This is a genomic window from Burkholderia sp. AW49-1, assembly GCF_053427845.1.
The window spans coordinates 1-55702 of the sequence record NZ_JBSAXF010000010.1 but is presented as its reverse complement, the minus strand read 5'-3'; the positions used below and the strand labels follow the sequence as shown (position 1 = coordinate 55702).

Below are 55702 nucleotides of genomic sequence, written 5' to 3'. Positions count from 1 at the left end.
GCCGAAATGCACCGCGCGCACGCCGGTGGCGCGAACGAAATCACCGACCGCGTCGATCGTGAGCCCCGAGCCGGCCAGCACCGTGCAGGTCGAGCCTGCCGCCTGCCGCACCAGCCGCGTGATCGTCGCGACCGCGTCGAGCACCGACGGATGGCCGCCCGAGGTCAGCACCGACGTGACGGCCGGCACGCGCAGCAGCGCGTCGAACGCGGCATTGAGGTCGCGCGACACGTCGAATGCGCGATGGAACGTCAGGTCGCGCCCGTCCGCGGCCGCCGCGACGCGCGCGAGCGCATCGAGATCGACGTCGCCGCGCGCATCGAGCGCACCGAACACGACGCCGTTCGCACCGGCCGCGACGGCCGCGCGCACGTCGCGCTCGATCACGCGCAGGTCGTCGGCGTCGTAGACGAACGAGCGGCTGTGCGGCCGCACGATCACGTTCACCGGAATCGCCACGGCGGCCACGACGGCCTCGATCAGACCGACGCTCGGCGTCAGCCCGCCTTCGCTGATCGCGGTCACGAGTTCGAGGCGGTCGGCGCCCGCGCGGGCGGCGGCCTTCGCGTCGCCGACGGTGGTGGCGATCACTTCGAGGAGGACGGAGGAAGCGGCGGTTCGGTTCATCGGCGGCTCGCGAATCGTCAGGACAATTCGCGCATCCTAGCCGAGCGGCGTGAACGGCGCCAGCGCGACGCCATCGCTATGCGCCGTCCGCTTCCTCGTCGATCCAGTCGATATCGCCGCACAGCACGTGCTGCGCATCGCCGATGCGCACGGCCACCGACAGCGTCACGCAGGGCTGCGCCTCATTGATCGACAGGTACGGGCGCGTGACCTGCACGCGTCCGGGCTCGGCGATCGCCGTGCGGAAATACGGCCGGCGCAGCCAGTTCGCACCCTGCGCATCGGACAGCGGCGAGAAGCGCGCCTCGGCGAGCGCGCGGTCCGCGCGCAGCACGACGTTGCGGCCCGCCTGGCGGCCCCGTGCGTCGAGCAGGAAGCAGCGCGCGGCGGCGTCGAGCGCGAGGAAGTTCCAGCACACCTCGTCGAGCGGCTCGCCGGCCGCCACCCGCTCGGCCGCACGCTCGAACGCGCGCAGGTACGGCGCGAGCCGCTGCGCGTCGCGCCGCTCGCGCGCTTCGGTTTGCTGCCGAAAGCGCTCGGTCAGCTCGCCGATGCAGCCGGTCGCCGTCGCGCTGTCGGGCAGGCCGGGCGCCGGACGGCCGAAGTAATAGCCCTGCACGAAATCGGCCTCGCACGACAGCGCGATCTGCGCGTCGTGCTCGGTCTCGATCCCCTCGACGAGCACGAGCTTGCCGGCCTCGTGCAGCAGCGTGACGAGCCCGTGCAGGATCGCGGTGAGCCCCGTGCGGTGCGCCGCGTGCGACAGCATGATCCGGTCGAGTTTCACGATGTCCGGGTTCAGCTGCCAGATCCGCTCGAGGTTCGAGTGGCCGGCACCGAAATCGTCGAGCGCGATCAGGAAACCCTGCGCGCGGAATTCGCGCACGGCCTCGGCGAGCCGCTCGATGTCCTCCGCGCGCTGCTCGAGCACTTCGAGCACGACGCGGCGCGGCGGCATGCCGATCCGCTTCAGGTTCGCGAGCAGCGCGGCGGCCTGGAACGGGTCGGTGAGCACGCCCGGATGCACGTTGAGGAACAGCCACTCGCGCTCGGCGCCGAGCAGCGCGAAGTTCTCGAGATGCAGCGCCTGCGCGAGCCTGTCTAGCTGCAGCAGTTCGCCCTGACGCGCGGCCTCGCCGAACACGTCGAGCGGCGACACCGCCCGGTCGAGCGCGTCATGGGCGCGCAATAGCGCCTCGTAGCCCACCGCACGCTGGTGCGACAGGCTGAAGATCGGCTGGAACACGGTCGTGAGCGTCAGGTCGCGATGCTGCGTCGCGAGGCGTTCGAGGCCGGAGCTCATCTCCCGCTCGAAACGATACGGCGAAGCGGTGGCCGGACGCTCCTGTTGCACGATCGTCATGGCGCCCTCCTGGCGATGCAGCCGAACGCGGCGAGTGCTTGAAACGGCGCGCGCAATGTCATGGTGGAATCCTCGGTTGTCCGGCCGGTGCCGGACGGTACGCAAGCATCAAGCAAGCTCCGTGCAAGCCCTTGAACCACGCGCCACGCCTACGTGCGGCGGCATCGCACCAGCGTGGCGCAGGCCGGATGCACCGCTTTCGTGCATCCGCACCGGCGCGCTCGAACGCACCCGTGATGCCGTCACGCTAAACTCCGTACGGTCGTTTCATTCTCCACAATTGCCGTATCGATGGATATCGTCTTCACAGTCCTGATCCTGCTGCTGACCGTCGCGCTGTCCGGCGCGGTCACGCGCATCCTGCCGTTGCAATTGCCGCTGCCGCTGATGCAGATCGCGTTCGGCGCGATGCTCGCATGGCCGAAGCTGAACCTGCACGTCACGTTCGATCCCGAAATCTTCATGCTGCTGTTCATTCCGCCGCTGCTGTTCGCGGACGGCTGGCGGATTCCGAAACGCGAGCTGTACCTGCAGCGCCGCGCGATCCTGATGCTCGCGTTCGGGCTCGTGTTCATGACGGTACTCGCAGTCGGCTACTTCGCGCACTGGCTGATACCCGAGTTGCCGCTGCCGATCGCGTTCGCGCTCGCGGCCGTGCTGTCGCCCACCGACGCGGTCGCGCTGTCGGGCATCGCCGGCAAGGGGCGGATTCCGCCGCAACTGATGCACATTCTCGAAGGCGAGGCGCTGATGAACGACGCGTCGGGCCTGGTCGCGCTGAAGTTCGCGGTCGCGGCCGCGCTCACCGGCGTGTTCTCGCTGCGCGATGCGTCGATCACGTTCGTGATCGTCGCCGCCGGCGGGCTCGCGACGGGCGCGATCGTGTCGTGGGTGTTCAGCGCGCTGTCGACGCGCTTCCTGAACGCCGAGCAGGAAGGCGACCCGGCCCCCGGCATCGTGATGACGCTGCTCGTGCCGTTCGCCGCCTATCTGTTCGCCGAGCACCTCGAGCTGTCGGGCGTGCTCGCGGCCGTGTCGGCCGGGATGATGATGAACTACACGAGCTTCTCCCGCAAAAGCACGGTCGCGTCGCGCGTGCGCGCCGAAAGCACGTGGGCGATGATCGAGTTCGTGTTCAACGGCATGGTGTTCATCATGCTCGGGCTGCAGTTGCCGCACATCATCGGCCGCGCGCTCGTCGACGCGCATCACACGAGCGACGCGCTCGTCGGCCGGATGATCTTCAACGTATGCGCGATGATGCTCGCGCTGTACGCGATCCGCTTCCTGTGGGTCTGGCTGCTGCGCTCGATCGCGAGCCGCCGCGCCGCGCGCCACGGCCTCGCGGGCACGATGGCCGGCGTGCGCACGATCGCGGTGATGACGGTCGGCGGCGTGCGCGGCGCGGTCACGCTCGCGGGCGTGCTGTCGATCCCCGTCGCGCTGTCCGACGGTGCGCCGCTGCCCGGGCGCGACACCGCGATCTTCGTTGCGTCGGCGGTGATCCTCGGTTCGCTGGTCGTCGCGGTGATCGGCCTGCCGTTGCTGCTGCGCGGCGTGCGCTCGACGCGCAATCCGCTCGCCGACGAGGAGCGCACCGCGCGCGCGGCCGCCGCGCAGGCCGCGATTCGCGCGATCGACTCGTCGCACGACGCGATCTCGGCCGAACTCGACGAATCGGGCGCCGCGCGCTGCGCGGACATCTCCGCGCGCGTGATGGACCAGTATCGCCGCCGCCTCGCCGCGCTCGCCGAGGACGGCCCGACGCCGCGCGCGGAAGCCAAGCAGACCGAAACGATGGAGCTGCAGATGCGGATCGCGGCGGTGCGCGCGGAACGTTCGGTGTTGTACCGGCTGCGCAGCGAAAGCAGGATTTCCGACGAGACGCTGACGAAGCTGATCCGCGAGATCGATCTGTCGGAAACGGCGCTGTCGACGCGCAAGAAAGGGATCATCTGAGCGGCTGCGCCGCGGCGCGATTGCACGGCTTGCCGATAAAAAACGGCGACGCGCAGGTGAACTGCACCCCAAAAGTTGGACTAGATCCAATCTTTGGGGTCAGTTCACAGGCGTCGCCGTTTTCACATCCGCACGTGTTCGCGTTACTTCGCGACCACGACCGGGATTCCCTTCAGCATCCCCGCGCCCTTCATCTCGTCGAGCGCGTGCTGCACGGCCGCACTCGTCGCCGCGTCGATGCCGAGTTGCAGCGCGAGCTCGCGCTCCGCGCGCTTCACGCCCGCGAGGTTGCGCACCTTCACGTGACCGAAGCCGCGCACGCGGGCGTGAAGATCCGCAAGCTGCGCGACCTGCGCCGCGTTGCCGGCGGTCGTCGCGGCGAGCGCGCGCGTGAGCGTCGTCTCGTAGTCGTCCGCGAGCGCGCGCTCCATCCTGCGCTCGGCGGTGCGGCCGAACGGATCGAGCCACGTGCCGCGCAGGCCGCGCACGCGCGCGAGCGTGCCGAGCACCGGCCACATCCACTGGCCGAACACACGCTTCTTCGGCACGCTGCCGTCGCGCCCGGCCTTCGCGACCGTCGGCGGCGCCAGGTTGAACTTCACGCGATAGTCCTGCCCCGGCACGCCTTCGAACTGCGCCTCGAGCGCCGTGCGGAACGCACCGTCCGCATACAGCCGCGCGACCTCGTATTCGTCCTTCACCGCGAGCAGCCGGTAGAACGTCGTCGCGACGGCACGCGTCAGCGCATCGTCGCCCTTCGCGCGCGCCGCGCTCACCAGCGCGCGGTAGCGCTCGACGTATCGCGCGCCGCCGTATGCGTCGAGGCGCGCTTCGCGATCGGCGATCAGTTCGGCGAGCGTTTCGGGCGCGACCGCCGCAGCCACCGCGTGACGCGCGTTCCACATCGCATCGAGGCCCGCCGCGTCGCCGGCCGCCATTCGGCCGATCGCGAACGCGAGCTTGTTCATCGGCACCGCGACGTTGTTCAGCTCGATCGCGCGCATCATCGCGGCGAGCGACACCGGCACGAGGCCGAGCTGCCATGCGTACCCGAGCATGAGGATGTTCGCGCCGATCGAATCGCCGAGGAACTTCGCGGCGAGCGCCTGCGCGTCGCAGCTTGACAGGTAGCCTTCACCGGCCGCATGGTGCATTTTTTCGAGCAGCGCATCCGCGTGCAGGTTCGCGTCCGGGTTCTGCACGAACGACGCGTTCGGAATCCGGTGAGTGTTGACGACGATCCGCGTGCGCTCATGGCGCACCGTCTGCAGCGCCTCGGCGCTCGCGCCGACGACCATGTCGCACGCGAGCAGCACGTCGGCCTGCTGCGTGTCGATGCGCACCTGGTTCAGCCACCGGTCGCTCGACGCGATCCGCACGAACGACAGCACCGAGCCGCCCTTCTGCGCGAAGCCCATGAAGTCGAGCACCGACGCGCTCTTGCCTTCGAGGTGCGCGGCCATGCTGATCAGCGCGCCGACCGTCACGACGCCCGTGCCGCCCACGCCCGTGACGAGCATGTCGTACGGCGCCGCATCGAGATGCGTCGCGGGCACGGGCAGCGCGTCGACGCGCACGGCGAGCGCCGCCTCGTCGAACGCCGCGCCCGCGGCCTTCTTCAGCGCCGCGCCTTCGACCGTCACGAAGCTCGGGCAAAAGCCGTTCACGCACGAGTAATCCTTGTTGCACGACGACTGGTCGATGCGGCGCTTGCGGCCGAGCGGCGTCTCGAGCGGCTCGACCGACAAACAGTTCGACTGCACGCCGCAGTCGCCGCAGCCTTCGCACACCGCGTCGTTGATGAACAGGCGCTTGTCCGGATCGGGGAACTCGCCCTTCTTGCGGCGGCGGCGCTTCTCGGCCGCGCAGGTCTGGTCGTAGATCAGCACCGTGACGCCCGGCGTCTCGCGCAGCTCGCGCTGCACCGCGTCGAGCTCGCTGCGGTGATGGAACGTCGTGCCCTTCGGGAACAGGCCGTGATGGCCGTCGTACTTCTCCGGTTCGTCTGACACCACGACGAAGCGCGACACGCCTTCCGCCTCGACCTGCCGCGCGATCTGCGGCACCGAGATGCTGCCGTCGACCGGTTGGCCGCCCGTCATCGCGACCGCATCGTTGTAGAGGATCTTGTACGTGATGTTCGCTTTCGCGGCGACTGCCTGGCGGATCGCGAGAATGCCCGAGTGGAAGTAGGTGCCGTCGCCGAGGTTCTGGAACACGTGCTTCGTGTTGGTGAACATCGCGTGCGCGGCCCAGTCGACGCCCTCGCCGCCCATCTGGATCAGGCCCGTCGTGTCGCGCTCCATCCACGACGCCATGAAGTGGCAGCCGATGCCGGCCTGCGCGATCGAGCCTTCCGGCACCTTCGTCGACGTGTTGTGCGGGCAGCCGGAGCAGAAGTACGGCGTGCGCTTCACAGCGTCCGCCTCGTTCGACAGGATCTGCGGCGCGACGAGATCGACGACGCGCTCGCGGCGATCGAGCGCCGGCTTGTGGCGCGCGAGCCAGGTGGCGAACACCGGCAGAATGCGCGACGGGCGCAGCTCGCCGAGCTCGGACAGCAGGCATGCGCCTTCGGCATCGTGCTTGCCGAGCACGCGCGGGCGCGCACCGTCCGCGCGGTTGTACAGGTAGTCCTTGATCTGCTGCTCGATCACCGGGCCCTTCTCTTCGATGACGAGCACTTCCGACAGGCCGTCGACGAAGGTTTCGATCCGCGTCATCTCGAGCGGATACGACAGGCCGACCTTGTAGATCCGTACGCCGGCCGCTTCCAGGTCGGCGACGGTGAGGTCGAGCCGGCGCAGCGCTTCCATCAGGTCGAGGTGCGCCTTGCCGCACGTGACGATGCCGACGTTCGCGTGCGCGCTCGGCGCGATCCACTTGTCGATGCTGTTGGTGCGCGCGAAATGGCGCACCGCGTCGAGCTTCGCCGCGAGGCGCGCCTCGATCGTGAGGCTCGGCAGGTCGGGCCAGCGATTGTGCAGGCCGCCCGCCGGCGGCGTGAAGCCTGCCGGTGCCGGCCATTGCGTCTGCAGCGCGTCGAGATCGACGGTCGAGCCCGACTCGACGGTCTCCGAGATCGCCTTGAAGCCGACCCACGCGCCCGAGAAGCGCGACAGCGCCCAGCCATACAGGCCGAACTCCAGCATGTCGGCGATGTTCGACGGGTTCACGACCGGCATGTGCCACGCGATCATCGCGAAATCGCTCTGGTGCGGCATCGACGACGACACGCAGCCATGGTCGTCGCCCGCCACCACCAGCACGCCGCCGTGCGGCGACGAGCCATATGCGTTGCCGTGCTTCAGCGCGTCGCCGGCGCGGTCGACGCCGGGGCCCTTGCCGTACCACATCGCATACACGCCATCGACGGTGCGCTCCGGGTCGGCCTCGACGCGCTGCGTGCCGAGCACCGCGGTGCCGCCGAGTTCCTCGTTGATCGCGGGCAGGAAGCGGACGCCACCGCCGTCGAGCAGTTTCTTCGCCTTCCACAGCTGCTGGTCGACCATCCCGAGCGGCGAGCCGCGGTAGCCGCTGACGAAGCCGGCCGTGTTCAGGCCCTGCGCGGTGTCGGACGCGCGCTGCATCAGCAACAGGCGCACCAGCGCCTGCGTGCCGGTCAGGAAGATCCGGCCGCGCGTGGCGGTCAGGTTGTCGGTCAGGCGGTAGTCGGATAGAGCGGGCGTGCCGTCGACGGGCAGTCGGGCGGTCATGGGGATGTCTCCTGATTGTGTGTTCTATGCCGTGCACCGGGGCGTCGGGCGACGCCGGCCGGGGAGCAACCGGATGGCTCTATTTTTTCGCGGGAAGGCGAGAAAGTTTTTTCTCATCTTGCTCGGGCGACGCCGGAGTGAGAAAAACTGCGCAGGTTTTGGCCGGGAATTGAGAGAGTTTTCGCGCTGGGAGACGGACGGCTTCCGGATGCGAATCGGCGTGGGCGAAGCGGTTGCGTCGAAAACGCGGGGGCATGAGGGAGGCGGCCCGCGGGCCCGGCGGTGGGCGCTCGCGGGCCGTGCGGCAAGGGTTCGCGCGGCGGAACGGGCGCGTCCTCACCCGTCGGATGCACAGCGTTCGGATTGGTCGCGGATGCGGGATGTCCACAATGCCGGGGGCCGCGGGCTAAGCGGCTGGGCGCGCTCACCGGTCGATTGCACAGGGTTTCGAGTCGCGTCGAAGGCCGGATGTCCACACCTCGATCGCTCCGCGGTTCGAGCGGATGCCGACGTTCACCGTTGAAATTCACAGCGCGACGAGTCGATGCCGGCGCGAGATATCCACACCGCCGGATTCCCGCCCGGCCGCGAGGACGTTCGCTCTCACCTGTCGGATGCACAGATTTGCGAGTCGATTCGGCGGTGCGATATCCACACCGCTGCCCGCGCCCGCGCTGCTGGGGAGCGGCGGTCCGGTCGTCACGGCAATGCAAGCGTGTGCGCGGCGGGCTCGCGTCGGGTGCCGGCTTCTGCGCGGATGGGCGTCCCTGCGCGAGCACTGGCGCGGCTTTGGCGTTCATCGGAACATGCCGGCGCGCAGTTGAACGCGGCGCAGGTCCGCGTGTGGATATCGCCACCACCAGACACTAAAAACCCTGTGAATTTCGATGGTGAGCGGAGGCGCGCGACCGAACGAGGATGCCGATTCAGGTGTGGACAGCCCAATTCGCGACGAATCGAAACGCTGTGAAATTCGACAGTGAGAGATGGTCCTCGATCGAAAGAGCGCGCCGGCCCCGGTGCGAACAGCGCGATCCACGACGACTCGAAACGCTGTGAATTCCGATGGTGAGAGGCAGGATGGCGATCGAGCAAGGACGCCGACCCGGGTGTGGATAGCCCGACCGACGACCACTCGAAACGCTGTGAAATTCAACGGTGAGCGTCGGCACGATATCGCGCGCAGTCGCCGATTCAGGCGTGAACAGCCGCGCCCGCAACCCCGCCGAGGCCCGTCGGTCGGAACTCGCACCGACACGGCCGAGCCGCACGCGCCCCCGCTCACCGCTGAAATACACAGCACGTCGACTGGTTTCGGCGACCGGATATCCACATCGCGACACATACTCGAATGAAACGCGCGATCGCGAGTGCGGTTAGAATGCGCGACCCTCGAAGCCGCGATCGACGATCGCGAACGGGCGCGCAAGCCGACACCCGGTTCGACCGGGCGCCGACGCTCACCCTTGAAATACACAGCGCTTCGAGTGAATCCCGCGGCAGGATATCCACACCGCGATACGCGTGCGAACCTGTCGCCGATCCGCACGCGCCGTTAGAATGCGCGGCGTTCCGGATTTCGCGCGACGCCCGGAAGTCCGCACCAGGCAAGCCTCACGCGCAATCGGTCGACGGCGCTCACCGTTCGAGGGCACAGCTTTTTTCGTCGTCGGGAGCCCGGTTGTCCACACCCTGCCTCGCGCATCCGGTCGCACGACGTCGCACTCACCGGTGAAATGCACAGCATGCCGAGTGGTTTCGAGGCCGGGATATCCACAACCGGCCCGGCGCGAACATTTTCCGCCGCCGTATCGGCAACGTCGGCTCCTGCCCCTGCCAGCGATCGGCGTCACATGCCGGAAAGCCCCGCAAATTCGACCTCCGGGTGCATGCTCACCGGTTGAATCCACAGCATTTCGAGTGAACGGCGCGGCCGGTTGTCCACATTCGCTGCGCAGCGGGCCGCCCCCGCAAGCGCCGTCATTCGGCAATCGAACGGATGATCCGCGCCGGGTTTCCGCCGACCAGCGTATTCGGCGGAACGTCGCGCGTCACGACGGAACCCGCGCCGACAACCGCGTTCTCGCCAACCGTCACGCCGCCGATGATCGTCGCGCCCGCGCCGATCCATACGTTGCGGCCGATCGCGATCGGCCGGGCGACGACGGCGTCGCGTCGGCGGGACGCCTCGACCGGATGGCCCGACGTGATGAGACTGACGTTCGGGCCGATCATCACGTCGTCGCCGATGTCGAGGCCACCGAGGTCGTAGAACGTGCAGTTCTGGTTGACGAACACGTTGCGGCCGATCCGCGTATCGGCGCCACCCGTTGCGTAGAACGGCGGGATCAGCAGGAAGCCGTCGTCCAACGGCTTGCCGATCAGTTCTCCGAACAATGACCGGACTTCGTCCGTATCGTCGAAGGTCAGACGGTTGAGCCGCGCGGTGATCGCCATCGTCCGCTTGAGCTCCGCGCGCATCGCGGCCGATTCCGGCGTGCGTCGCGGAATGATCGTGGTGCGATCGTCGTTCGCCATTCGTTGCTGTTCTCCGTGCGCGATCGCACCGCTACGCTGCGCATCACGCAGCACCTGACTCGCCGAATGCGATCGCCTGGCCTGAATTCAATCCCTCGGTCGCCCCGCGTGGAGTGACCCGGTTTTCGTGTTTCGCGCGCCGTCGACGAACGTCGTCCGGGCTCGCGCGACCCGCCACTGATACTGCTGCATCGGCCGGGCGTCCGCGCATCAACTCATAACTAGTTAACCAATAACTAGTTATTTCATGAACTTCGGCATCATTGGGCTTAGCGGGAAATTCGTTACCCGCTTCCACCTTTCGCCCCTGTCCGAACCCCTCCCGCTCGGGTACGCTTGAGCATCCACCGAACCGACACGCACACCGATACGCGGAGGCGCGATGAAGCTCTACTACTGGCCGAAGACCCGGGCATTCCGGGCGCTGTGGATGCTGGAGGAAATCGGCGCCGTCTACGAGCTCGTGCCGATCGACCTGCATTCGCACGAACAGGGCAGCGACGCGTTCGTCCAGGTCAATCCGATGGCCAAGCTGCCCGCGCTCGACGACGGCGGCGAACCGTTCGCCGAATCCGGCGCCGTGCTGCTCTATCTCGCCGATCGCTGCCCGGGCGCCGGGCTCGGCATCGCGCCGGACGATCCGCTGCGCGGCCGCTTCCTGCAATGGATGTTCTTCACGCCTTCCTGCCTCGAACCCGCGATGGCCGAGAAATTCACCGGTGCGTCGGGCAATCCGGTCGCCTTCGGCTGGGGCAACATCACGCGCGTGCAGCGTGCGCTCGCGCAAACGCTCGCCCACAGCCGCTGGCTCGTCGGCGATCACTTCACCGCGGCCGACCTGCTGCTCGCCAGCACGCTGAAGATCGCGTTCGACGCGCACCTGCTGCCGCACGAAGGCGTGCTCGGCGACTATGTCGCGCGCGCCGAGGATCGCGACGGCCATCGCCGCGCGCTCGCGGTCGAACAGCGGGAAGCGGCGCGTCTGCTGCATGCATGACGCGTGCACGGCACGGCATTCGGACGCGGCTGCCGCGACCGAATGCCGGCGTCGGCTCGCACCTGTCATCGACGTCATGCAGCCGGCCCGGGTGCCTGCGTCGCCGCGTCGTCCCCGACCACCACACCCGGCGAGCCGCGCTCGTCCGTATCGGCATCGACCGGCACGATTTCGTGAAAGTGCGTGTAGTCGATGTGCGTGATGCCGCCTTCATCGTGCATCAGGTCGACATAGCGGTGACGCCAGCGGATCTCCGCATGCGCCCATGAGTAGCGCGCCTGCATGACCTGCGCGGTCGTCTCGTCGGAACCTTCGATCGTGATCAGCAGCGACGCGTCGTGCGCGGCGAGCGACTCGGCGGTCTCGCCGAACAGCGGGCTCGTTTCGTCGATCACGTGCATCAGGTTCCAGCCAAGCAGGAAGATCGGATGCTCGCTGCGCACGAGCGGCAGGTCGTGGATCTTGCGCAGCGTATAACCCTCGTGCGTGCCTTCGACGCGCATCAGCCGCAGTTTCGCCTGCGCTTCGGCGATCACGTTCTGGCGCGCATTCGCGGCCCGCACCATCAGTGTCATCTGCCCGTTCAGCGGGCGCACGATCGCGTAACGCGCGAACAGGATCTTCGCCTGCGGCCGCGAGAAGCGCGCGAACACGAGGCCGGTCGCCAGCGCGATGCCCGACATCCCGATGAAGATCTCGAAGGTCGAGACGAGGTGCGCATAGACGGTCTGCGGATGCATGTCGCCGTAGCCGACCGTCGCGAGCGTCTCGACACTGAAGAAGAACGCGCCGACGAACCCGGCCGGCGACTGGTTCGCGATCGGCGCTTGGCCGAGCAGGTAAAGCGTCGCGAAGCCGCCGTTGAGCAGCAGGAACAGCACCGCGAGCGACAGGAAGAATACGGGCCAACTCACCGTCAGCGCACGGTGATAGAGGTCGCGCCAGCCGAGCGGCGGCATCCCGTATGCAACCACGGGGCGGGTGCCCGACCAGATCTTGCGGCCGCGGCCGCGGGAAGCTGGGGAGGACGGATCGACGTTCATCGCGCGAGGCCTGAAGCAGGGAGGCGATGAGCGTAGCACGCGAAGGCGGCGGCCGGGAATGCGGAGCGGGCTTTCCGCGCGAGGCGCAAAAAAACGGCCGCATGGGCGGCCGGTCTCGTGGTCGTCCCGCCGGCACGCGCGCGGCGTGCGGCGTGCTTACTTGCGGTCGACGATCACGCGGTCGAACGTGCCGCCGTCGGCGAAGTGGGTCTTCTGCGCGTTCGCCCAACTGCCGAAAACCTGCTCGACACTGAACGTCTTCAGCGGCTTGAACTCGGCCGCATGCTTCTTCAGCACGCTCGCGTCGCGCGGGCGCAGGTGGTGCCGCGCGATGATCTCCTGCGCCTGCGGCGTGTACAGGTAGTCGAGATACGCCTGCGCGACCTTGCGCGTGCCCTTCTTGTCGACGACCTTGTCGACGACGGCGACGGGCGGCTCCGCGAGGATGCTCGCCGACGGGTACACGGCGTCGAATTCCGCCCCCGACGCGCCCGTGTTCATCAGCGCGACCTCGTTCTCGAACGTGACGAGCACGTCGCCGATGCCGCGCTGCGTGAAGGTCGTCGTCGCGCCGCGGCCACCCGAGTCCAGCACCGGGACGTTGCGGAACACCGCCTTCTCGAAGTCGAGCGCCTGCTGGTCGGTCGCACCCTTCTGCTTCTGGTAGCCCCACGCGGCGAGATACGCGTAACGGCCGTTGCCCGACGTCTTCGGGTTCGCGATGATCACCTGCACGCCAGGCTTTGCGAGATCGCTCCAGTCCTTGATCGCCTTCGGATTGCCCTTGCGCACGAGGAACACCATCGTCGTCGAGTACGGCGAGCTGCTGTCGGGGAAGCGCGCGCGCCAGTCCTTCGGCAGCAGCTCGCCGCGCTCGGCGAGCAGGTCGATATCGTTCGGCTGGTTCATCGTCACGACGTCGGCCTGCAGCCCCTGCAGCACCGACAGCGCCTGCGCGCTCGACGCGCCGTGCGACTGCTTGATCGTCACGGTTTCGCCTGTCTGCTGCTTGTACGCGGCGGCGAAGCTCGTGTTGATGTCCTTGTACAGCTCGCGCGTCACGTCGTACGACACGTTCAGGATCGACGTGTCCGCTTGCGCGGCCGTTGCCGCGACGACCAGCGCCGCCGCGGCGCCCGTATGCAGCCAGCGGCCGATCCCGTTGATGCTTGCCATCGTGATATGCCCCGTTTCCAGTGGTGGTGAATGTGCGTGACGGCACGCGTACGCGCCGTCATCGAAACGTAAGCGGGCATTCTAGCGGCCGGACGCCGCGCGCTTTCCAATCTGTCGTGCAAAGCAAATCTCGAATCCTGCTAAACGGCGCGCGTCGCTCGCGTACGCGCCGGATCCGATGTTAAGATCGCCGCTCAGCCCTTTTCACGGTTCATCCATGTCCGCTGCCCTGCGCTCGCCCTCGATCCTTGCCGCCATCGCGGCGGGTGCGCGCGCGGCCGGGCTGAAACTGAAAAAACGACTCCTCGACTGACGGGGACGTCGCGTCCCGTCAGGCGAATGCCGGACGGGATGCACGCAGGTCGTTTCTTTCTCCTTGCTCGCATGCCTCGCTCCGGCACACCGCCGGCGGAACGGTTCCTTCCCACTCCGTTTCCACTTTGAGGCTTTTCATGCACACACGTTTCGAAGGTATCTTGCTGCCGATCATCACGCCGTTCCACGACGGCGAGGTCGACCACGGTGCGCTCGCGCGGCTCGCGCGTCGCTATGCGGCGGCGGGCATCGCGGGTTTCGTCGCGGGCGCGACGACCGGTGAAGGCGTGCTGCTCGACGCGCGCGAACAGGACGCCGTGTTCGCGACGCTGCGCGATGCCGCGCCCGGCCTGCCGATCGTCGTCGGGCTCACCGCGAGCGCGACGCACTTCGCGGCCGCCCGTGCACGCGAACTCGCCGCGCTGCGACCCGACGGGCTGCTCGTCACGCCGCCCGTCTACGTTCGGCCGACGCAGGACGGAATCCGCCGCCACGTCGAAACGATCGTCGATGCGGCCGACCTGCCGGCCCTCGTCTACAACATCCCGTACCGCACCGGCGTGAACGTCGAACTGGAAACGCTGCAGGCGCTCGCGCGCGATCCGCGCGTCGCCGGCATCAAGGAGTGCGGCGGGACGCTCGACCGGATGAGCCGGCTCGTGCACGACACGCCGCTCGCGATCCTCTCCGGCGACGACAACCAGAACTTCGCCGCGCTATGTGCCGGCGCGCACGGCGCGATCGCCAGCAGTGCGCACGTGCTGCCCGAATGGCATGTGCGCATTCACGCGCTGCTGCGCGACGGCCGGCTCGCCGACGCGCGACGACTGTCGGTCGCGCTGCAGCCGCTCGTCGCGGCCCTGTTCGCGGAGCCGAATCCGGCGCCGGTGAAGGCGGTGCTGGCTGCGCAGGGGTGGTGCGAGGACGGCCTGAGATTGCCGTTCGTGCCGGCGAGCGAGGGGTTGCGGGAGAGGCTGGCAGCAACGCTTGCTGCACTCGACGAGATCGAGCCGGACATTGCCGTTGCATAGGCAGCGACGCGCTGCGCGGCTCGGCAACCAACGAGTTCTGCACCCGAATTGTTTCAAACAGTCAGAACCACCGACAGGCCGTAGCGTGCAAGCTGGGCGTCGGCCGTCACGAGTTTCAGCGGTTCATGCCGAGCCTGCGCGACGAGCAAGCGATCGAACGGGTCGCGATGATGGTGCGGCAAATCAAGCACTGCGGCCCCGTGCACGGCACGAACCGGCAGTTCGCGCACCCCGCTCGTGCCGATCGAGCCGATCAATCGCCCCACGTCGATGTCGAGCTTCCCGAGGCCCGCCTTGATGGCGGCCTCCCAGATGCTCGCACTGCTGACGAAGCGCTCGTCGGCTGCGGAAATCAGTTTGCGCGCCCGCGTGCTCAGTTTCGGGTCATTGGTCACGATCCATAGAAAGATGTGCGTATCGAGCAACAAGCGCATCAGCGTCCCTCGAATGCGTCCAGCAGATAATCCGGCAGCGGTGCATCGAAGTCGTTCGCGATCCAGGCCTGACCTTGCAGGACGCCGAATCGCACCGGCAGCTTCGCCGATTCGACGGGATCGACGGGAATTCCGTCAGCCGGGCTCGATACGTCGCCCAGTTGGGACGAGGCGATCGAAAATCCATTAGGCAGCTTCGCGTTTTGCATGATGACCTCCGGTACAGGTGTCCATCACTGTAGTCGGGTTCACCCGATCGTTCCATTCGGCCGATCAGCAGAGGGACGCCGACGCGCTGCCACGAAAGGTTTCGTCACGCCGCAAGCGCCACCCCCTCCCCCGCCGTCGCGTCCCGCACCGCCTGCGTGACGATCCGCGCGAGCCGCTCGACGGTCGGCGTCGCCGACGACGTACGCCGCAGCAGCATCAGCGGCAAGCTCGGCAGCGCCGGCAGCCCGGACGCCGCCGCGTCGAGCACGCGCACCGACGCGGGCAGCCCGTAGTGCGAGCGCACCGTCAACCCGAGGCCGGCCGCCGCCGCGGCCCACAGCCCGGCCAGGCTCGGCGTCGTGAACGCGACGCGCCACGGCACGTCCGCGCGATCGAGCGCATCGGTCGCCGCGCCGAAGAAGCGGCACGGCCGGTCGAACACGACGAGCGGCAGCGGCTCGCCCGACGCGCGCATCGCACGAAGACGCGCGCCGTCGTCGTCGGCCGCGTCCGCCGGCCCGTCGCCGTCCTGCATCCCGAAGCCGCTCGCGCCGACCGCCGCGATCCACTGCATCGGCACCTGCGCGATCGCGTCGCTGTCGATGCCCGCGCGCGACACCAGCGTCGCCGACGCCGGGTCGCCCCACACGAGCGCGAGATCGAGCTGGTTCGCGTCCAGCCGCTCGAGCAACTCGGCATTGCGGGCGACGCGCGCCTCGATCCTCACCTTCGGATGCGCCCGCGCGAAACGCCCGAGCACGTCGGGCAGGATCGCTTCGCCGAAGTCCTCCTGCAGGCCGACCCGCACCCAGCCGTCGAGATTCACGCCGCGCACCGCCGCGGCCGCTTCGTCGTTCAGCTCGATCATCCGCCGCGCATAGCGCAGCATCGCGTCGCCGGCGTCGGTCAGCGCGAGCCCGCGCCCGGCCTTCACGAACAACGGCGTGCCGGCCTGTTCCTCGAGCTTGCGGATCTGCGCGCTCACCGCCGACGACGAACGCGCGACGCGATCGGCGGCCTTCGCGAAGCTGCCGAGATCCACGCCCGCCACCAGGCTGCGCAACGCCGCGACGTCGAAGTTCGGCCGGGCCAGCGTGGCGTCGGGTGCCGCGAGCGCCGCCGCGCCGTGGGCATTGTCTTGTCCGGACATTTCAATCATCCCGTTTTATCGAACGATTCATCAAATACTTTCCGATTTTCAGGATGAATGTAGGTCGCCACACTGACGATGTCAATTTCCCGAACGGGCCCTGTCGCCATGGATACCTCCTGCCTCGCTTCCCCGTCCTCGCCCGCGCACGCCTCGCGCAGCCCGGCCCATCGCTGGCGCGTGCTCGCGGCCGGCGTCGCCGCGAACATGAGCTTTTCCGCGGCCGCGGCCGGCATTCCGACCACCGCCGTGTGGATGCGCTCGGCCTATCACCTCGACAACGGCGCGCTCGGCCTCGTGCTCGGCGCGCTCGGCTTCGGCGTCGCGCTGTCGGAGTTGCCGTGGGGGATCGCCGCCGACCGCTTCGGCGATCGTCGCGTGCTCCTCACGGGCCTCGTCGCGACGGCCGCGATGCTTGCGCTGATGGTGGCCGCGATCGTCCCAACCGCGCACGCGGTGCCGCCGCTCATGCGGGTCGTCGCGGCGATGTGCTGCGTCGGCCTGCTCGGCGGCAGCGTGAACGGATCGAGCGGACGCGCGGTGATGCGCTGGTTCGGCGAGCGCGAACGCGGGCTCGCGATGAGCATCCGCCAGACGGCCGTGCCGCTCGGCGGCGGCGTCGGCGCGGCGCTGCTGCCGTCGCTCGCGTCGCATGCGGGCTTCGCCGCGGTGTACGGCGCGTTGATGCTGCTGTGCGCCGGATCGGCCGCGCTGACGTGGCGCTGGCTGCACGAACCGCCCGAGGCGCCGGCCGGCGCGCACCGCCCCGTCGCGCAGCAACCGCCGGCCGCGCCCGCGCGCAGCCCGCTTGCGAGCGGCCGCGTGTGGCGCATCGTGCTCGGCATCGGCGCGCTGTGTGCGCCGCAGTTCGCGGTGCTCACGTTCGCGACCGTGTTCCTGCACGATTTCGGCCGGCTCGGCCTGGCCGGCATCAGCGCGGCGATGGTCGCGCTGCAGCTCGGCGCGATGGTGATGCGCGTATGGAGCGGCCGCCATACCGACCGGCACGGCAACCGGCGGGCGTACCTGCGCGGGTCGGTGTGCGTCGCGGCCGGCTCGTTCGCGCTGCTCGCGGCCGCCACCGCCGGCAGCCCGCACGTGCCGCTCGCCGCGATCGTCGCGATCCTCGTGTTCGCCGGCATCTGCGTGTCGGCGTGGCACGGCGTCGCGTATACCGAACTCGCGACGCTCGCGGGCGCGAACCACGCTGGCACCGCGCTCGGGATGGCGAACACGATCGTCTATCTCGGGCTGTTCGCGACGCCGCTCGCGATTCCGCCGCTGCTCGCCGTCAGTTCGTGGAGCGTGGTCTGGCTCGCGGCCGCGCTGATCGCGGCTGCGACCTGGCCGCTGTTCGCGCGGTAACGACCACGATCTCCAGCGCGCGGCACGTGCGGACGCCGTCCCGCTTGCGGCACATGCACGCGGCCCATCCCGTGCATGCCACGACGTCCGCCCACCGTCATGCCGCCTCGCGCGCCAGCGCACGCCGCGCGGCCGGCCGCTCGGCCTCGCGCTGCGCGTGCGCGGTCCACGCGGGATGCCGCGCCATGTCGAGCCCGATCGCGACGCCCCAGCGATACAGCACCAGCAGGAACGGATCGACGATCGAATGGCCGCCCGGCTCGGCCCATGTGCGTCCGTCGGCGAGCGCGGCTTCGATCGTGGCGTTCGCCGCATCGATCACGTCACGCCCGTGCGCGCTGACCGCACCGTGCAGCGCCGGATCGCCGATGAAGCGCCCCGGCCGCCACAGCGTGCCGTAGCCGACGCCATGCACCCAGCCGACCAGCCAGGCGAGCCATTCGTGACAGCGCGCCTCGCGCAGCGGATCGTCGAGCGGCAGCAACCGCGCGTCCGGATGACGGCGCGCGAGATACGTGAGGATCGCGGGCGTTTCGGTCAGCACGTGCGGCTCGCCCGGAATCGCGAGCACGGGCACGCGCGCCTTCGGGTTGATCGCGAGATAACGCGCATCGAGGTTCTGCTGCTCGCGCACGGACACGATCTCGATGTCGAACGGCACGCCGGTTTCCTCGAGCGCGATGTGAGCGGCGAGCGAACATGCGCCCGGAGAAAGATAGAGACGATAGGCGTTCATGATGGCGTTGCCCGGTGGGCACCTGTTAAAAGACGGCACCGAGTGTAGGAACGCATGGACCGCCGCCGCAAACGATGAATTGTCGTGCTCGGGCATTAGTGATACTAATGCGCGATGCGACGCATTCACCTTCCCCCGCTGCAGACGTTGCGTGCGTTCGAAGCCGCCGTGCGGCTGCAGAGCTTCACGCGCGCGGCCGACGAACTCGCGCTCACGCAGGGCGCGGTCAGCCAGCACATTCGCGCGCTCGAAGCGCAGCTCGGCCATCCGCTGTTCACGCGCGAGCGCAGCGGCGCGACGCCGACACATGCCGCGCATGCGCTCGTGCTGCAAGTGCGCCAGGGCCTGAGTGTGCTCGAACGCGCATTCGAGCCGGCGCTCGCCGCGCGCAGCCGCCCGCGTACCTGCGACGTCACGCTGAACGTGAGCGTGCTGCCGAGCGTCGCCGAGCGCTGGCTCGTGCCACGCCTGCCGCGCTTCGCGGCCGCGCATCCGCACATCGCGATCGTGCTGCATCCGGACGCGGCGCTCGCGCCGCTGCGCAAGCGCGACCGCATCGACGTCGCGCTGCGCTACGGGCCCGGCAGCTGGCCGGGCGTCGTCGCCGAGAAGCTGATGAACGAGACGGTGTTCCCGGTCGCGAGCCCCGCGTACCGCAATCGCGACGGCATCGCGCCGCGCGCGCCGGCCGATCTCGTGCGCGCGACGCTGCTGCGCCATCCCGCGCAGCCTTGGGAACCGTGGTTCCAGGCCGCGCGGCTCGACCTGACCGAATCCGCCCGCGCGCCGCGCTTCACCGACGCGAACGCATTGATCGACGCGACGCTGAAAGGACGCGGCGTCGCGCTCGCGCGCCGCTCGCTGATCGAACCCGAACTCGCGGCCGGCACGCTCGTGCGCGTGTCGACGGTGCGCGTGACCGACGTGTATGCGCACTACGTGGTGTGGCGCCCCGATCATCCGCGCGAAGCGGCGATCCGTACGTGGCTCGACTGGCTGCGCAGCGAAGTGCGGCGCCGGACGCCGCGCCGCTGACACACGGCGCCCGCCTGCGCGGCGAAGCGCGCGAAAGCATTTAGTCGGTTCGACGAAAGCATTTCGCGATCATGCTCCGGTCGCAAACGATTCACCGAATCGTCGCATCACACCGGCATACTCGAAAACGTTTCCCGATCCGCCTCACAGGAGAGAAGTCATGCGTCGCGTTGCCCTCGTCGTCGTTCTATGTGCCGCCACCGTCACCGCCGCCTGCAGCGACGACGCGCCGCACGACGCGCACGCGGCCGACGCCTCCCAACAGGCCGGCGCATCGCCCGGCTCCGCGAGCGCGTTCAACAGCGACGCGGGCGCGAGCGCCGCTGCGTCCGAAGCCGCACCGCTCGCGCCGCCCGTCGTCCATTACGCGCCCGACGATGACGACGACACGAAGCCCGCGACGAACGCGGGCGCGCCCGGCGTCGCCGCATCGTCGGCGCACTGATCCCGCCGTTGCCACCCCCGTCCCCGATCGCAGAACCGAGGTGAAATAACATGACGTCATCCAGCCGCCGCCGCTTCCTGCATACCGTCGCACAATCCGCGGGCGCGGCCGTCGCGCTCAACGCGTTCCCCGAATCGATCCGCCGCGCGCTCGCGATTCCGGCCGCGCGCGGCACCGGCACGATCCGCGATGTCGAGCACATTGTCGTGTTCATGCAGGAGAACCGTTCGTTCGACCATTACTTCGGACACCTGCGCGGCGTGCGCGGCTACAACGACCGCTTCCCGATCCCGCTGCCGAACGGCAAGCCGGTGTGGTACCAGCCTTCGAAGGAAGATCCGGCGAAGCCCGTGCTGCCGTTCCGGCTCGACACGAAGACGACCAGCGCGCAGTGCCTCGGCGCGCTCGACCACTCGTGGGCGAAGACCCACGCGGCGATCGACGGCGGCCGCTACGACCAGTGGCCCGCGAACAAGACCGACATGACGATGGGCTATCACGTGCGCGAGGACATCCCGTTCCACTACGCGCTCGCCGATGCGTTCACCGTGTGCGACAACTACTTCTGCTCGCTGCCGGGGCCGACGCACCCGAACCGCTCATACCTGATGACGGGCACGATCGACCCGACCGGCAAGTTCGGCGGCCCGCTGCTCGACAACGCCGACTACGTCGACGGCGACCTGCCGCCCGCGTACCAGCTGCTGTCGTGGACGACCTTCCCCGAACGGCTCGAGGCGCGCGGCGTGTCGTGGCAGATCTACCAGCAGGGGCTCACGTGGGCCGATCCGTACAACGGCAACTACGGCACGAACATCCTGCAGAACTTCACGAACTTCATCAACGCGAAGCCGGGCTCGTCGCTGTACCAGCGCGCGCAGACGGTGCGCACGCTCGACAACCTGAAGGACGACGTGATCAACGACCGCCTGCCGCAGGTGTCGTGGCTGCTGCCGCCCGCGGTGTTCTCCGAACATCCGAAATACACGCCGGCATACGGCGCGAACTACACGTCGCAGATCCTCGACGCGCTCACGGCCAATCCGGACGTATGGGCGAAGACCGTGCTGTTCATCATGTACGACGAGAACGACGGCTTCTTCGATCACGTCGTGCCGCCGCAACCGCCGACGTCGGCCGCGCAGGGCGCATCGACCGTGACCACCGACGGCGAGCTGCACACGGTCGTGAATCCCGGCCGCGGCGGCAGCTACACGGCCGACGGCCTGCCGTACGGCCTCGGGCCGCGCGTGCCGATGACGGTCGTGTCGCCGTGGTCGAAAGGCGGCTTCGTGTGCTCGCAGGTGTTCGACCACACGTCGGTGATCCGCTTCATCGGCGAGCGCTTCGGCGTCGACGAACCGAACATCACGCCGTGGCGCCGGACCGTCTGTGGCGACCTCACCGCCGCGTTCGACTTCCGTTCGTCCGACGCGTCGTTCCCGACGCTGCCCGACACGAGCCAGTACCGCTCGATCGCCGACCAGCAATGCACGTCGCAACCCGCGCCGACCGTGCCCGCGACGCCGTCGCCGATCGATCCGCAGGAACCCGGCGTGCGGCCCGCGCGCGCGCTGCCGTACGAACTGCACGTGAACGCGAGCCTCTACGGCGGCAACACGCTGCGCATCGAGTTCGCGAACCGCGGCAACCAGGGCGCGCACTTTCAGGTGTATGCGACGAACCGCACCGACGGCCCGTGGCGCTACACGGTCGGTGCGCGCCGCGTGCTGCACGCGGACTTCGACCTGACGGAGACGAACGGCGCGTATGCGTTCTCGGTGTACGGGCCGAACGGCTTCGTGCGGATGTTCGCGGGCAACGTGTCGGCCGCGACGGCGCGCCGCCGCAACCATGCGCAGCCGGAAGTGAAGGCCGGCTACGACATCGCGAACGGCAACCTGTACCTGAAGCTGCGCAACCATGGCGCGGGCCACGTGACGCTGACGCTGGCCGACAACGCATACGGCACGCCCGCGCGCCAGGTGACGCTGCACGGCGGCGACGAACACGTCGAGCAATGGGCGCTCGCGCCGAGCCATCACTGGTACGACGTGACGGTGAGCGACGGCGCGAACGGCACGTTCTCGCGCCGCTTCGCAGGCCACGTCGAGAACGGCCGGCCGAGCTACTCGGATCCGGCCGCGGTGCGACCCGTTTCCGCGTCGTAAGCGCGGCGGCACGGCGCTGCGCGACCCCGGGCGTGCGCGTGAGTGTCAGATCGCGTGCGCGAGCGCGCGGTCGACGAGCGCGGCGTCGAAGCCGTCGTCCGCGTCGCGAAAGCGCAGCGGCGCCGCGCAGTGCACCAATGTGTCGATGAAGTACTTCGCGCGCGGCCACGGCCCGAAGCCGGCCGCGGTGTTGATGTGTCCCGCGTCGCCGAGATTGACGAATGCGCTGCCGAGCCGCCGCGCGAGCGTGCGTGCATCGGCGAGCGGCATCCATGGATCGGTCTCGCTGCCGATCACGATCGACGGCACCGCGAGCCGGCGCGCGTCGAACGGCCCGGCAAAGGTGAATTTCTTCGGACTGGCCGGCGCGACGAACAGCACGCCCGCGACGTCGGCCGTTGGCGGCCATTGCGCGAGCGCATGCGCGGCCGCGAGGCAGCCGAAGCTGTGCGCGGCCAGCACGAACGGGCCGCGCTCGCGGTCGAGCAGCGCGCGTACGGACTGCGCCCAGCGCGCGAGATCCGGGGCATCCCAATCGGCCTGTTCGACCCGCAGCGAACGCGGGAACTGCCGCTCCAGCCAGGTCTGCCAGTGGGCGCCTTCGCTGCCGTGCAGGCCCGGAACGGTCACGAGCCGCGGCGGCCACGCCGATTTGCTGCATGCGCGCATGATTGCCCTCGCTTGCTTTGCTTGAAGACGGGATTCGATTGTGGCGTGCCGCGCGCGGCGGCCGAACCAATATTTTGTGCTTTGCTTTTGCGCGGGACGGCCGCGCGGCACGGGCCGGCCGCCTCGCGGCGGCGCAACGCGCCACGAAACCGTAGAATGTGGGCTTCCCGCTTGCCTTGCATCGGATCGGAACCGGGCGCCGCCGCGCCGGTTCCGATCGACAGGAGACGCCCGATGTCCGCTACGCCCGCCGGCGCGCTGCGCCCGTTCCATCTCGCCTTTCCCGTGTCGAGCCTCGCCAGCGCGCGCGCGTTCTACGGCGGCCTGCTCGGCTGCCCCGAGGGCCGCAGCTCGGAACACTGGGTCGACTTCGATTTCTTCGGGCACCAGCTCGTCGCGCACCTCGCGCCGGACGAAACGGGCCAGAGCGCGGTGAACCCGGTCGACGGCGACGACGTGCCCGTGCGCCATTTCGGCGTCGTGCTGTCGATGGATGAATGGCATGCGCTCGCCGACAAGCTCAAGGCCGCGCACACGCGCTTCGTGATCGAGCCGCATATCCGCTTCAAGGGCGAGGTCGGCGAGCAGGCGACGATGTTCTTCCTCGATCCGTGCGGCAACGCGCTGGAGTTCAAGGCGTTCGCCGACATCGGCCAGCTGTTCGCGAAGTAGGCGCATGAAGATCCTGTTCTACTCGCCGCATCAGGAAGCCGACGCCTGGCGCGACGCGATCGCGCGGGCGCTGCCCGAGGCCGAGCTGCGCGCGTGGCAGCCGGGCGACACGGGCGCCGCCGACTACGCGCTCGTGTGGCGCGCGCCGCGCGAGCTGTTCGCGCCGCGCGACGGCCTGCGCGCGATCTTCAATCTGGGCGCGGGCGTCGACGCGCTGCTCGCGCTCGACCGCGCGCATCCCGGCACGCTGCCGCGCGACGTGCCGCTGGTGCGCCTCGAGGACTCGGGCATGGCGCGGCAGATGATCGAATACGTGACGCACGCGGTGCTGCGCTACCTGCGCCGCTTCGACGAATACGACGCGCTGCAGCGAGAGCGCCGCTGGCAGGTGCTCGAGCCGCATCCGCGCGCGAGCTTCACCGTCGCGGTGCTCGGTCTCGGCGTGCTCGGCGCGCAGGTCGCGCAGGCGCTCGCGGCGCTCGGCCTGCCGGTGCGCGGGTACAGCCGCAGCCCGAAACGGCTCGACGGTGTCGAGACCTTCGCGGGCGACGGCGCGTTCGACGCGTGCATCGACGGCGCGAAGGTGCTCGTGAACCTGCTGCCCAGCACACGCGATACCGACGGAATCCTGTCGGCACGGACCTTCGCCGGGCTGGCGCCGGGCGCGTACCTGGTGAACGTCGCACGCGGCGCGCATCTCGTCGAAGCGGACCTGCTCGACGCGCTCGCGAGCGGACGGATCGCCGCCGCGACGCTCGACGTGTTCCAGCACGAGCCGCTTCCCGTCGATCACCCGTTCTGGCACGCGCCGCGCATCACGATCACGCCGCACAGCTCGGCCGAGACGCTGCGCGACGAAGCCGTCGAGCAGATCGCCGGCAAGATCCGCGCGCTCGAGCGCGGCGAGCGCGTCGGCGGCATCGTCGACTACGCGCGCGGCTACTGAATTCCGCCTATACGAAACTGGAGACAACCATGACGTTCCCCACCGCCGTCAAGATCGTCGAAGTCGGCCCGCGCGACGGGCTGCAGAACGAAAAGACCTTCGTGCCGACCGACGTGAAGATCGCGCTCGTCGACCGGCTGTCGCGCGCCGGCTTCCGCAATATCGAGGCCGCGTCGTTCGTGTCGCCGAAATGGGTGCCGCAGATGGCCGACGGCGCCGACGTGATGGCCGGCATCGAGCGTCGCGCGGGCACCGTGTATTCGGTGCTCACGCCGAACCTGAAGGGCTTCGAGAACGCGCTCGCCGCGCGCGCCGACGAAGTCGTGATCTTCGGCGCGGCGAGCGAGGCGTTCTCGCAACGGAACATCAACTGCAGTATCGCGGAGAGCATCGCGCGCTTCGAGCCGGTCGCGAAGGCCGCGAAGGATGCCGGCCTGCGGCTGCGCGGCAGCGTATCGTGCACGCTCGGCTGCCCGTACCAGGGCGAGGTGCCGGTCGCCTCGGTCGTCGACGTCGTCGAACGCTTCGCCGCGCTCGGCTGCGACGAGATCGACATCGCCGACACGATCGGCGTCGGCACGCCGAAGCGCACGCGCGAAGTGCTGTCGGCCGTCACGCGGGTGTTTCCGCGCGAGCGGCTGTCGGGCCACTTCCACGACACCTACGGCCAGGCGCTCGCGAACATCTACGCGGCGCTGTTCGAAGGGATCGAGATCTTTCACGCGTCGGTCGCCGGCCTCGGCGGCTGCCCGTATGCGAAGGGCGCGACCGGCAACGTCGCGACCGAGGACGTGCTGTACCTGATGCAGGGCCTCGGCATCGACACCGGCATCGACCTCGCGCAAGTGGTCGCCGCCGGCGACTTCATCTCCAACGCGATCGGCCGCGCGAACGTGTCGCGCGCCGGTCGCGCGCTGCTCGCCAAGGCGCAGAGCGCGGCCGACACGCCGAGCTGCGTCTGACCCCGACACTCACGGATTCTCCATGACGACACCCGCTTCATTCGACTCTCTCCCCGACTCCGCGCGACGCGTCGCGCTGCTGCTGCGCGAACGCGGGCACGCGAAAGGGATCGTGATGCTCGCCGAAACCGGCAAGACTTCCGCCGAAGCCGCGGCCGGGCTCGGCTGCGAGGTCGCGCAGATCGCCAAGTCGATCCTGTTTCGCCGCGAATCGGACGGCCTGCCGGTGCTCGTCGTCGCGAGCGGCGCGAACCGCGTCGACGAGAAGAAGGTCGCCGCGCAGGTTGGCGCGGTCGGCCGCGCCGATGCGAAGTTCGTGCGCGACAACACCGGCTATGCGATCGGCGGCGTCTGCCCGATCGGCCATCTCGTCGAACCGGTCACGCTGATCGACGCCGACCTGCTCGAACTCGACAGCCTGTGGGCGGCCGCCGGCCATCCGCACGCGGTGTTCAACCTGTCGCCGCAGGAACTCGTGTCGCTGACCGGCGCGCCGGTCGCCGACGTCGCGCTGCGCAACGACGCATGAGCGACGCACCGGTATCGGTCGGCACGGTCGCGTCGCCGTGCACCGACGTATGCAGAATCGATCCGCGCACCGACTGGTGCGCAGGCTGCCTGCGCACGCGCGACGAGATCAAGGGTTGGCGCGCGTCGGACGACGACGCGAGGCGCGCGTTGCTCGCACGGCTCGACGCGCGGCGGCGCCTGCTCGCGCGGAGCGGCGCATAAAAAAATGCCGTTCGGCCTGCTTGGCGAACGGCATGAGATCGGAATCCTGTGAACGTGATCAACGTCACAGCCCGCATCATACGAGCGACGCTGCAGCGTCGCATCGGGTGTTTCCCTACAACTTCTTACAGCGTTTTTCGCGCGCAACCTTCGTTCCCGAACGTGGCGCCTGCAGGTGTCGGCAACCTGCCGTAGCGGCAAGCCGAATCGCACGACCGTTTCAGTTGCCGACCGCCGCGCGACGCACGGGCACGATGCGCCAGCCGAGATTCACGCCGGCCGCCGCGAGCAGGATCAGCAGCGCGCCGAGCACCTGCGTCCACGCGAGCGTCTGCCCGAACGCGACGCGATCGACGATGATTGCGACGACCGGATAGACGAACGACAGCGCGCCCGTCATCGCGACCGGCAGCTTCTGGATCGCACCGTACAGCAGCACATACATCACGCCGGTGTTCACGACGCCGAGCACGGCGAGATCGCCCCACTGCGCGGCCGTCGCGGGCAACGTGTCGAAGTGCGCGAACGGCGCGAGCAGCACGATGCCGAGGCCGGCCTGCAGCAGCGCGAGCAGGTGCGGCGGCGTGCCCTTCAGGTGCTTCGTGACGATCGACGACACCGCGTACAGGAACGCCGCGCCGAGCGACAACGCGACGCCTTCGAGATATTCGCCGGGCACCGCGAGCACGGCCGGCTCGACGCGCACCACGCACACGAGCCCGATGAAGGCGAGCGCGAGCCACGCGATCGTCGACGCGCTGATCCGTTCGCGGAACACGATCGCGCCGAGCGCGACGAGCATGAACGGCTGCGTGTTGTAGACGGCGGTCGCCATCGAGATCGACGCGCGCGAATACGCGGCGAACAGCAGCAGCCAGTTCGCGACGATCGCGACGCTGCCGAGCGTCGCGAGCGCGAGCATGCGCGGCGAGAACAGCGCGCGGCGCAGGAAGCCGAGCACCGCGCAGACGATCGCGAGGGTCGCGGCGCCGAACAGGCAGCGGAAGAACACGACGTTGGTGAGCGGTTGCTGCGACGACATCACGAGCCAGCCGATCGTGCCGGACATCATCATCGCGACGACCATCTCGGCGGCACCGCGGCGGATTTCGTTCGAGGCCATCATGGACTCCGTTTGACGAGAGGGGATGACTTCGATTCTAGGAACTTGCTTTCCTTCCATCCACGACTAAACTGAAGCGAAACCATCGATTTACCTTCGAAAGCAAAGCGATCATGTCGAAACGCCTTTCCCCGCCCGCCGTCGCGTCGCTGGACGCGACCGACCGCGCGATCCTCGCGGCGCTCGCCGAGGATGCGCGCATCGCCACCAGCGAACTGGCGCGCCAGATCGGGCTGTCGGCGCCCGCGACCGCCGACCGCGTGCGACGGCTCGAAGCGCAGGGCGTGATCGCGGGTTTCACCGTCGAGCTCGACCCGCGCTCGCTCGGCTACACGCTGCAGGCGATCGTGCGAGTGAAGCCGCTGCCGGGGCAGCTGCATCTCGTCGAGGAAGTGTTGCGGCGGATTCCGGAGTTCGTCGAATGCGACAAGGTGACCGGTGAGGACTGCTTTATCTGCCGGCTCTATCTGCGCACGATCGAGCACCTCGACGACATCCTGTCGAAGGTGACGGAGCGCGCGGAAACGAGCACGGCGATCGTGAAATCGACACCGGTGCCGCGCCGCCTGCCACCGCTCGTCGACGACGACGATCGCCGCTGATCGTCGCCACCCGGCAAGCACCGCGCTAGCCGACCCCGCTCAGGCGGCCGCGTCGCGCGCCTCGAAGAACGCGAGCAACTCGTCGATCAGCGCAACGGGCGCTTCCTCCGGAATGTAGTGCCCGCAAGCGAGCGCGCGGCCGCTGACGTCGCGCGCGACACGCCGCCATTCGTCGAGCGGATCGAAGCAGCGCCCGACGATTCCGTTTTCGCCCCACAGCACGCGCAGCGGACACGCGACCTTGTTGCCGCGCTCGAGATCCGCGCGATCGTGCTCGAGATCGATCGTCGCCGACGCGCGGTAGTCCTCGCACATCGCATGCACCGCGCCCGGCTGCGCGAGCGCGGCGCGATACGCGGCGAGCGCCTCCGGCGCGAACGGCGCGAGCCCGGCCGACCGGTTGCCCATCACGCGCTCGATGTACGCATCGGTGCGGCCTTCGATCAGCGTTTCGGGCAGCGGCGCAGGCTGGATCAGGAAGAACCAGTGGAAATACGCGGTCGCGAACGCGCGGTCGGTCTGTTCGTACATCGCGAGCGTCGGCGCGATGTCGAGCAGCATCATCCGTTCGACGGCCGACGGATGATCGAGCGCGAGCCGGTGCGCGACGCGCGCGCCGCGATCGTGCGCGCAGACGTGGAATTGCTCGAAGCCGAAATGCCGCATCACGGCGACCTGGTCGGCTGCCATCGCGCGTTTCGAATACGGCGCATGCCGCGCGTCGCTCGGCGGCTTGCCCGACGCGCCGTAGCCGCGCAGGTCGGTCGCGATCACCGTGAAGTGATTCGCCAGCGTCGCGGCGACGCGATGCCAGATCATGTGGGTCTGCGGATGGCCGTGCAGCAACAGAAGCGGCGGCCCTGCGCCTCCTTTGACACCGAAGATGTCGGTGTCCTGCACCGTCACGCGAAACGGTGCAAACGCCTCAAACGACATGGTTTGTTTCTCATTGGTTTGTTATGGCGGCTATTGTAGGAGCGCCCGGCCGGCTGCTGCGCGCGGCAGATGCCCGAATGCGTAGAAAGAGAACACTCACTCGATTGCCGCGATGCCGCGCCGTTTGCTAAGCTCGCGTAGAATCGCACGACCGTTCGTATTAATATCAGCGCATCGCTGCACCGCTACACTCGAAGCAGCGTTCGACCGCCAAGCATTGATGCCGGCATCGGCGCGACCGCGCCGCATCCGGCCGCCCCTCGAGACTGGAGACATCACATGGCATTGCCCGCCGTCCTGCAGAACCTGACGCTGCCCGTCATCGCGTCGCCGATGTTCATCGTCAGCTACCCCGAACTCGTGCTCGCGCAGTGCAAGGCGGGTATCGTCGGATCATTTCCCGCGCTCAACGCCCGTCCGGCGGAACTGCTCGACGAGTGGCTCACGCAGATCCAGTCCGAGCTCGCCGACCACAAGGCGAAGCACCCGGACGCGGTGATCGGCCCGATCGCGGTCAACCAGATCGTCCACCAGTCGAACGTACGGCTCGAGCATGACGTGCGCGTGTGCGTCGACCACAAGGTGCCGATCTTCATCACGAGCCTGCGCGCGCCGGCGCGCGAGATCGTCGACGCGGTGCACAGCTACGGCGGCATCGTGCTGCACGACGTGATCAACCTGCGCCACGCACAGAAGGCGCTCGAAGCGGGCGTCGACGGGCTGATCCTCGTCGCGGCCGGCGCAGGCGGCCACGCGGGCACGACGTCGCCGTTCGCGCTCGTCGGCGAAGTGCGCAAGATGTTCGACGGTCCGATCGTGCTGTCGGGCTCGATCGCGAACGGCGGCTCGATCCTCGCCGCGCAGGCGATGGGCGCCGACCTCGCGTACATGGGCACGCGCTTCATCGCGACGCAGGAAGCGCACGCGGCCGAGGACTACAAGCGCGCGATCGTCAATGCGAAATCGTCCGACATCATTTACACGAACCTCTTCACCGGCGTGCACGGCAACTACATTCGCGAGAGCATCGAGAAGGCCGGCCTCGATCCGGACGCGCTGCCGGAATCGGACAAGTCGAAGATGAATTTCGGCGGCGACAAGGCGAAGGCGTGGAAGGACATCTGGGGTGCCGGCCAGGGCGTCGGCCTGATGGACGACCTGCCGAGCGTCGGCGCGCTCGTCGAGCGGCTGAAGCGCGAGTACGACGACGCGAAGGCACGGCTCGGCATCGCCCGCTGACGCGGGCGGCGGGTTGCGCCGCCACCGCCGCACATGACGTCGGGCAAAAACAAAAAAAGCGCGAACCGCAACGGCTCGCGCTTTTTTCATGTCCGCCCGCAGGCGGCCGACGCCGGTCAGCCCGTGCGCTTGATCCGCGTGATCGGCAGCACGCGCAGGCGCGACTCGATCGACGGGCACAGCGACTGACCTTCGAAACGTGCGGCGAGGAAGTCGACGAACGAGCGCACCTTCGCGGATACGTGGCGGCGGCTCGCATACACCGCGTAGATCGGCGCCTCGTGCGGCGGCACCGAGTCGAGCAGCACCGGCACGAGGCGACCGGATTCGATGTCGTCGCCGATCACCTCGGTGCCGAGCAGCGCGATGCCCGCGCCGGCGAGCACCGCCGCGCGCAGCCCCTCGAGATGGTTCACGATCAGGTTGCCGTTCAGGTTCACGCGCGACGCGGCGGCCGCGTCGATCACCAGCGAATCGAGCATCGTCGAATTCGAATCGCGGCGCAGGTAATTGTGATGCGCGAGATCGGCAATCGTCTGAGGCGTGCCGTGCTTGTCGAGATACTCGGGCGACGCGACCAGCAGGATGTGCGCGGTCGCGATCTGCCGCGCGACCAGCGACGACGATTTCAGCCCGTTCGGCGCCGCGCGCACCGCGACGTCGTAGCCTTCCTCGATCAGGTCGACCACGCGATCGGACAGCGTCATGTCGACGGTCACGTCCGGGAACCGGCCCGCATAATCGGTGACGGCCTGCATCACGTGCCGCAATCCGAACGCGGACAGCGACGTCACGCGCAGGCGGCCCTGCGGCACGACACTCGCGGCGCCGACCGCCTGTCCGGCTTCGTCGAGTTCCGACAGCGCCTGCACGAGGCGCTCATAGTATTCACGTCCCGCCTCGGTCGGCGCGACACGTCGTGTCGTGCGGTGCAGCAGCCGTGCGCCGAGCTGCTGCTCGAGATGCATCACGTGCTTGCTCGCCATCGCGGCCGACATCTGCATGCGCTCGGCCGCGCCGACGAAGCTGCCCACTTCGACGACGTAGCGAAACACATTCATGCTGACGAGGGTATCCATCGAACTAGCTCGTAATTCCTGGGAATCATGCAATTACGGGATAGGGTAACAAAGGCAAGGAAACAAGAAGGTCAACAAAGGCAAAACGGCGCCGCGGGAAGCGGCGCCGTTTCGGGGGCGGAAGACCGGCAGGCGGGACGCGCGCTGCGTGTGCGCGTCCGGCGAACGAGTCGTCAGAACTTCGCGCGGATGCCCGCGCCGAACGTGTTGCCGCTCGACAGGCCGCTGATGTGGTCGTTCATGTAGGCCGCGTAGACGTCCGTGCGCTTGGACAACGGATAGTCGTAGCCGACGGCCCAGGTCTGGCGCGTCTGGTCGAGGCCGCCGCCGTCGCGCGAGTACGCATACGACGCCATCGCGTTGCCGACACCGAGCGGCACCGACACGCCGCCCTGCGCGGTGTTCACGTGCCAGCTGCCGGCGACCTGGTCGTTCTTCGTATACATGTACTGGCCGAACAGCTTCACGTACTTCAGGTCGTAGGTCGCGCCGACCAGCCCGATGCCCTGGCTCTTCATGCCGGTCACGAGCGAGCTCAGGTCCTGCGGGCCGTTGTTGAAGTTCACGTACTGGTAGACGGCGGTCGCCGCGAACGGGCCGTTCGCGTAGTTGAACTGCGCACTCCACTTCTTCGAGCGGTTGTCGCCGGCCGTGTTGCCGAGCGCGTACATCGCCGCGAAATTCAGGCCGCCGAACGAAGGCGACGTGTACGACAGCGCGTTGTTCCAGCCCGAATCGCCGACCGCGCCCTGGTCGCTCGGATAGGTCGGGAACGTGCCGAGGCCGAGGAACACGTGGTACACCATCGGCGAGAAGGTGTACGAATCGTAGAACGGGTTGAACAGGATCGTCGACAGGAACAAGTGCGTCGTCAGGCGGCCTGCCGTCACCGTGCCGTACGGCGAGCTGACGCCGACGTATGCGTTGCGCGCGAAGAACGTGTCGCCCTGGAAGCGGCCGAACTGGCCGTTCTGCGCGCGGAAGAAGCTCTCCAGCGTGAAGATCGCCTTGTAGCCGTTGCCGAGATCCTCGGCGCCGTGCAGGCCCCAATACGACGTCGACATCCCGCCGCCCGACACGTTCCATGCGCGATCGCCGCCGGGGAACTTGGTTGCGCCGATCCATTCGTCGACCTGACCGTAGAGCGAGACGCTCGACTGCGCGTGGACGGGTGCGGTTGCGGCCACGCAGGCGGCCGCGGCGATCAGCTTGACGGACGTGCGCGACGCACGGCGAGCGAATGCTTTCATGGGATCTCCAGGTTTTGTCGAATGTCGATAAGTGGCGCGAGCGTTGTTTTTTGGAGCCGATTGCTTGCGTCGTATGGGGCGCAGCCATCTTTACGGATCATGCGTCCGGTCAAAATTGCGCACACTTATTGCGGGTATAGCGGCAGCATTAACTTCGCGGAATCGGCACATGGCCAGGCGCGCCGCAACGGCCCCGCGCGGGGCGGACGCGCGACGGGACGGCCGCGGGGCGCGCGCGTGCCGGGCGCGAAAGATAGCGCAATGCGACGGGAAAATCAGCGGAAATATGCGCGCGACTGTGGCGAATTCGCATCACGGCCGGCGGGGGGAGGAACGCGCGGGGCGCTCAGTTTCGGTAGAACGGGGAAAAAAACGGCGAGTGCGACGGTTCTTCCTGCGCGCGGGGGGGCGGCATCGGACGGCCGCCGCGCTCCTCGTTGTAGCGCGCGACGTCGGCGCGGATGGAGCCGGCGCGCAGCGGCACGTTGCCGCCGCCCGGCGGGCGCGGCATCTGGCGGGAGTCGGCGCTGATCGGACGATACGGGCTTTGCGCGGCGTAATGGCCGTAGGACGGCGTCGGCCGCAGCCCCCAGCGGGAGCCGCCGCTCACGCCGCCGGCACGCGCGCCGCCCGGCGGCAACGCCCGGCGCCACACCGGCGCGTTGCCGGCCGGCTGGCCAAAAGCGCGCATGTCGCCGCCACCGAATCCGTGACCAAAACCGTGACCGCCGCCGAACGCCGGACCGCCGTGCGGCGGTTGCGCGAGCGCGAGCGGCATCAGCAGCGCGCCGAGCACGCCTGCCACCCATCGTCCGACCTTCAGTTTCACCCGTTCCGTCATCATTCAGTGCCTGTTTCCGCTCGCCGCCGGTCGTTTCCGGCCGACGCGAGCCTTTCAGCAGTAATTTATGAGCGGCCCGAAACGGTGTCGAGCCAAAAAGTGTTAGGTCGCGGGCATCGGTGTAACACCATGTTACTGCTAGGTTTTTTCACTTCAGGGCGCAATCGCGGCAGAACATTCTTCTGTCGTTTTGCGCATCGGCCGCCCGCCGCCACATGCGACCGATTCATCAATCGATTCGCACAATGAATTTGTTTATTGAATGACCAACCGGGACAATGGCGGTTTCGCGCGCGCGACATGCGCGCCTGCCGTTTCCGAATCGAGTTCCCCGATGGCCCGTCCCCGTTTCCTTCCCGACAACTTCACGCTCGCACTCGTCGGCACCGTCGTGCTCGCGAGCCTGCTGCCGTGCCGCGGCCCGGCCGCCCATGCGTTCAACTGGGCAACCAACATCGCGGTCGGCCTGCTGTTCTTCCTGCACGGCGCGAAGCTGTCGCGCGAAGCCGTCGTTGCGGGCGCGACCCACTGGCGGCTGCATGCGGTCGTGCTGCTCAGCACGTTCGCGCTGTTCCCGCTGCTCGGCCTCGCGCTGAAGCCGGTGCTGCAGCCGCTCGTCACGCCGGCGCTCTATGCCGGCGTGCTGTTTCTGTGCACGCTGCCGTCCACGGTCCAGTCGTCGATCGCGTTCACGTCGATCGCGAAGGGCAACGTGCCGGCCGCCGTGTGCGCGGCGTCCGCGTCAAGCCTGCTCGGGATTTTCGTGACGCCGGCCCTCGTCGGGTTGATGATCACGTCGCAGTCGGCCGCGGCCGCGTCGCCGTGGAGCACCGTCGGGAGCATCGTGATGCAGTTGCTCGTGCCGTTCGTCGCCGGCCAGTTGCTGCGGCCCGTGATCGGCGGCTGGATCGAACGCAATCGCGGCGTGCTGCGCTTCGTCGACCAGGGATCGATCCTGCTCGTCGTCTACGTCGCGTTCAGCGAGGCCGTGAACCAGGGGCTCTGGCACCAGATACCGGCGCGCGCGCTCGGCGGCCTGCTGACCGTCAACGTCGTGCTGCTCGCGATCGCGCTGGTGCTGACCACGTTCGTCAGCAAGCGGCTCGGCTTCAACCGCGCCGACCAGATCACGATCATTTTCTGCGGCTCGAAGAAGAGCCTCGCGGCCGGCGTGCCGATGGCGAAGGTGATCTTCTCCGCGCAGGCGGTCGGCGCGATCGTGCTGCCGCTGATGCTGTTCCACCAGATCCAGCTGATGGCGTGCGCGGCGCTCGCGCAGCGCTGGGGTGCGCGTGACATGCGCGGCGAGCGTGCCGGCGACGAGGGTGCGGCCGGCGCCCCACGCGGACGCGGCGCGCTGAGCGCGGGCAAGCGCTGACGCGGGAGACCGCGCGGCCGGCATGGCCTGCCGTGCGGGCGTATTCGCGTCTTTCTCGTTTCGCTTTCCGCTTCTTCCGCTTCTTCCGCTTCTTCCGCTTCTTCCGCTTCTTCCGCCGCCCCGCCGCCCCGCCGCCCGCCCGCCCGCCCTCCAACGCGACGCATGCACCATCGACGCGCATCGCGTCACGAAATCTTCATTCAATTCTCCGCGCACGCTGCCGTTAAAGTCGGGCGTCCCGTCGCCTCGGCCCTCCTCGTTCATGCCCGCGCCCCATCCCGCCTCATCCGCCGCCTCCACCACGCGCCTGATCGCGGAGCGTGCGCTCGCGGCCGTGTTCCAGCCGATCGTCGACCTCGGGTCTGGCACGGTCGTCGGCTACGAAGGCCTGATCCGCGGCCCGCGCGGCACCGACCTCGAGACGCCCGCCGCGCTGTTCGCGCAGGCCGCCCGCGACGGCGCGACCGTCGCGCTCGAACAGGCGGCCGCCCTCACCTGCCTCGACGCGTTCGCGGCGCTCGGCTGCGACGGCAAGCTGTTCCTCAACTTCAGCGCGAACACGATCCTGCAGCTCGCGCGCGAACGCGAGCGCGCGCGGCAACTGCTCGGTCGCGCACGGGTCGACGCGGAGCGCATCGTGATCGAGCTGACCGAGCAGACCGCGATGCCGGACGTCGCGCACATCGGGCCGGCGGTCGCGTCGCTGCGCGACGCCGGCATCCAGTTCGCGCTCGACGATTACGGCACCGCGAACGCGAGCATGAACCTCTGGCTGCGCCTGCACCCCGACGTCGTGAAGATCGACCGCTTCTTCATCCACGACATCGCGCGCGATCCGCTCAAGTTCGAGGCGGTCCGGGCGATGCAGCACTTCGCGCACGCGAGCGGCGCGAAGCTGATCGCTGAAGGGATCGAGAACGAGTGCGACCTGATCGTCGTGCGCGACATGGGCATCTGCTGCGTGCAGGGCTTCCTGCTCGGCCGGCCGGACGCGCAACCGTCGCCGGTCGTCGCGCCGGCCGCGCGCGACGCGATCCGCGCACCGCACATCGCGGTGTTCCCCGGTGCGACCCGCACCGTGCGGCCCGCAAGCACGATCGCGGCGAAGATGCTCGTCCCCGCGCCGGCGCTGCCGCGCGACGCGACCAGCAACGACGTGCTCGACCTGTTCAACCGGATGCCCGGCCTGCACGCGGTCGCGCTCGTCGAATGCGGGCGGCCGGTCGCGCTCGTGAACCGGCGCGGCTTCATCGACCGCTTCACATTGCCTTACCACCGTGAGGTGTTCGGGAAGAAGCCGTGCCTGCAGTTCGCGAACGACGCGCCGCTGATGATCGACAACGCGACCACGGTCGAGCAGCTCGCGATGCTGCTCGCGAGCCACGACCAGCGCTACCTCGCAGACGGCTTCGTGATCACCGAGCACGGCCGCTACGTCGGGCTCGGCACCGGCGAGAGCCTCGTGCGGGCGGTGACCGAGATGCGCATCGAGGCCGCGCGCTATGCGAATCCGCTGACCTTCCTGCCCGGCAACATCCCGATCAGCGCGCACATCGAGCGCCTGCTGGCGCGCGACGCCGGCTTCCATGCGTGCTACGTCGACCTGAACCAGTTCAAGCCGTTCAACGACCAGTACGGTTACTGGCAGGGTGACGAAGTGCTGAAGTTCGCGGCGACGGTGCTGGCCAGCGTGTGCGATCCGCAGCGCGACTTTCTCGGGCACGTCGGCGGCGACGATTTCCTCGTGCTGTTCCAGCGCGACGACTGGCACGCGCGTGCGGCCGACGCGATCGCGCGCTTCAACGACGGCGCGCAGCGCTTTTACACGCAGGCCGACCGGCTGGCGGGCGGGCTGCGCGGCGAGGACCGCCACGGCAACCCCGCATTTTTCGGCTTCGTGACGATGGCGATCGGCGCGGTCGGCGTGCCGGCGGGCGCGAACGGGGCGATGCGCTACGGCAGCGACGAGATCGCGTCGGTCGCGGCGCTCGCGAAGCGGCGCGCGAAACAGCAGCCGGGCGGCCTCGCCGTCGTCGATCTCGATGCCGGCCGCGCGGCGCTGGGCGATCGCGACTGGCCGCCGCACGCGGCGGCGGGCTGAACCGGCGGGCTGAACCGGCGGGCGGTTGCCGGTTGCCGGTTGCAAGCGTGCCGCCGGCTGTGCGGACGGTGGTGCCGGCGCCGCGCACCTGCGCCTCTGATCAACTCCGGGCAACGGCCTGCCGGCCGCCCGTCGCGGATCGGGCATCCGAACGCGTGCGCCTCGCCGATCCCCCGACACCGCCCCTTTCCGCGCGATCACCTTGCCTTTTCCGCGTTTTGTTTAGTATTTTTAGTAACGTCGTTTTCGCAGATTAGCGCGCAAAAACCCGTTATTTCCGGGTATTCCCCGGTTATCCGGCCCGAATTTGGCTCGGCGTTTTACTATACAATCGCCGTCACCCTAAACAAACCGGACCCGAACGATGGGCACCACCATTCGCGACGTAGCGCGGGCGGCAGAGGTCTCGATCGGCACCGTCTCCCGCGCGCTGAAAAACCAGCCGGGCCTGTCGGAAGCCACGCGGGCGCGCATCGTCGAGATCGCGCAGCAGCTCGGCTACGACCCGGCCCAGTTGCGCCCGCGCATCCGCCGGCTCACCTTCCTGCTGCACCGCCAGCACAACCGCTTTCCCGCCAGCCCGTTCTTCTCGCACGTGCTGCACGGCGTCGAGGACGCGTGCCGCGAGCGCGGGATCGTGCCGACGCTGCTCACGGTCGGCCCCAACGACGACGTGCTGCGCCAGATGCGCCCGCACGCGCCCGACGCGATCGCGGTGGCCGGCTTCATCGAGCCCGAGACGATCGAGGCGCTCGCCGCGACCGGCCGGCCGCTCGTGCTGATCGACCTGTGGGCGCCCGGCCTGCGCTCGGTGAACATCGACAACGCGACGGGCGCGGCGCTCGCGATGCGCCACCTGCTCGCCATCGGCCGCTCGCGGATCGCGTTCATCGGCGGCTCGGCCGCGCACTTCAGCATCGCGCAGCGCGCGATCGGCTACCGCCGCGCGTTCTTCGAGGCCGGCCGGCTGTTCGATCCCGCGTACGAAGTGACGATCGACGCCGGGCTCGACCCCGACACCGGCGCCGCGCGCGCAATGCAGCAGCTGCTCGACGCGCCCGGCCCGCGCCCGGACGCCGTGTTCGCGTACAACGACGCCGCCGCACTCGCCGCCCAGCGCGTGTGCATCGCGCGCGGCGTGCGGATTCCGGAAGACATCGCGATCGTCGGCTTCGACGACATCCCGGCCGCCGCGCACGCGAACCCGCCGCTCACGACGCTCGCCGTCGACAAGGAAGCGCTCGGCCGCCGCGGCGTCGAACTGCTGCTCGCCGAATCGCCCGAGCGCACCGAGATCTCCCTGCCCGTCGAACTGATCGTACGGGCCAGCAGCCAGCCCGCCGGCTCACCGGCACTCGATTCCGCCACGGTCACCGAATCATGAACATGCCCCCGGTCCACTCCAGCACGGCCGCGCCGGCCGCCCACGCCCAAGCGGCACCGTTCGTCGCGAGCTTCCGCGATCCGTCGTTCCTGCTGTCGCACATCGAGGACACGCTGCGCTTTTACGCGCAGAACGCGTTCGACCCGACGGGCGGCTTCTACCATTACTTCCGCGACGACGGCAGCATCTACAACCGCACGTCGCGGCACCTGGTCAGCAGCTGCCGGTTCGTCTTCAACTACGCGATGGCGTACCGGCATTTCGGCGATCCGCGCCACCTCGACCACGCACGCCACGGGCTGCGCTTCCTGCGCGACGCGCACTGGGACGAAGCGCTGCAGGGCTACGACTGGGAACTCGACTGGCGCGACGGCGCGAAGCGCGCGACGCTCGACGGCACGCGCCACTGCTACGGGCTCGCATTCGTGCTGCTGGCGGCCGCGCACGCGACGATGGCCGGCATCGACGAAGCGCGCGCGCTGATCGCGTCGACCTACGAGCTCGCCGAGCACCGCTTCTGGGACGCGGCCGCCGGCCTCTACGCGGACGACGCGACGCCGAACTGGAACGTGTCGTCGTACCGCGGCCAGAACGCGAACATGCACATGACGGAGGCGCTGCTCGCGGCGTACGAGGCGACCGGCCATCTCACCTATCTCGATCGCGCGGAGAAACTCGCGACCCACATCACGCAGCGCCAGGCTTCGCTGTCGGGCGGCCTCGTGTGGGAGCACTACCATGCGGACTGGTCGGTCGACTGGGACTACAACAAGGAAGACAGCTCGAACATCTTCCGTCCGTGGGGCTTCCAGCCCGGGCACCAGACCGAATGGGCGAAGCTGCTGCTGATCCTGGAGCGGCACCGCCCGCTCGACTGGCTCGTGCCGCGCGCGGCCGAGCTGTTCGACGCGGCGCTCACGCATGCGTGGGACGCCGATCACGGCGGCCTCTGCTACGGCTTCGGCCCCGACTTCACGATTTGCGACCACAACAAGTATTTCTGGGTGCAGGCGGAAACCTTCGCGGCGGCTGCGATGCTCGGCGCGCGCACCGGCAGCGAGCGCTTCTGGGACTGGTACGACGAGATCTGGCGCTACAGCTGGGCGCATTTCGTCGATCACCGCTACGGCGCGTGGTACCGGATCCTCACCTGCGACAACCGCAAGTACAGCGACGAGAAGAGCCCGGCCGGCAAGACCGACTATCACACGATGGGCGCATGCTACGACGTGCTCGCGACCCTCGCGCGCGCGGCGCGCAGCGAGCCGACGCAATGAGCGGCGGCACCTTTCCGGCCTTCGTGTCGGCGGGCGACATCCTGACCGACATGGTGCGCGCGGGCGACGCGCAGTGGACCTCGGTGCCGGGCGGTGCCGGCTGGAACGTCGCGCGCGCGGTCGCGCGGCTCGGCGTGCCGAGCGCGCTCGCGGGCGCGATCGGCGAAGACTGCTTCTCCGATGTGCTGTGGCGCACCAGCGAGGCGGCCGGGCTCGACCTGCGCTTCCTGCAGCGCGTGCCGCGAGCGCCGCTGCTCGCGATCGTCCACGAGACGCGCCCGCCCGCGTACTTCTTCATCGGCGAAGCGAGCGCGGATCTCGCGTTCGACCCGGCGCGGCTGCCGGCCGGCTGGGCGGCGCACGTGAAATGGGCGCACTTCGGCTGCATCAGCCTGGTGCGCGAACCGCTCGCGGGCACGCTGGTCGCGCTCGCGGCCGACCTGCACGCGCGCGGCGTGAAGATCAGCTTCGATCCGAACTACCGGAACCTGATGACGGCCGCGTACCGGCCAACGCTCGAGAAGATGGCCGCACTCGCCGACCTGATCAAGGTGTCCGACGAGGACCTGCGCCATCTGTTCGGCGGCGACGGCCCCGATGCGGTCGCCGCGGTGCGCGCGCTGAATCCGCGCGCGGCGGTGCTCGTCACGCGCGGCGCGCAGCCGGCGACGCTTTACGCGGACGGCGACGTGCTCGAAGCCAGTCCGCCGCGCGTGGAGGTGGTCGATACCGTCGGCGCGGGCGACGCGTCGATCGGCGGCATGCTGTTCAGCCTCATGGCCGCGCCGCAGCGGTCGTGGCGCGAGCATCTCGCGTTCGCGCTCGCGGCGGGCGCCGCCGCGTGCCGGCATACGGGCGCGCATGCGCCGACGCTCGACGAGGTCGTCGCGCTGCTCGAACGGTGACGGGACGATGACGGCGCGATGATCGGTCGCCGATTAGCGGCGCTGTACATGCTGCGCCGCAGTGCTACGATGAAGTGTCCTATTGCGGGAGAGGCACGATGGACACGAACACGTTCACGAAAGGCATCTACACGGCCAAGGCGCACACGCAGCACGCCGCCAACGGACAGTTCCAGGGTTACGTGATCCTCGCCCGGGACGACGGCGACGAGACGGAAAACATGCGCTACGACGTCCACACGACGAGTCCGAGCGAGGAAGAGGCGTTCAACGAAGCGAAGGCGCTCGCGCACCGGATCCTCGGCGAAATCGAGCTGTGACGCGCGAACCGTGATGCGCCGAACCATCACACGCGCGCCGCGGCCCGGTCGCGGCGCGCCGCCGCATTCGGCGCGGCTCAGAGCAGCCGCGCCACCATCGACACCAGCATCGTCAGCACCAGCGTCGACATGAACGGGAACGGGTAGCGCCGCCCGCCGAGCGTCAGCGTGACGTCGCCCGGCATCCGCCCGATGCCGACCTTGCCGAGCCACGGCCAGCAGCGCGTCAGGATCATCACCGCGACGAACGACGCCATCAGCCAGCGCAGCATCCCGGGCTCTCCGTCAGAGCGCGTGCGAGCGGTCGCCGCGCGCGAATGCGTCGAGCGTGCCGTCGATCCCGCGCGAGAACGCAATCACCTTGAACAGCTCGCCCATCTCGGCTTCCGAGATCAGCTTCTGAACCGCGTTCGCGGCCGGCAGGAACTGGTGGATGTCGGACGGATCGATCGCGGCCAGCGCGTCGGTGATGCCCGCGTTCAACAGGAAACGCGCCTGCGACGTGTAGCCGAGGAGGTCCGCGCCGGTCGCGACGCCCGCGTCGTAGATGCCGGTGAATTCGACGTGCGCGGTGATGTCCTGCAACCCCGGGTACAGGAATGCGTCGTCATGCGCGTGGTGGCGGTAGTGGCACATCAGCGTGCCGCGGTCGCGCTGCGGATGGTAGTACTCGTGCGCGGGGAAACCGTAATCGACCAGCAGCACCGCGCCGCGCCCGAGCATCGTGCATACGGTACGCGTGAACGCCAGCGCGGCTTCGTGCGTCTCGGTCACGTAGCCGTCGTCGACGTCGAGCGTCGCGAGCACCGGCGGCAGGCCGGCCGCGCCGGCGGGCCGGTCGTCGAACACGAACGCGTGCCGCGCGTCGAGCGCGACGCCGCGCTCGAGCCACGCGCCGTCCGCCTTCGCAAACAGGCGCACCGGCATCGCGTCGAGCACCTCGTTGCCGACCACGACGCCGTCGAAGCGCTCGGGCAGCGCGTCGAGCCAGCGCACCTTCCCGGCGAGCGCCGGCGCGGCCGCCTCGATCGTGTCGCGCTGCCGTTCGCGCAGCTCGCCGGACAGGTCGACGATCAGGTATTCGTCGAGCTCGACGCCGAGCGCATCGAGCGCGGCGAGCAGCCCGGCCGCGAGCTTGCCCGTGCCGGCGCCGAACTCCATCATGCGGCGCGTGCCGCTTGCCGCCAGCGCTTGCCCGACGGGATTCGCGAGCGTCTGCGCGAACAGCGGCGACAGCTCGGGGGCCGTCACGAAGTCGCTGCCGTCGTCGGCGCGGCGGCCGAACTTGCGCGCGCCGCCGCTGTAATAGCCGAGGCCGGGCGCATACAGCGCGCGCTCCATGAAGCGGTCGAACGGCAGCCAGCCGCCGGCCGCCGCGATCTCGTCGCGCAGTTGCGCGGCAAGGGTTTCGGACTGCGCGAGCGCGTCAGGGCCGGGAGCAGGTAAACTAGCGGGTTCGTGAGCTTTCGGGTTCATCCCGGCATTGTAAATGACCGTTTCAGCCGATACGTCGCCCCCGCGCATCGTGCTCGTCGCCGGCGCGCTGGGCAGCGCGGCCGACGCCGCGTCGCTCGGTCGTGCGCTCGCGACCGGATTCGCGCAGCGCGGCTGGGACGTCGCGCTGCAGCGCAGCCCCGGCACGCCGTGCGCGGCCGCCGACGCGCTCGTCGCCGAAGTCGCCGCCCACGGCCGCCGTGCAGCCGTGCTCGACGCCGATCTGGCCCTGGAAACCGACGCGGCCGCGCTCGTCGCCGCGTGCGGCGCGGCGCTCGGCCGGCCCGCCTGCGCGGTGTTCGTGAGTGCCTGCGCCGGCACCGACGACGCGCACACCGTGGATGGCGCATCGCTCGCCGCTGCGCTCGCGCGCAACGTGACGGCGCCGCTCGCGCTGGCCCGGGCGCTGGCCGACGCGACGCCCGACGCCGCGCGCGACGACGAATCGCTGCGCGCGTGCGCGATCCACGTGCTGGATCAGGCCCTGTTTCACCCGGCGCCGGCGCGGTTGTCGCATGCGCTGATGCAGGCCGCGCTGAACCGCGCGACCGCCGCGCTGGCGCTGGCCCTCGCGCCGAAAGTGCGCGTCGCGGCGCTCGTGCGCGGCCATGCGCCGCACGCGAACGACATCGCGGCGGCGGCCTGCTATCTCGCGAGCGCGCCCGGCGTCACGGGCGCGACGCTGACCGTCGACGGCGGCGAGCACCTGGTGCCGCACGCCGTCGGCCCGAATGAATGAACTGCGCGGATCGCGCGGCCTGATCGCCGCCACCCGCGCCGCTTTGCGTGCGCGCACGCCAACTTGACTGGGACGACCATGTTTTCCGCTCTCCTGCACCCCCGCCTCGCGGACTGCCGCAGGCTCTACCTGCGCGACTACGAGGTGCACATCAACATCGGGGCCTTCGAACACGAGAAGCGCGGCGAGCAGCGCGTCGTCATCAACGTCGACCTGTTCGTGCCGCTCGCGCTGTCCACCCCCGTCGACGACCGGCTGCATGAAGTCGTCGACTACGACCTGATGAAGCAGAGCGTCGCGCAGTGCGTGGCGCGCGGCCACATCCACCTGCAGGAAACGCTGTGCGACGCGATCGCCGCGAACCTGCTGGCGCACGACGCCGTGCGCGCGGTACGCGTCTGTACCGAGAAACCGGACGCCTATCCGGACTGCGACGCCGTCGGCGTCGAAGTCTTTCGCATCAAGGACGAGGAGCGCGCATGAACGCCCCCCACATGAACGACACGGCGGCCGACGGCGCCGCCATCGAAGCCACCGCCGCCGACACTGGCCGCCGCGCGCTGACGCGCCGCGAGCAGAAGGAAGCGTACGAGAACAACAAGCTGTTCAAGCGGATCGTGCGCCAGGTCGGCCAGGCGATCGGCGACTACAACATGATCGAGCAGGGCGACAAGGTGATGGTGTGCCTGTCGGGCGGCAAGGACAGCTACGCGATGCTCGACGTGCTGCTGCGCCTGCGCGAGCGCGCGCCGATCGACTTCGACATCGTCGCGGTCAACCTCGACCAGAAGCAGCCGGGCTTCCCCGAGCACGTGCTGCCCGAGTACCTGACGCAGGTCGGCGTGCCGTTCCACATCGAGAACCAGGACACCTACAGCATCGTCAAGCGGCTCGTGCCCGAAGGCAAGACGACCTGCTCGCTGTGCTCGCGGCTGCGCCGCGGGATCCTGTACCGCGTGGCCGGCGAGCTCGGCGCGACCAAGATCGCGCTCGGTCACCACCGCGACGACATCCTGCAAACCTTGCTGCTCAACATGTTCTACGGCGGCAAGCTGAAGGGAATGCCGCCGAAGCTGCAGTCGGACGACGGCAGGAACGTCGTGATCCGCCCGCTCGCGTACGTGAAGGAAACCGATCTCGAGAAATACGCCGAGCTGCGCGAATTCCCGATCATCCCGTGCAACCTGTGCGGCAGCCAGCCGAACCTGAAGCGCGCGGAAATGAAGGCGCTGATCCGCGAATGGGACAAGCGCTTCCCGGGCCGCGTCGACAACATGTTCAGCGCGCTCGCGAACGTCGTGCCGTCGCACCTGATGGATACGACCCAGTTCCCGTTCGCGTCGCTGCGCGCGACCGGCGAGGCCGATCCGCAGGGCGACATCGCGTTCGACGAGGAGCCGTGCGCGTCCGGTGAAGAGACCGCCGCGCCGGGCTCGGCGAAACCGATCTCGATCGTCCAGTTCGACGACCTGTAAGCGGGGTCCGAACACTCGCCGGAACCGGGGCCGCGGCCTCGTTCCGGCGCTGTCGCCCCGCCGCGACAGGCCCGGAACGACGGGGGCCGCATGCTAAAATGGACGGCTTCGAACTCCTCTGACAAGCTGGCGCCATGAATATCGTGATTTTGGCGGCAGGCACCGGCAAGCGCATGCGCTCCGCGCTGCCGAAAGTGCTCCATCCCCTGGCCGGCAGGCCGCTCCTCTCCCACGTCATCGCCACCGCGCGCACGCTGCAGCCGTCGCGGCTCGTCGTCGTCGTCGGTCACGGCGCCGAGCAGGTCCAGGCCGCCGTCGCCGCGCCCGACGTCCAGTTCGCGGTGCAGGCCGAGCAGCTCGGCACCGGCCACGCGGTACGCCAGGCGCTGCCGCTGCTCGATCCCGCGCAACCGACGCTGGTGCTGTACGGCGACGTGCCGCTCACCCGCGCGTCGACGCTGCGGCGTCTCGTCGACGCCGCGCGCGAGGGCCGCTACGGAATTCTGACCGTCACGCTCGACGACCCGACCGGCTACGGCCGCATCGTGCGCGACGCGTCCGGCTTCGTCACGCGCATCGTCGAGCAGAAGGACGCGTCGCCCGAGCAGCTGAAGATCGCCGAGATCAACACCGGCATCATCGTCACGCCCACGGCGCAGCTGGCGATGTGGCTCGGCGCGCTGAAGAACGAGAACGCGCAGGGCGAGTACTACCTGACCGACGTCGTCGAGCTCGCGATCGAGGCCGGCTTCGAGATCGTCACGGCGCAGCCCGACGACGAATGGGAAACGCTCGGCGTGAACAGCAAGGCGCAGCTCGCGGAGCTCGAGCGCATCCATCAGCGCAACGTCGCCGATGCGCTGCTCGTCGACGGCGTCACGCTCGCCGATCCGGCGCGGCTCGACGTGCGCGGCACGCTGCGCTGCGGCCGCGACGTGTCGATCGACGTGAACTGCGTGTTCGAAGGCAACGTGACACTCGCCGACAACGTGACGATCGGCGCGAACTGCGTGATCCGCAACGCATCGATCGGCGCGGGCACGCGCATCGACGCGTTCACGCACATCGACGGCGCCGAGCTCGGCGCGAACACCGTGATCGGCCCGTACGCGCGGCTGCGTCCGGGCGCGCAGCTCGCCGACGAAGCGCACGTCGGCAACTTCGTCGAGGTGAAGAACGCGGTGATCGGCCACGGCTCGAAGGCGAATCACCTCACCTACATCGGCGACGCCGACATCGGCGCGCGCGTGAACATCGGCGCGGGCACGATCACCTGCAACTACGACGGCGCGAACAAGTTCCGCACCGTGATCGAGGACGACGTGTTCGTCGGCTCCGACACGCAGCTCGTCGCGCCGGTGCGCGTCGGCCGCGGCGTGACGATCGCGGCCGGCACGACGATCTGGAAGGACGTCGCCGAAGGCGTCCTCGCATTGAACGAGAAGACGCAGACCGCGAAGAGCGGCTACGTCCGGCCGGTCAAGAAGAAGAGCTGAACCTTTAGCGGGCGCCCGGACGGCGCCCGCGTCGACTTACAGGATTGACCATTCATGTGCGGCATTGTCGGCGCAGTTGCGCAGCGTAATATCGTTCCGGTGCTGATCGAAGGATTGCGGCGCCTCGAATACCGTGGCTACGATTCGTGCGGCGTCGCCGTGCTCGAGCCGGGCGCGCCGAAGCGCGCGCGCAGCGTCGCGCGCGTCGCCGATCTCGACGCGCAGGTGCGGGAATCGCATCTCGAAGGCACCACCGGCGTCGCGCATACGCGCTGGGCGACGCACGGCGCGCCCGTCACGCACAACGCACACCCGATCTTCTCGTCGAACGCGCTCGCACTGGTGCACAACGGCATCATCGAGAACTTCGAGACGCTGCGCGAAGCGCTGCGCGCGAAGGGCTACGAGTTCGTGTCGCAGACCGACACCGAAGTCATCGCGCACCTCGTGCACAGCCTGTATCGCGGCGACCTGTTCGCGGCCGTGCGCGAAGCCGTGCAGCAGTTGCACGGCGCGTATGCGATCGCGGTGACGCACAAGGACCAGCCGCACACCGTCGTCGGTGCGCGCCAGGGTTCGCCGCTCGTCGTCGGCCACGGCGACGGCGAGAACTTCCTCGCATCCGACGCACTGGCGCTGGCCGGCAGCACCGACCGCTTCACGTTCCTCGAGGAAGGCGACGTGTGCGAACTGTCGCTCGACGGCGTGAAGATCGTCGACCGCCACGGCGCGCTCGCGCAGCGCGAGATCCGCGTCGTCAGCGCATACGGCGGCGCGGTCGAGCTGGGCCCGTATCGCCACTTCATGCAGAAGGAAATCTTCGAGCAGCCGCGCGCGATCGGTGACACGGTGCCGCAAACCGAAGCGTTCGACGCGACGCTGTTCGGCGAGGCGGCCCCCGCCGCGTTCGCGGACATCGACAGCCTGCTGATCCTCGCGTGCGGCACGAGCTACTACTCGGGCCTCACCGCGAAGTACTGGCTCGAATCGATCGCGAAGATCCCGACCCAGGTCGAGATCGCGAGCGAATACCGCTACCGCGAGTCGGTGCCGAACCCGCGCCAGCTCGTGCTGGTGATCTCGCAGTCGGGCGAGACGGCCGACACGCTCGCCGCGCTCAAGCACGCGCAGTCGCTCGGCCACACGCATACGCTCGCGGTGTGCAACGTCGCGACGAGCGCGATGGTGCGCCTCACCGAGATGCAGTTCCTGACGCACGCGGGCACCGAGATCGGCGTCGCGTCGACCAAGGCGTTCACGACGCAACTCGTCGCGCTGTTCGTGCTGGCCGCGACGCTCGGCAAGCTGCGCGGGCACGTCGACGCCGCGCAGGAAGCGCAATTCCTGAAGGAACTGCGCCACCTGCCGGCCGCGCTGAACAGCGTGCTCGCGCTCGAGCCGCAGATCATCGCGTGGTCGGACGAATTTGCACGCAAGGAAAACGCGCTGTTCCTCGGCCGCGGGCTGCACTACCCGATCGCGCTCGAAGGCGCGCTGAAGCTGAAGGAAATCTCGTACATCCACGCCGAGGCCTATCCGGCCGGCGAACTGAAGCACGGGCCGCTCGCGCTCGTCACCGAAGCGATGCCGGTCGTCACGGTCGCGCCGAACGACACGCTGCTCGAGAAGCTGAAGTCGAACATGCAGGAAGTGCGCGCGCGCGGCGGCGAGCTGTACGTCTTCGCCGATGCCGACACGCAGATCGTCAACGACGACGGCCTGCACGTGATCCGGATGCCGGAACACTATGGGCAACTGTCGCCGATCCTGCACGTCGTGCCGCTGCAACTGCTCGCGTATCACACCGCATGCGCGCGCGGCACCGATGTCGACAAGCCGCGCAACCTCGCGAAGTCGGTGACGGTGGAGTAAGCAATCGGCGCAGCGCGGTCCGGCGCGCCGACGAGACAGACGGAGAGACCATGGTAAGACTGTTTGGATGCGGATTGCTGGCGCTGAGCTTCGCGTCGACGGGCTGGGCGGCCGAGCACTACGTCGAAGTCTGGAACCCGCCCGAGGCGCGATTGCCGGCCGCGCGCACGCCGGATGCCCGTACGCCGGCAGCGCGCCCAGGTGCAGACGCGCACGCGGGCGGCAAGACCGTGGAAAAGCACGCGAGCGTGCAGCCGAAGGCTGCGGTCAGGCCGCACAAGCGCCGCGTCGCACAAGCCGTGAAAACCGCACCGCATCGACCGACCGCCGCGACGGTCGAAACACCGGCCGCACCGCGCCCGGTCGCGCAGCCCGCGCCGGGCCGGCTCACGGTGATGCAGCCTGCCATGCCCGATACGCCGCACGCACTCAAGTTCTCGGACATCCCGCGGCAATACACGCCGGACGGCAACGTGCTGCGTGTCGGCACGGGCAGCCGTTCCGCGGAGGTGACGCGATAATGGAAGCGCAAACCTATCACGGCTACCAGATCTGGGGCCATTCGATCCTGCAGCAGGATGAAATCCTGCAGCCCGAACGCTTCGCGGCGAGCGGCACGATCACGCAGAACAATCGGCTCGTCGAAGCGTCGGGCGTGCTCGGCGTGTTCGATACCGAGGACGAAGCGCGCGAAGCGGGGCTCGAATGGGCCCGCGCATGGATCGACAGCCATCGCTGAACGGGCCGCGCGGCTGCGCGCCTTCAACGCAAGAAGAAAGGGGCGTCCATGACGCCCCTTTCTGCATTCGGCCCCGGCCCGATCACGCAACCGGCCGTGGCGGCGGCACCACCGTCCGGGGCCGGCCAACGAGCCGCGCCAGCACGACGATCGCGACCAGCGTGACAACGTACGCCGCAATCTGGATCCCCGCCGGACGCGCGGTGTAGCCGATCAGCGTATGCAGCGCCTTGCCGACGATGCTCGATTCCTTGAGCAGCCACGAGGTATCCCACACCGCATCGCCCCATGACGGCACGAGGCCGGCGGCAAGCAGGAAGCCGACGCACTGGCTCGCCATTCCCGCCGCGAGCAGCACGATCAGCGCATTGGTGACGGAGAACAGGCGCTTGAGCGGAATCTGCAACAGGCCCGCATACATCGCGTAGCCGAGCCCGGCGCCGCCCAGCACGCCGAGCAGCCCGCCGACGATCATCTGCGGCATCTGTCCCGGATCGCCCGCCGCGATGCCGTACAGGAACAGCACGGCCTCGGAGCCTTCGCGCAGCACCGCGACACCGACGACGATCGCGAGCCCCGTCAGCGGCCGGCTGCCGGCCGCGACGGCCCGGCCGACCTCGCCCATGTGCAACGCCATCTCGCGGCCGTGGCGGCTCATCCAGATGCAGTGCCACGCCAGCATCAACGTCGCGACGAACATCACGCCGGCGTTGAAGACTTCCTGCCCCATGCCGGACGCCCATTGCGAGATCACGTCGGCGAACGCGGCGATCAGGCCGGCGCCGATCACGCCGCCGACGAGCCCGCCGCCGACCCACCAGCCGCGCTTCGGCACGCCCTTCGTCGCGGCCATCACGATCGAAACCACCAGCGCGGCCTCGAGCACTTCACGAAAGACGATCAGGGCGGTAGACAGCATGGCGATATCCGCTTATTTGACGGTCAGGTGCGTTTTCGACTGCGCTTCGTGATACTCGTCGTGGAACTCGTAGGTGCCGGCCTTCAGCGGCCCGACCAGGATCTCGACCGACTTGCCGGCCGGCACGACCTTCTCTGCCTTGAAATCGTCGCTTTCGAATTCCGCGGGCGTCGCGTCGAGGTTCTTCACGACGAATTTCACCTTCTTGCCGGCCGGAATCGTCACGCCGTCGGGCGAAAACTTGTGGTCCTTCAGCGTCAGGTTGAAGACGTCGTCGGCAGCGAATGCGGACGTTGCCGATGCGCCCAGCAGGGCCAGTGCGAAACCGAAAGCGAAGCGATTCATACGGGTAACGAAATGAAATATCGAGGGGAACCGATAGTAAGATCGATTCGCATTTCCCTCTCCAAGTACCCTTACTGAGGGCATGGGCATCGCGCATCATAGACATGACATGCACCTTGTCGCGCAAGGCTCCGCCAGATTTCGCCAACAATCCCCGACCGTCAATCGGGAAAAATTCGGACTGACGCACATGGGCGGATTGCGATTCGTCTGACTTCAGCTTTACAAATTGCCTATGTGGCGCCGAACGCATCGAAGGGGCTTGACCTTCCCACCATGGCAAGCTTCATGCTGGTCATGCTTGTCAATCGCCAATCAACCCAGGAGAACACGATGGAATTCGAAGTTCAGGACATGACCTGCGGCGGCTGCGCCAACGCCATCACGCGCGCCGTGACGGCAGCGGACCCCGCCGCGAAACTCGACATCGACGTGGCCGCGAAAACGGTCAAGGTCGAATCGGCGCAAGGCGCCGAACGCGTGCAGTCGATCATCGAAGCCGCGGGCTTCCACCCGGCCCTGCGCTCGGCCTGACGCGCGCGGGCGCGGCGCCCGTCGGCACCGCGCCCCGCACATCGGCCGCGTCAGCGCAGCCGGATCAGCGTCGACTTCAGCTCGGTGTATTTCTCGAGCGCGTGCAGCGACTTGTCGCGGCCGTTGCCCGACTGCTTGTAGCCGCCGAACGGGAAGTTCATGTCGCCGCCTTCGTCGTAGCAGTTCACCCATACCGTGCCCGCCCGCAGCCGGCGCGACACGTCGTGCGCGGTCGTGAGATTGGACGTCCACACGGCCGCCGCGAGCCCGTACTCGGTATCGTTCGCGATCCGCACCGCCTCGTCGACATCGTCGAACACGATCACCGACAGCACGGGGCCGAAGATCTCCTCGCGCGCGATCTTCGCATCCGGCTTCACCTCGAACACCGTCGGCTCCACGTAGAAGCCGCCGGTCTCCTCCTTCACGCGCGCGCCGCCCGTGACGAGCGTGCCCTCCTTGCGCCCGGCATCGATGTAGCCGAGCACGCGCTCGAGCTGGATCCCGTCGACGATCGCGCCCATCGATACCGACGGATCGAGCGGGTTGCCCGGCACGTACGCGCGCGCGGCCTCGACGAGCTTCTCGATGAACGCGTCCTTGATGTCGCGATGCACGAGCAGGCGCGAGCCGGCCGTGCACATCTCGCCCATGTTGTAGAAGATCGCACCGGCCGCGGCCTGCGCGGCGCGGTCGAGGTCCGGACAATCGGGCAGCACGATGTTCGGCGACTTGCCGCCGAGTTCGAGCCACGCGCGCTTCAGGTTCGACTGCGCGGCGTACTGCATGATCAGCTTGCCGACTGCTGTGGAGCCGGTGAACGCGATGCAGTCGACATCGCGATGCAGCGCGAGCAGCTTGCCCGGTTCGCCCGCGCCTGGCACGACGTTGAACACGCCGGCCGGGATGCCTGCCTCGTATGCAAGCTGCGCGACGCGGATCGCGGTCAGCGGCGATTTCTCCGACGGCTTCAGCACGACGCTGTTGCCGGCCGCGAGCGCCGGGCCGAACTTCCATGCGGCCATCAGGATCGGGAAATTCCACGGCACGACGGCCGCCACCACGCCGACCGGCTCGCGCGTGACGAGACCGACGAGATGATGGTCGGCCGGCGCGACTTCGCCGCCGACCTTGTCGATCGCTTCGGCGAACCACTCGACGCAATACGCGGCGCCCGGCACGTCGACCGTCGTGGTGTCGCCGATCGGCTTGCCCGCATCGAGCGTCTCGAGCAGCGACAGTTCGTCGAGATGCTCGCGCATCAATGCAGCCCAGCGCAGCAGCACGGCCTTGCGCGCGCGCGGGTTCAGTCCGGCCCACACGCCGGCGTCGAACGCGCGGCGCGCGGCCGCGACGGCGGCGTTCACGTCGGCCTCGCCGCAATCGGCCACCTTCGCGAGCACGCGGCCGTCGATCGGGCTCACGCAGTCGAACGTCCTGCCGCCGTGCGCGTCGCGCGACGCGCCGTCGATGAATGCGCGCCCGTCGATCGTGAGCGACGCCGCCTTGTCCTGCCAGTCAGCCAAAGTCAACTTGTTCATCAGGATGCCTCAATTGTCGTGGCATTCGCGCTGCGGCACGCCGCGCAACGGCAACGCGGCCGGCGGCGAATGCGGTGATGCGCGGTCAGAAGGTGGCCGGCGAATTTGCCGACACGACCTCGCAGAGCTGTTCCGCGCTGGGATTGCGAAAACGGTGCGGCAAACGGCTTTCGAAGTAGTAGCCGTCTCCGGGGTCGAGCAGCCACGTCGCGCCGTCGACGGTGAGCTCGAGCCGGCCCGACACGACCACGCCGCCCTCGTGCCCCGCGTGCGCGAGCATCTCGGGCCCCGTATCGGCGAGTGGCTGATAGATCTCGCGCATGATGCACATGTTGCGGTCCTTCACGCCCGCGCCGACGAGATGAAACGCGAGCGCGTCGTTGCCGAGATTCGGCATCTCGTCACGGCGCGATACGACCGAGCGCGATTCGACGAGTTCGAACGTGAAGAACTCCGCGAGACTCATCGGAATGCATTCGAGCAGTTTCTTCAGCGAGCCGACCGACGGGCTCACGCGCCCCTGTTCGATCAGCGAGATCGTGCCGTTGGTCACGCCGGCCCGCTTCGCGAGTTCGCGCTGCGACAGACCATGCTTGTTGCGCACGAAACGCAGGCGCTCGGCGACTTCGGTGGACATCGATTCGGTTTCGGACACGATAGGAGTGCGGTGAAAAAGTGAAACGACGCGTTGAACGGCATTACGCAGCCGTTGAATATTCTAATCACTTTATGCCGCACATCAGCGGGGAAAACCCTGAAAGGCGTTCGAAATAATGAACACCCCGCGAGCCATTCCAATTGCGAATCTTTTGTTCGAAGCGCCTCGGGAAAGCCCTGACATGAGACCGTCAAAAAACATTTGACGCCGTTTTTGGCTCGTATATGCTGGCTCTCAGGTCAGCGTCATTGGCACCGAAAAACGTTGCTGCAACGTAAAAAACGATGCCCGTCGATGTAAATGACGCAGGGCCGGCACCTCGATTATTTTAAACGCCTCGCGCGCCGAAACGATCAGGTGTTCAATACTTTCAACAAACCAGTCGAGTGTAATCGTGAGAGTCCGTGGCCCTCTGGTGAGGTGGGATCGAGGCGATGTGCGAAGTTTGCGCAGCGCTGCTCCCGCTTCCGATGGCAGTTGCGGCTGGCATAGTCCTCGCCTGCTGCATCTGTCGATCTACACCATCCTGTCCCGTCGTTCCGTTCGCCGTCACAACGCCGTTTCCGCACGCGCGTTCGTGGCCGTCGATACCGACGAAGTCGCATCGCTGCTGCCATAGCGCCTCTCCTCCTTTTCTCGTCGTTCGTTTCGATTGCCTGCTCGTTAGCCGCGTTATCTGCGCGGTGACGGAACGCGTTCGCGCATCCATTGCCGCGTTGCGCAGCACAACGAAACGAACGACGGCCTGACCGTCGCGCGCAGCGCGGATCGCCATGCGAACCCGTTGCGCCCATTCACCAGCGGCCTTGCGCATTTCGCCAGGCTGCGGGGCCGTGTCGCGCCTGCATTTCGCGATTTTCCCGCGCAACGCACGCCACGTCCCTACGGACAACTGATTGACGTCATGGAAAGGAAACCCCTTGTCGGCATCACCGCCGACTTCACACAGATCGGCGCACATGCGTCGCACACGGTCGGCGACAAGTACGTCGCGGCGATCGTCGACGGCGCACACGCGCTCGCGATGGTGCTGCCCGCGCTTGGCGATCGCCAGTCGACCGACGATGTGCTCGCCACGGTCGACGGCCTGTTGTTTACCGGCAGCTATTCGAACGTCGAGCCGCACCTGTACGGCGGCGAGCCGAGCGCGCCCGGCACGAAGCACGATCCCGCACGCGACGCGACGACCCTGCCGCTGCTGCGCGCGGCGATCGTCGCGGGCGTGCCCGTGCTGGCCGTATGCCGCGGCTTCCAGGAGCTGAACGTCGTCTGCGGCGGCACGCTGCATCAGCGCGTGCACGAAGTGCCCGGCCTCGCCGATCACCGCGAGGACGACGACGCGCCGATGGACATGCAATACGGCCCCGCGCACGTCGTGCGCCTGACGCCCGGCGGCGTGCTGCACACGCTCGCCGGCGGCCGCGACGACGTGCACGTGAACTCGCTGCACAAGCAGGGCATCGCGCAGCTCGGTTCCGGCCTCGCCATCGAAGCCGTCGCGCCGGACGGCCTGATCGAGGCCGTCAGCGTCGCCGACGCACCGGCCTTCGCCCTCGCCGTGCAATGGCACCCGGAATGGCGGCACGCGCACGACCCGCTGTCGAGCGCGATCTTCCGCGCCTTCGGTGACGCCTGCCGCGCGCGTCGCAACGCCCGCACGCGTGCCACGGCCACCGCCGCGCTCGCCTGAGCGCGCCGACCCACATAACGAGAACAGACATGCAAGACATCGAAGACTTTCTGAAGCAGCACCGGATCACCGAGATCGAAGCGATCATTCCCGACATGGCCGGCATCGCGCGCGGCAAGATCACGCCGCGCAACAAGTTCACTTCCGGTGAATCGATGCGGCTGCCGCAGGCCGTGATGGTACAGACCGTCACCGGCGAGTATCCGGAAGACGGCTCGCTGACCGGCGTGACCGATCCCGACATGGTGTGCGTGCCCGACACGTCGACCATTCGCCTGATCCCATGGGCCGTCGATCCGACCGCGCAGGTGATCCACGACTGCGTGCACTTCGACGGCTCGCCGGTCGAGATCTCGCCGCGCTACGTGCTGCGCCGCGTGCTCGACCTGTACAAGGCGAAGGGCTGGAAGCCGGTCGTCGCGCCGGAGCTCGAGTTCTACCTGGTCGACATGAACAAGGACCCGGACCTGCCGCTGCGTCCGCCGGTCGGCCGCACGGGCCGCCCGGAGACCGGCCGCCAGTCGTATTCGATCGAGGCGGTCAACGAGTTCGATCCGCTGTTCGAGGACATTTACGAATACTGCGAAGCGCAGAACCTCGACATCGACACGCTGATCCACGAAGTCGGCGCCGCGCAGATGGAGATCAACTTCATGCACGGCGACGCGCTGTCGCTCGCCGACCAGGTGTTCCTGTTCAAGCGCACGGTGCGCGAAGCCGCGCTGCGCCACAACATGTACGCGACGTTCATGGCGAAGCCGATGGAAAACGAGCCGGGTTCGGCGATGCACGTGCATCAAAGCATCGTCGATGAGGAAACGGGCCAGAACCTGTTCACGTCGCGGGAAACCGGCGGCGCGACGTCGATGTTCTACAACTATCTCGCGGGGCTGCAGAAGTACACGCCCGCATTGATGCCGATCTTCGCGCCGTACATCAATTCGTACCGCCGGCTGTCGCGCTTCATGGCCGCGCCGATCAACGTGCAGTGGGGCTACGACAACCGCACGGTCGGCTTCCGCATCCCGCACTCGGGCCCGGCCGCGCGCCGCATCGAGAACCGGATCCCGGGCGTCGACTGCAACCCGTACCTCGCACTCGCGGCGACGCTCGCGGCAGGTTATCTCGGCATGACGCAACGGCTGGAGCCGACCGAACCGCTCGTCAGCGACGGCTACGAACTGCCTTACCAACTGCCGCGCAACCTCGAGGAAGGGCTCACGCTGATGGCCGCGTGCGAGCCGCTCGGCGAGATTCTCGGCCACAAGTTCCTGAAGGCGTATTTCGCGCTGAAGGAAACCGAATACGAAGCGTTCTTCCGCGTGATCAGCTCGTGGGAACGCCGCCATCTGCTGCTGCACGTCTGAGCGTGCACACGACCGAATACGGAATCACGGAGGAAACATGACTTACCGCAACGAATCTGCCTGGATCCAGCCGGCCGCGCCGGCCGCCGCACCGCGCACGACGCAG

Annotated in this window: 53 protein-coding genes (1 of these 53 cut by a window edge); 31 read left to right on the top strand and 22 right to left on the bottom strand. The window is 68.4% G+C overall.

Annotated features, from left to right (window positions below; translation table 11 throughout):
• Together ACV22W_RS17290 and ACV22W_RS17285 are read right to left on the bottom strand one after the other, a co-directional pair.
• Positions 1 to 627, bottom strand: partial view of a copper homeostasis protein CutC gene (locus ACV22W_RS17290; RefSeq protein ID WP_059523942.1) — the 5' portion only. 99 nt of this gene lie to the left of the window's left edge; only the first 627 of its 726 coding nucleotides appear in the window; it begins with the start codon at positions 625 to 627; its stop codon lies off the left edge, out of view.
• Between the two features lie 76 nt (positions 628 to 703).
• Entirely contained in the window at positions 704 to 1990 is a 1287-nt protein-coding gene (locus ACV22W_RS17285) for a sensor domain-containing phosphodiesterase (RefSeq protein ID WP_059691398.1), read from the bottom strand.
• A gap of 291 nt (positions 1991 to 2281) precedes the next feature.
• Here ACV22W_RS17285 and ACV22W_RS17280 point away from each other — a divergent pair, with 291 nt between their 5' ends.
• On the top strand, positions 2282 to 3949 hold the full coding sequence (locus ACV22W_RS17280; protein ID WP_448020684.1) for a Na+/H+ antiporter: 1668 nt from the start codon (positions 2282 to 2284) through the stop codon (positions 3947 to 3949).
• Between the two features lie 143 nt (positions 3950 to 4092).
• On the opposite strand, the gene ACV22W_RS17275 is transcribed toward ACV22W_RS17280, so the two are convergent.
• Together ACV22W_RS17275 and ACV22W_RS17270 are read right to left on the bottom strand one after the other, a co-directional pair.
• Complete coding sequence (locus ACV22W_RS17275; RefSeq protein WP_448020683.1) at positions 4093 to 7665, bottom strand: indolepyruvate ferredoxin oxidoreductase family protein; 3573 nt, start codon at positions 7663 to 7665, stop codon at positions 4093 to 4095.
• Between the two features lie 1980 nt (positions 7666 to 9645).
• Entirely contained in the window at positions 9646 to 10203 is a 558-nt protein-coding gene (locus ACV22W_RS17270) for a sugar O-acetyltransferase (RefSeq protein WP_448020681.1), read from the bottom strand.
• Between the two features lie 382 nt (positions 10204 to 10585).
• Between ACV22W_RS17270 and ACV22W_RS17265 the strand changes: the two genes are divergently transcribed.
• Complete coding sequence (locus ACV22W_RS17265; RefSeq protein ID WP_448020680.1) at positions 10586 to 11200, top strand: glutathione S-transferase family protein; 615 nt, start codon at positions 10586 to 10588, stop codon at positions 11198 to 11200.
• Positions 11201 to 11274: 74 nt separating this feature from the next.
• On the opposite strand, the gene ACV22W_RS17260 is transcribed toward ACV22W_RS17265, so the two are convergent.
• Together ACV22W_RS17260 and ACV22W_RS17255 are read right to left on the bottom strand one after the other, a co-directional pair.
• On the bottom strand, positions 11275 to 12243 hold the full coding sequence (locus tag ACV22W_RS17260) for an ion channel (protein ID WP_448020679.1): 969 nt from the start codon (positions 12241 to 12243) through the stop codon (positions 11275 to 11277).
• A 156-nt stretch (positions 12244 to 12399) separates the two neighbouring features.
• On the bottom strand, positions 12400 to 13419 hold the full coding sequence (locus ACV22W_RS17255) for a sulfate ABC transporter substrate-binding protein (protein WP_448020677.1): 1020 nt from the start codon (positions 13417 to 13419) through the stop codon (positions 12400 to 12402).
• 452 nt (positions 13420 to 13871) lie between these two features.
• Here ACV22W_RS17255 and dapA point away from each other — a divergent pair, with 452 nt between their 5' ends.
• The gene (dapA, locus tag ACV22W_RS17250; RefSeq protein ID WP_448020676.1) at positions 13872 to 14765 is read left to right on the top strand and encodes a 4-hydroxy-tetrahydrodipicolinate synthase; all 894 of its coding nucleotides are present in this window, start codon (positions 13872 to 13874) and stop codon (positions 14763 to 14765) included.
• A 53-nt stretch (positions 14766 to 14818) separates the two neighbouring features.
• Here dapA and ACV22W_RS17245 read toward each other — a convergent pair whose 3' ends face one another.
• From ACV22W_RS17245 to ACV22W_RS17235, 3 genes are all read right to left on the bottom strand, one after another.
• Positions 14819 to 15199 (bottom strand): type II toxin-antitoxin system VapC family toxin, encoded by a 381-nt coding sequence (locus ACV22W_RS17245; RefSeq protein WP_448020674.1) that lies wholly within the window; start codon positions 15197 to 15199, stop codon positions 14819 to 14821.
• Positions 15199 to 15408: a hypothetical protein gene (locus tag ACV22W_RS17240; protein WP_059523921.1), complete on the bottom strand. Its 210-nt coding sequence runs from the start codon at positions 15406 to 15408 to the stop codon at positions 15199 to 15201. The genes ACV22W_RS17245 and ACV22W_RS17240 overlap by 1 nt, the downstream gene beginning before the upstream one ends.
• Before the next feature lie 104 nt (positions 15409 to 15512).
• Positions 15513 to 16559, bottom strand: a complete 1047-nt coding sequence (locus tag ACV22W_RS17235) for a LysR substrate-binding domain-containing protein (RefSeq protein WP_448020672.1) — start codon at positions 16557 to 16559, stop codon at positions 15513 to 15515.
• A gap of 108 nt (positions 16560 to 16667) precedes the next feature.
• Here ACV22W_RS17235 and ACV22W_RS17230 point away from each other — a divergent pair, with 108 nt between their 5' ends.
• The gene (locus tag ACV22W_RS17230; protein WP_448020670.1) at positions 16668 to 17924 is read left to right on the top strand and encodes an MFS transporter; all 1257 of its coding nucleotides are present in this window, start codon (positions 16668 to 16670) and stop codon (positions 17922 to 17924) included.
• A 97-nt stretch (positions 17925 to 18021) separates the two neighbouring features.
• Here the strand turns inward: ACV22W_RS17230 and ACV22W_RS17225 are convergent, their stop codons facing one another.
• On the bottom strand, positions 18022 to 18660 hold the full coding sequence (locus ACV22W_RS17225) for a glutathione S-transferase family protein (protein WP_448020668.1): 639 nt from the start codon (positions 18658 to 18660) through the stop codon (positions 18022 to 18024).
• Between the two features lie 114 nt (positions 18661 to 18774).
• On the opposite strand from ACV22W_RS17225, the gene ACV22W_RS17220 reads away from it, so the two are divergent.
• From ACV22W_RS17220 to ACV22W_RS17210, 3 genes are all read left to right on the top strand, one after another.
• Complete coding sequence (locus ACV22W_RS17220; protein WP_223964891.1) at positions 18775 to 19695, top strand: LysR substrate-binding domain-containing protein; 921 nt, start codon at positions 18775 to 18777, stop codon at positions 19693 to 19695.
• A gap of 160 nt (positions 19696 to 19855) precedes the next feature.
• Complete coding sequence (locus ACV22W_RS17215; protein ID WP_448020667.1) at positions 19856 to 20140, top strand: hypothetical protein; 285 nt, start codon at positions 19856 to 19858, stop codon at positions 20138 to 20140.
• Positions 20141 to 20190: 50 nt separating this feature from the next.
• Positions 20191 to 22311: a phosphocholine-specific phospholipase C gene (locus ACV22W_RS17210; RefSeq protein ID WP_448020665.1), complete on the top strand. Its 2121-nt coding sequence runs from the start codon at positions 20191 to 20193 to the stop codon at positions 22309 to 22311.
• A gap of 45 nt (positions 22312 to 22356) precedes the next feature.
• Here the strand turns inward: ACV22W_RS17210 and ACV22W_RS17205 are convergent, their stop codons facing one another.
• The gene (locus tag ACV22W_RS17205; protein ID WP_059523910.1) at positions 22357 to 22980 is read right to left on the bottom strand and encodes an RBBP9/YdeN family alpha/beta hydrolase; all 624 of its coding nucleotides are present in this window, start codon (positions 22978 to 22980) and stop codon (positions 22357 to 22359) included.
• 234 nt (positions 22981 to 23214) lie between these two features.
• Between ACV22W_RS17205 and ACV22W_RS17200 the strand changes: the two genes are divergently transcribed.
• From ACV22W_RS17200 to ACV22W_RS17180, 5 genes are read left to right on the top strand one after another with little or no spacing between them, the layout of a single operon-like run.
• The gene (locus ACV22W_RS17200; protein WP_448020663.1) at positions 23215 to 23652 is read left to right on the top strand and encodes a VOC family protein; all 438 of its coding nucleotides are present in this window, start codon (positions 23215 to 23217) and stop codon (positions 23650 to 23652) included.
• A 4-nt stretch (positions 23653 to 23656) separates the two neighbouring features.
• Positions 23657 to 24598, top strand: coding sequence for a 2-hydroxyacid dehydrogenase (locus ACV22W_RS17195; RefSeq protein ID WP_448020661.1), 942 nt, complete (start codon positions 23657 to 23659; stop codon positions 24596 to 24598).
• A 29-nt stretch (positions 24599 to 24627) separates the two neighbouring features.
• On the top strand, positions 24628 to 25560 hold the full coding sequence (locus tag ACV22W_RS17190; RefSeq protein WP_059523908.1) for a hydroxymethylglutaryl-CoA lyase: 933 nt from the start codon (positions 24628 to 24630) through the stop codon (positions 25558 to 25560).
• Positions 25561 to 25582: 22 nt separating this feature from the next.
• Positions 25583 to 26089 (top strand): YbaK/EbsC family protein, encoded by a 507-nt coding sequence (locus ACV22W_RS17185; RefSeq protein WP_059523903.1) that lies wholly within the window; start codon positions 25583 to 25585, stop codon positions 26087 to 26089.
• Positions 26086 to 26292 (top strand): DUF1289 domain-containing protein, encoded by a 207-nt coding sequence (locus ACV22W_RS17180; protein WP_448020659.1) that lies wholly within the window; start codon positions 26086 to 26088, stop codon positions 26290 to 26292. Before ACV22W_RS17185 ends, ACV22W_RS17180 begins: the two co-directional genes overlap by 4 nt.
• 220 nt (positions 26293 to 26512) lie before the next feature.
• Here ACV22W_RS17180 and ACV22W_RS17175 read toward each other — a convergent pair whose 3' ends face one another.
• On the bottom strand, positions 26513 to 27415 hold the full coding sequence (locus ACV22W_RS17175; protein ID WP_448020658.1) for a DMT family transporter: 903 nt from the start codon (positions 27413 to 27415) through the stop codon (positions 26513 to 26515).
• Positions 27416 to 27528: 113 nt separating this feature from the next.
• Here ACV22W_RS17175 and ACV22W_RS17170 point away from each other — a divergent pair, with 113 nt between their 5' ends.
• Entirely contained in the window at positions 27529 to 28017 is a 489-nt protein-coding gene (locus ACV22W_RS17170) for an Lrp/AsnC family transcriptional regulator (protein ID WP_448020656.1), read from the top strand.
• A 39-nt stretch (positions 28018 to 28056) separates the two neighbouring features.
• Here ACV22W_RS17170 and ACV22W_RS17165 read toward each other — a convergent pair whose 3' ends face one another.
• Complete coding sequence (locus ACV22W_RS17165; protein WP_448020654.1) at positions 28057 to 28953, bottom strand: alpha/beta fold hydrolase; 897 nt, start codon at positions 28951 to 28953, stop codon at positions 28057 to 28059.
• Positions 28954 to 29232: 279 nt separating this feature from the next.
• Here ACV22W_RS17165 and ACV22W_RS17160 point away from each other — a divergent pair, with 279 nt between their 5' ends.
• Positions 29233 to 30192: an NAD(P)H-dependent flavin oxidoreductase gene (locus ACV22W_RS17160; RefSeq protein ID WP_448014107.1), complete on the top strand. Its 960-nt coding sequence runs from the start codon at positions 29233 to 29235 to the stop codon at positions 30190 to 30192.
• A gap of 116 nt (positions 30193 to 30308) precedes the next feature.
• Here ACV22W_RS17160 and ACV22W_RS17155 read toward each other — a convergent pair whose 3' ends face one another.
• The 3 genes from ACV22W_RS17155 to ACV22W_RS17145 form a co-directional block, all read right to left on the bottom strand.
• On the bottom strand, positions 30309 to 31271 hold the full coding sequence (locus tag ACV22W_RS17155; protein WP_448020652.1) for a LysR family transcriptional regulator: 963 nt from the start codon (positions 31269 to 31271) through the stop codon (positions 30309 to 30311).
• Between the two features lie 173 nt (positions 31272 to 31444).
• Positions 31445 to 32521 (bottom strand): porin, encoded by a 1077-nt coding sequence (locus ACV22W_RS17150; RefSeq protein ID WP_448020650.1) that lies wholly within the window; start codon positions 32519 to 32521, stop codon positions 31445 to 31447.
• A gap of 346 nt (positions 32522 to 32867) precedes the next feature.
• Positions 32868 to 33362, bottom strand: a complete 495-nt coding sequence (locus tag ACV22W_RS17145; protein ID WP_448020827.1) for a peptide-binding protein — start codon at positions 33360 to 33362, stop codon at positions 32868 to 32870.
• Positions 33363 to 33696: 334 nt separating this feature from the next.
• Between ACV22W_RS17145 and ACV22W_RS17140 the strand changes: the two genes are divergently transcribed.
• The 6 genes from ACV22W_RS17140 to ACV22W_RS17115 all read left to right on the top strand — a co-directional run bounded on the left by ACV22W_RS17140 (position 33697) and on the right by ACV22W_RS17115 (position 40727).
• Positions 33697 to 34740, top strand: coding sequence for a bile acid:sodium symporter family protein (locus ACV22W_RS17140; RefSeq protein ID WP_448020648.1), 1044 nt, complete (start codon positions 33697 to 33699; stop codon positions 34738 to 34740).
• Positions 34741 to 35002: 262 nt separating this feature from the next.
• Positions 35003 to 36841, top strand: coding sequence for an EAL domain-containing protein (locus ACV22W_RS17135; RefSeq protein ID WP_448020646.1), 1839 nt, complete (start codon positions 35003 to 35005; stop codon positions 36839 to 36841).
• A gap of 364 nt (positions 36842 to 37205) precedes the next feature.
• Positions 37206 to 38225, top strand: a complete 1020-nt coding sequence (locus ACV22W_RS17130) for a LacI family DNA-binding transcriptional regulator (RefSeq protein ID WP_448020644.1) — start codon at positions 37206 to 37208, stop codon at positions 38223 to 38225.
• Complete coding sequence (locus ACV22W_RS17125; RefSeq protein WP_448020642.1) at positions 38222 to 39502, top strand: AGE family epimerase/isomerase; 1281 nt, start codon at positions 38222 to 38224, stop codon at positions 39500 to 39502. The genes ACV22W_RS17130 and ACV22W_RS17125 overlap by 4 nt, the downstream gene beginning before the upstream one ends.
• Entirely contained in the window at positions 39499 to 40407 is a 909-nt protein-coding gene (locus tag ACV22W_RS17120; RefSeq protein WP_321851091.1) for a carbohydrate kinase family protein, read from the top strand. Before ACV22W_RS17125 ends, ACV22W_RS17120 begins: the two co-directional genes overlap by 4 nt.
• Positions 40408 to 40505: 98 nt before the next feature.
• A complete protein-coding gene (locus ACV22W_RS17115) occupies positions 40506 to 40727 on the top strand; it encodes a hypothetical protein (RefSeq protein ID WP_059523876.1) in 222 nt (73 codons plus the stop codon).
• A gap of 77 nt (positions 40728 to 40804) precedes the next feature.
• Here ACV22W_RS17115 and ACV22W_RS17110 read toward each other — a convergent pair whose 3' ends face one another.
• Complete coding sequence (locus tag ACV22W_RS17110; RefSeq protein ID WP_059523874.1) at positions 40805 to 40999, bottom strand: DUF2905 domain-containing protein; 195 nt, start codon at positions 40997 to 40999, stop codon at positions 40805 to 40807.
• Positions 41000 to 41012: 13 nt separating this feature from the next.
• Positions 41013 to 42203: a class I SAM-dependent methyltransferase gene (locus tag ACV22W_RS17105; RefSeq protein ID WP_448020640.1), complete on the bottom strand. Its 1191-nt coding sequence runs from the start codon at positions 42201 to 42203 to the stop codon at positions 41013 to 41015.
• Between the two features lie 13 nt (positions 42204 to 42216).
• On the opposite strand from ACV22W_RS17105, the gene ACV22W_RS17100 reads away from it, so the two are divergent.
• The 7 genes from ACV22W_RS17100 to ACV22W_RS17070 all read left to right on the top strand — a co-directional run bounded on the left by ACV22W_RS17100 (position 42217) and on the right by ACV22W_RS17070 (position 48542).
• A complete protein-coding gene (locus ACV22W_RS17100) occupies positions 42217 to 42960 on the top strand; it encodes an SDR family oxidoreductase (RefSeq protein WP_448020639.1) in 744 nt (247 codons plus the stop codon).
• Positions 42961 to 43038: 78 nt separating this feature from the next.
• A complete protein-coding gene (locus ACV22W_RS17095) occupies positions 43039 to 43443 on the top strand; it encodes a dihydroneopterin aldolase (RefSeq protein ID WP_059450683.1) in 405 nt (134 codons plus the stop codon).
• Positions 43440 to 44435 carry a tRNA 2-thiocytidine(32) synthetase TtcA gene (gene ttcA, locus ACV22W_RS17090; RefSeq protein ID WP_448020637.1) on the top strand — a complete coding sequence of 332 codons (996 nt, stop codon included), beginning with the start codon at positions 43440 to 43442 and terminating at the stop codon, positions 44433 to 44435. Before ACV22W_RS17095 ends, ttcA begins: the two co-directional genes overlap by 4 nt.
• A 134-nt stretch (positions 44436 to 44569) precedes the next feature.
• Positions 44570 to 45931, top strand: coding sequence for a bifunctional UDP-N-acetylglucosamine diphosphorylase/glucosamine-1-phosphate N-acetyltransferase GlmU (gene glmU / locus ACV22W_RS17085; RefSeq protein WP_448020636.1), 1362 nt, complete (start codon positions 44570 to 44572; stop codon positions 45929 to 45931).
• Between the two features lie 54 nt (positions 45932 to 45985).
• Entirely contained in the window at positions 45986 to 47803 is a 1818-nt protein-coding gene (gene glmS / locus ACV22W_RS17080; RefSeq protein ID WP_448020635.1) for a glutamine--fructose-6-phosphate transaminase (isomerizing), read from the top strand.
• Positions 47804 to 47853: 50 nt separating this feature from the next.
• The gene (locus tag ACV22W_RS17075) at positions 47854 to 48324 is read left to right on the top strand and encodes a hypothetical protein (RefSeq protein WP_448020634.1); all 471 of its coding nucleotides are present in this window, start codon (positions 47854 to 47856) and stop codon (positions 48322 to 48324) included.
• A complete protein-coding gene (locus ACV22W_RS17070; protein ID WP_040142345.1) occupies positions 48324 to 48542 on the top strand; it encodes a hypothetical protein in 219 nt (72 codons plus the stop codon). Before ACV22W_RS17075 ends, ACV22W_RS17070 begins: the two co-directional genes overlap by 1 nt.
• 82 nt (positions 48543 to 48624) lie before the next feature.
• On the opposite strand, the gene ACV22W_RS17065 is transcribed toward ACV22W_RS17070, so the two are convergent.
• Together ACV22W_RS17065 and ACV22W_RS17060 are read right to left on the bottom strand one after the other, a co-directional pair.
• Positions 48625 to 49461 (bottom strand): FTR1 family iron permease, encoded by an 837-nt coding sequence (locus tag ACV22W_RS17065; protein WP_448020632.1) that lies wholly within the window; start codon positions 49459 to 49461, stop codon positions 48625 to 48627.
• A gap of 12 nt (positions 49462 to 49473) precedes the next feature.
• Positions 49474 to 49806 carry a cupredoxin domain-containing protein gene (locus ACV22W_RS17060; RefSeq protein WP_448020630.1) on the bottom strand — a complete coding sequence of 111 codons (333 nt, stop codon included), beginning with the start codon at positions 49804 to 49806 and terminating at the stop codon, positions 49474 to 49476.
• A gap of 333 nt (positions 49807 to 50139) precedes the next feature.
• On the opposite strand from ACV22W_RS17060, the gene ACV22W_RS17055 reads away from it, so the two are divergent.
• Complete coding sequence (locus ACV22W_RS17055) at positions 50140 to 50340, top strand: heavy-metal-associated domain-containing protein (RefSeq protein WP_006754615.1); 201 nt, start codon at positions 50140 to 50142, stop codon at positions 50338 to 50340.
• 50 nt (positions 50341 to 50390) lie between these two features.
• On the opposite strand, the gene ACV22W_RS17050 is transcribed toward ACV22W_RS17055, so the two are convergent.
• Positions 50391 to 51881 carry an aldehyde dehydrogenase gene (locus tag ACV22W_RS17050; protein WP_448020628.1) on the bottom strand — a complete coding sequence of 497 codons (1491 nt, stop codon included), beginning with the start codon at positions 51879 to 51881 and terminating at the stop codon, positions 50391 to 50393.
• A gap of 85 nt (positions 51882 to 51966) precedes the next feature.
• Positions 51967 to 52518: a cupin domain-containing protein gene (locus ACV22W_RS17045; protein ID WP_059450693.1), complete on the bottom strand. Its 552-nt coding sequence runs from the start codon at positions 52516 to 52518 to the stop codon at positions 51967 to 51969.
• A gap of 457 nt (positions 52519 to 52975) precedes the next feature.
• Here ACV22W_RS17045 and ACV22W_RS17040 point away from each other — a divergent pair, with 457 nt between their 5' ends.
• The 3 genes from ACV22W_RS17040 to ACV22W_RS17030 all read left to right on the top strand — a co-directional run bounded on the left by ACV22W_RS17040 (position 52976) and on the right by ACV22W_RS17030 (position 55596).
• Positions 52976 to 53158, top strand: coding sequence for a hypothetical protein (locus tag ACV22W_RS17040; RefSeq protein ID WP_006402789.1), 183 nt, complete (start codon positions 52976 to 52978; stop codon positions 53156 to 53158).
• Between the two features lie 285 nt (positions 53159 to 53443).
• Complete coding sequence (locus ACV22W_RS17035) at positions 53444 to 54229, top strand: gamma-glutamyl-gamma-aminobutyrate hydrolase family protein (RefSeq protein WP_448020626.1); 786 nt, start codon at positions 53444 to 53446, stop codon at positions 54227 to 54229.
• 29 nt (positions 54230 to 54258) lie between these two features.
• Positions 54259 to 55596: a glutamine synthetase family protein gene (locus tag ACV22W_RS17030; RefSeq protein ID WP_448020624.1), complete on the top strand. Its 1338-nt coding sequence runs from the start codon at positions 54259 to 54261 to the stop codon at positions 55594 to 55596.
• Positions 55597 to 55702: the final 106 nt, after the last annotated feature.

Coding starts and splice junctions, on each gene's coding strand:
- ACV22W_RS17070 (WP_040142345.1), top strand. CDS start 48,324: ATGGAAGCGCAAACCTATCACGGCTACCAGATCTGGGGCCATTCGATC.
- ACV22W_RS17150 (WP_448020650.1), bottom strand. CDS start 32,521: ATGAAAGCATTCGCTCGCCGTGCGTCGCGCACGTCCGTCAAGCTGATC.
- ACV22W_RS17075 (WP_448020634.1), top strand. CDS start 47,854: ATGGTAAGACTGTTTGGATGCGGATTGCTGGCGCTGAGCTTCGCGTCG.
- ACV22W_RS17125 (WP_448020642.1), top strand. CDS start 38,222: ATGAACATGCCCCCGGTCCACTCCAGCACGGCCGCGCCGGCCGCCCAC.
- ttcA (WP_448020637.1), top strand. CDS start 43,440: ATGAACGCCCCCCACATGAACGACACGGCGGCCGACGGCGCCGCCATC.
- ACV22W_RS17115 (WP_059523876.1), top strand. CDS start 40,506: ATGGACACGAACACGTTCACGAAAGGCATCTACACGGCCAAGGCGCAC.
- ACV22W_RS17130 (WP_448020644.1), top strand. CDS start 37,206: ATGGGCACCACCATTCGCGACGTAGCGCGGGCGGCAGAGGTCTCGATC.
- ACV22W_RS17175 (WP_448020658.1), bottom strand. CDS start 27,415: ATGGCCTCGAACGAAATCCGCCGCGGTGCCGCCGAGATGGTCGTCGCG.
- ACV22W_RS17050 (WP_448020628.1), bottom strand. CDS start 51,881: ATGAACAAGTTGACTTTGGCTGACTGGCAGGACAAGGCGGCGTCGCTC.
- ACV22W_RS17140 (WP_448020648.1), top strand. CDS start 33,697: ATGGCCCGTCCCCGTTTCCTTCCCGACAACTTCACGCTCGCACTCGTC.
- ACV22W_RS17280 (WP_448020684.1), top strand. CDS start 2,282: ATGGATATCGTCTTCACAGTCCTGATCCTGCTGCTGACCGTCGCGCTG.
- ACV22W_RS17155 (WP_448020652.1), bottom strand. CDS start 31,271: ATGGATACCCTCGTCAGCATGAATGTGTTTCGCTACGTCGTCGAAGTG.
- glmU (WP_448020636.1), top strand. CDS start 44,570: ATGAATATCGTGATTTTGGCGGCAGGCACCGGCAAGCGCATGCGCTCC.
- ACV22W_RS17195 (WP_448020661.1), top strand. CDS start 23,657: ATGAAGATCCTGTTCTACTCGCCGCATCAGGAAGCCGACGCCTGGCGC.
- ACV22W_RS17235 (WP_448020672.1), bottom strand. CDS start 16,559: ATGTCCGGACAAGACAATGCCCACGGCGCGGCGGCGCTCGCGGCACCC.
- ACV22W_RS17185 (WP_059523903.1), top strand. CDS start 25,583: ATGACGACACCCGCTTCATTCGACTCTCTCCCCGACTCCGCGCGACGC.
- ACV22W_RS17265 (WP_448020680.1), top strand. CDS start 10,586: ATGAAGCTCTACTACTGGCCGAAGACCCGGGCATTCCGGGCGCTGTGG.
- ACV22W_RS17210 (WP_448020665.1), top strand. CDS start 20,191: ATGACGTCATCCAGCCGCCGCCGCTTCCTGCATACCGTCGCACAATCC.
- ACV22W_RS17260 (WP_448020679.1), bottom strand. CDS start 12,243: ATGAACGTCGATCCGTCCTCCCCAGCTTCCCGCGGCCGCGGCCGCAAG.
- ACV22W_RS17255 (WP_448020677.1), bottom strand. CDS start 13,419: ATGGCAAGCATCAACGGGATCGGCCGCTGGCTGCATACGGGCGCCGCG.
- dapA (WP_448020676.1), top strand. CDS start 13,872: ATGCACACACGTTTCGAAGGTATCTTGCTGCCGATCATCACGCCGTTC.
- ACV22W_RS17190 (WP_059523908.1), top strand. CDS start 24,628: ATGACGTTCCCCACCGCCGTCAAGATCGTCGAAGTCGGCCCGCGCGAC.
- ACV22W_RS17225 (WP_448020668.1), bottom strand. CDS start 18,660: ATGAACGCCTATCGTCTCTATCTTTCTCCGGGCGCATGTTCGCTCGCC.
- ACV22W_RS17275 (WP_448020683.1), bottom strand. CDS start 7,665: ATGACCGCCCGACTGCCCGTCGACGGCACGCCCGCTCTATCCGACTAC.
- ACV22W_RS17030 (WP_448020624.1), top strand. CDS start 54,259: ATGCAAGACATCGAAGACTTTCTGAAGCAGCACCGGATCACCGAGATC.
- ACV22W_RS17060 (WP_448020630.1), bottom strand. CDS start 49,806: ATGAATCGCTTCGCTTTCGGTTTCGCACTGGCCCTGCTGGGCGCATCG.
- ACV22W_RS17145 (WP_448020827.1), bottom strand. CDS start 33,362: ATGACGGAACGGGTGAAACTGAAGGTCGGACGATGGGTGGCAGGCGTG.
- ACV22W_RS17035 (WP_448020626.1), top strand. CDS start 53,444: ATGGAAAGGAAACCCCTTGTCGGCATCACCGCCGACTTCACACAGATC.
- ACV22W_RS17110 (WP_059523874.1), bottom strand. CDS start 40,999: ATGCTGCGCTGGCTGATGGCGTCGTTCGTCGCGGTGATGATCCTGACG.
- ACV22W_RS17205 (WP_059523910.1), bottom strand. CDS start 22,980: ATGCGCGCATGCAGCAAATCGGCGTGGCCGCCGCGGCTCGTGACCGTT.
- ACV22W_RS17220 (WP_223964891.1), top strand. CDS start 18,775: ATGCGACGCATTCACCTTCCCCCGCTGCAGACGTTGCGTGCGTTCGAA.
- ACV22W_RS17120 (WP_321851091.1), top strand. CDS start 39,499: ATGAGCGGCGGCACCTTTCCGGCCTTCGTGTCGGCGGGCGACATCCTG.
- ACV22W_RS17135 (WP_448020646.1), top strand. CDS start 35,003: ATGCCCGCGCCCCATCCCGCCTCATCCGCCGCCTCCACCACGCGCCTG.
- ACV22W_RS17285 (WP_059691398.1), bottom strand. CDS start 1,990: ATGACGATCGTGCAACAGGAGCGTCCGGCCACCGCTTCGCCGTATCGT.
- glmS (WP_448020635.1), top strand. CDS start 45,986: ATGTGCGGCATTGTCGGCGCAGTTGCGCAGCGTAATATCGTTCCGGTG.
- ACV22W_RS17200 (WP_448020663.1), top strand. CDS start 23,215: ATGTCCGCTACGCCCGCCGGCGCGCTGCGCCCGTTCCATCTCGCCTTT.
- ACV22W_RS17180 (WP_448020659.1), top strand. CDS start 26,086: ATGAGCGACGCACCGGTATCGGTCGGCACGGTCGCGTCGCCGTGCACC.
- ACV22W_RS17105 (WP_448020640.1), bottom strand. CDS start 42,203: ATGAACCCGAAAGCTCACGAACCCGCTAGTTTACCTGCTCCCGGCCCT.
- ACV22W_RS17100 (WP_448020639.1), top strand. CDS start 42,217: ATGACCGTTTCAGCCGATACGTCGCCCCCGCGCATCGTGCTCGTCGCC.
- ACV22W_RS17240 (WP_059523921.1), bottom strand. CDS start 15,408: ATGCAAAACGCGAAGCTGCCTAATGGATTTTCGATCGCCTCGTCCCAA.
- ACV22W_RS17165 (WP_448020654.1), bottom strand. CDS start 28,953: ATGTCGTTTGAGGCGTTTGCACCGTTTCGCGTGACGGTGCAGGACACC.
- ACV22W_RS17270 (WP_448020681.1), bottom strand. CDS start 10,203: ATGGCGAACGACGATCGCACCACGATCATTCCGCGACGCACGCCGGAA.
- ACV22W_RS17160 (WP_448014107.1), top strand. CDS start 29,233: ATGGCATTGCCCGCCGTCCTGCAGAACCTGACGCTGCCCGTCATCGCG.
- ACV22W_RS17065 (WP_448020632.1), bottom strand. CDS start 49,461: ATGCTGTCTACCGCCCTGATCGTCTTTCGTGAAGTGCTCGAGGCCGCG.
- ACV22W_RS17245 (WP_448020674.1), bottom strand. CDS start 15,199: ATGCGCTTGTTGCTCGATACGCACATCTTTCTATGGATCGTGACCAAT.
- ACV22W_RS17170 (WP_448020656.1), top strand. CDS start 27,529: ATGTCGAAACGCCTTTCCCCGCCCGCCGTCGCGTCGCTGGACGCGACC.
- ACV22W_RS17230 (WP_448020670.1), top strand. CDS start 16,668: ATGGATACCTCCTGCCTCGCTTCCCCGTCCTCGCCCGCGCACGCCTCG.
- ACV22W_RS17045 (WP_059450693.1), bottom strand. CDS start 52,518: ATGTCCACCGAAGTCGCCGAGCGCCTGCGTTTCGTGCGCAACAAGCAT.
- ACV22W_RS17095 (WP_059450683.1), top strand. CDS start 43,039: ATGTTTTCCGCTCTCCTGCACCCCCGCCTCGCGGACTGCCGCAGGCTC.
- ACV22W_RS17055 (WP_006754615.1), top strand. CDS start 50,140: ATGGAATTCGAAGTTCAGGACATGACCTGCGGCGGCTGCGCCAACGCC.
- ACV22W_RS17215 (WP_448020667.1), top strand. CDS start 19,856: ATGCGTCGCGTTGCCCTCGTCGTCGTTCTATGTGCCGCCACCGTCACC.